This is a genomic window from Streptomyces sp. NPDC058758 (genome assembly GCF_042746075.1).
Taxonomy (GTDB): domain Bacteria; phylum Actinomycetota; class Actinomycetes; order Streptomycetales; family Streptomycetaceae; genus Streptomyces.
Map to the genome: position 1 here is coordinate 1 of NZ_JBHYPS010000016.1, position 54,391 is coordinate 54,391.

The 54,391-nt window shown below is 75.7% G+C and carries 54 protein-coding genes and 1 pseudogene; 21 read left to right on the forward strand and 34 right to left on the reverse strand.

Annotation, left to right across the window (positions count from 1 at the left end; translation table 11 throughout):
• Positions 1–82 precede the first annotated feature (82 nt).
• The 6 genes from ACFW6A_RS20200 to ACFW6A_RS20225 all read right to left on the reverse strand — a co-directional run bounded on the left by ACFW6A_RS20200 (position 83) and on the right by ACFW6A_RS20225 (position 7,234).
• On the reverse strand, positions 83–238 hold the full coding sequence (locus ACFW6A_RS20200; RefSeq protein WP_200425306.1) for a VenA family class IV lanthipeptide: 156 nt from the start codon (positions 236–238) through the stop codon (positions 83–85).
• Between the two features lie 84 nt (positions 239–322).
• A complete protein-coding gene (gene lanL, locus ACFW6A_RS20205; protein ID WP_386641719.1) occupies positions 323–3,010 on the reverse strand; it encodes a class IV lanthionine synthetase LanL in 2,688 nt (895 codons plus the stop codon).
• 504 nt (positions 3,011–3,514) lie between these two features.
• A complete protein-coding gene (locus ACFW6A_RS20210) occupies positions 3,515–3,727 on the reverse strand; it encodes a hypothetical protein (protein WP_386641722.1) in 213 nt (70 codons plus the stop codon).
• Positions 3,728–3,887: 160 nt separating this feature from the next.
• Positions 3,888–4,568 carry a hypothetical protein gene (locus ACFW6A_RS20215; protein ID WP_386641725.1) on the reverse strand — a complete coding sequence of 227 codons (681 nt, stop codon included), beginning with the start codon at positions 4,566–4,568 and terminating at the stop codon, positions 3,888–3,890.
• Positions 4,569–4,778: 210 nt separating this feature from the next.
• Positions 4,779–5,609, reverse strand: a complete 831-nt coding sequence (locus ACFW6A_RS20220; RefSeq protein WP_386485781.1) for an SDR family NAD(P)-dependent oxidoreductase — start codon at positions 5,607–5,609, stop codon at positions 4,779–4,781.
• Entirely contained in the window at positions 5,606–7,234 is a 1,629-nt protein-coding gene (locus ACFW6A_RS20225) for a DHA2 family efflux MFS transporter permease subunit (protein ID WP_386641728.1), read from the reverse strand. The genes ACFW6A_RS20220 and ACFW6A_RS20225 overlap by 4 nt, the downstream gene beginning before the upstream one ends.
• A gap of 324 nt (positions 7,235–7,558) precedes the next feature.
• On the opposite strand from ACFW6A_RS20225, the gene ACFW6A_RS20230 reads away from it, so the two are divergent.
• The 3 genes from ACFW6A_RS20230 (at position 7,559) to ACFW6A_RS20240 (ending at position 10,433) form a co-directional block, all read left to right on the forward strand.
• A complete protein-coding gene (locus ACFW6A_RS20230) occupies positions 7,559–8,188 on the forward strand; it encodes a TetR/AcrR family transcriptional regulator (RefSeq protein ID WP_386641854.1) in 630 nt (209 codons plus the stop codon).
• Positions 8,189–8,301: 113 nt separating this feature from the next.
• Positions 8,302–8,985, forward strand: coding sequence for a response regulator transcription factor (locus ACFW6A_RS20235; protein ID WP_351853781.1), 684 nt, complete (start codon positions 8,302–8,304; stop codon positions 8,983–8,985).
• A 134-nt stretch (positions 8,986–9,119) separates the two neighbouring features.
• Entirely contained in the window at positions 9,120–10,433 is a 1,314-nt protein-coding gene (locus tag ACFW6A_RS20240; protein ID WP_386641731.1) for a cytochrome P450, read from the forward strand.
• 82 nt (positions 10,434–10,515) lie between these two features.
• Here ACFW6A_RS20240 and ACFW6A_RS20245 read toward each other — a convergent pair whose 3' ends face one another.
• The 14 genes from ACFW6A_RS20245 to ACFW6A_RS20310 all read right to left on the reverse strand — a co-directional run bounded on the left by ACFW6A_RS20245 (position 10,516) and on the right by ACFW6A_RS20310 (position 23,488).
• Positions 10,516–11,352 carry an NAD(P)H-binding protein gene (locus ACFW6A_RS20245; RefSeq protein WP_351853787.1) on the reverse strand — a complete coding sequence of 279 codons (837 nt, stop codon included), beginning with the start codon at positions 11,350–11,352 and terminating at the stop codon, positions 10,516–10,518.
• Entirely contained in the window at positions 11,349–12,020 is a 672-nt protein-coding gene (locus ACFW6A_RS20250) for an antibiotic biosynthesis monooxygenase (RefSeq protein WP_351853789.1), read from the reverse strand. The genes ACFW6A_RS20245 and ACFW6A_RS20250 overlap by 4 nt, the downstream gene beginning before the upstream one ends.
• On the reverse strand, positions 12,010–12,609 hold the full coding sequence (locus ACFW6A_RS20255) for an NAD(P)H-dependent oxidoreductase (protein WP_351853792.1): 600 nt from the start codon (positions 12,607–12,609) through the stop codon (positions 12,010–12,012). Before ACFW6A_RS20255 ends, ACFW6A_RS20250 begins: the two co-directional genes overlap by 11 nt.
• Positions 12,606–13,859 carry an MFS transporter gene (locus ACFW6A_RS20260; protein WP_351853795.1) on the reverse strand — a complete coding sequence of 418 codons (1,254 nt, stop codon included), beginning with the start codon at positions 13,857–13,859 and terminating at the stop codon, positions 12,606–12,608. The genes ACFW6A_RS20255 and ACFW6A_RS20260 overlap by 4 nt, the downstream gene beginning before the upstream one ends.
• Complete coding sequence (locus tag ACFW6A_RS20265) at positions 13,856–14,893, reverse strand: LLM class flavin-dependent oxidoreductase (RefSeq protein WP_386641737.1); 1,038 nt, start codon at positions 14,891–14,893, stop codon at positions 13,856–13,858. The genes ACFW6A_RS20260 and ACFW6A_RS20265 overlap by 4 nt, the downstream gene beginning before the upstream one ends.
• Entirely contained in the window at positions 14,890–15,657 is a 768-nt protein-coding gene (locus ACFW6A_RS20270; RefSeq protein ID WP_351853800.1) for an SDR family oxidoreductase, read from the reverse strand. Before ACFW6A_RS20270 ends, ACFW6A_RS20265 begins: the two co-directional genes overlap by 4 nt.
• Positions 15,654–16,889, reverse strand: a complete 1,236-nt coding sequence (locus tag ACFW6A_RS20275; RefSeq protein ID WP_351853802.1) for an FAD-dependent oxidoreductase — start codon at positions 16,887–16,889, stop codon at positions 15,654–15,656. Before ACFW6A_RS20275 ends, ACFW6A_RS20270 begins: the two co-directional genes overlap by 4 nt.
• A gap of 2 nt (positions 16,890–16,891) precedes the next feature.
• On the reverse strand, positions 16,892–17,830 hold the full coding sequence (locus ACFW6A_RS20280) for an aromatase/cyclase (RefSeq protein WP_386641740.1): 939 nt from the start codon (positions 17,828–17,830) through the stop codon (positions 16,892–16,894).
• A 33-nt stretch (positions 17,831–17,863) separates the two neighbouring features.
• Entirely contained in the window at positions 17,864–18,655 is a 792-nt protein-coding gene (fabG, locus tag ACFW6A_RS20285) for a 3-oxoacyl-ACP reductase FabG (RefSeq protein ID WP_351853807.1), read from the reverse strand.
• A gap of 11 nt (positions 18,656–18,666) precedes the next feature.
• Positions 18,667–18,939: an acyl carrier protein gene (locus ACFW6A_RS20290; RefSeq protein ID WP_386641743.1), complete on the reverse strand. Its 273-nt coding sequence runs from the start codon at positions 18,937–18,939 to the stop codon at positions 18,667–18,669.
• Positions 18,940–19,126: 187 nt separating this feature from the next.
• Positions 19,127–20,347 (reverse strand): ketosynthase chain-length factor, encoded by a 1,221-nt coding sequence (locus tag ACFW6A_RS20295; protein ID WP_351853813.1) that lies wholly within the window; start codon positions 20,345–20,347, stop codon positions 19,127–19,129.
• Positions 20,344–21,624 (reverse strand): beta-ketoacyl-[acyl-carrier-protein] synthase family protein, encoded by a 1,281-nt coding sequence (locus ACFW6A_RS20300; protein ID WP_351853815.1) that lies wholly within the window; start codon positions 21,622–21,624, stop codon positions 20,344–20,346. Before ACFW6A_RS20300 ends, ACFW6A_RS20295 begins: the two co-directional genes overlap by 4 nt.
• A complete protein-coding gene (locus ACFW6A_RS20305; protein WP_351853818.1) occupies positions 21,621–21,947 on the reverse strand; it encodes a TcmI family type II polyketide cyclase in 327 nt (108 codons plus the stop codon). The genes ACFW6A_RS20300 and ACFW6A_RS20305 overlap by 4 nt, the downstream gene beginning before the upstream one ends.
• An 80-nt stretch (positions 21,948–22,027) precedes the next feature.
• Positions 22,028–23,488, reverse strand: a complete 1,461-nt coding sequence (locus ACFW6A_RS20310) for an FAD-dependent monooxygenase (protein WP_351853821.1) — start codon at positions 23,486–23,488, stop codon at positions 22,028–22,030.
• Positions 23,489–23,965: 477 nt separating this feature from the next.
• Here ACFW6A_RS20310 and ACFW6A_RS20315 point away from each other — a divergent pair, with 477 nt between their 5' ends.
• The 5 genes from ACFW6A_RS20315 to ACFW6A_RS20335 all read left to right on the forward strand — a co-directional run bounded on the left by ACFW6A_RS20315 (position 23,966) and on the right by ACFW6A_RS20335 (position 30,001).
• Positions 23,966–24,652: a response regulator transcription factor gene (locus ACFW6A_RS20315; RefSeq protein WP_351853824.1), complete on the forward strand. Its 687-nt coding sequence runs from the start codon at positions 23,966–23,968 to the stop codon at positions 24,650–24,652.
• 103 nt (positions 24,653–24,755) lie between these two features.
• Positions 24,756–26,390, forward strand: a complete 1,635-nt coding sequence (locus ACFW6A_RS20320) for an ABC transporter substrate-binding protein (RefSeq protein WP_351853827.1) — start codon at positions 24,756–24,758, stop codon at positions 26,388–26,390.
• Positions 26,391–26,436: 46 nt separating this feature from the next.
• The gene (locus tag ACFW6A_RS20325; protein WP_351853830.1) at positions 26,437–27,393 is read left to right on the forward strand and encodes an ABC transporter permease; all 957 of its coding nucleotides are present in this window, start codon (positions 26,437–26,439) and stop codon (positions 27,391–27,393) included.
• Positions 27,390–28,307 (forward strand): ABC transporter permease, encoded by a 918-nt coding sequence (locus ACFW6A_RS20330; protein ID WP_386478669.1) that lies wholly within the window; start codon positions 27,390–27,392, stop codon positions 28,305–28,307. Before ACFW6A_RS20325 ends, ACFW6A_RS20330 begins: the two co-directional genes overlap by 4 nt.
• A complete protein-coding gene (locus ACFW6A_RS20335) occupies positions 28,304–30,001 on the forward strand; it encodes a dipeptide ABC transporter ATP-binding protein (protein ID WP_386641748.1) in 1,698 nt (565 codons plus the stop codon). Before ACFW6A_RS20330 ends, ACFW6A_RS20335 begins: the two co-directional genes overlap by 4 nt.
• Here ACFW6A_RS20335 and ACFW6A_RS20340 read toward each other — a convergent pair.
• The 4 genes from ACFW6A_RS20340 to ACFW6A_RS20355 form a co-directional block, all read right to left on the reverse strand.
• Complete coding sequence (locus ACFW6A_RS20340; protein WP_351850366.1) at positions 29,981–30,721, reverse strand: 4'-phosphopantetheinyl transferase superfamily protein; 741 nt, start codon at positions 30,719–30,721, stop codon at positions 29,981–29,983. The genes ACFW6A_RS20335 and ACFW6A_RS20340 overlap by 21 nt on opposite strands.
• Positions 30,718–32,007, reverse strand: a complete 1,290-nt coding sequence (locus tag ACFW6A_RS20345) for an MFS transporter (RefSeq protein WP_386478661.1) — start codon at positions 32,005–32,007, stop codon at positions 30,718–30,720. The genes ACFW6A_RS20340 and ACFW6A_RS20345 overlap by 4 nt, the downstream gene beginning before the upstream one ends.
• Positions 32,004–32,894 carry an alpha/beta fold hydrolase gene (locus ACFW6A_RS20350; RefSeq protein WP_386478658.1) on the reverse strand — a complete coding sequence of 297 codons (891 nt, stop codon included), beginning with the start codon at positions 32,892–32,894 and terminating at the stop codon, positions 32,004–32,006. The genes ACFW6A_RS20345 and ACFW6A_RS20350 overlap by 4 nt, the downstream gene beginning before the upstream one ends.
• 206 nt (positions 32,895–33,100) lie before the next feature.
• Positions 33,101–33,679 (reverse strand): TetR/AcrR family transcriptional regulator, encoded by a 579-nt coding sequence (locus ACFW6A_RS20355; protein ID WP_351850371.1) that lies wholly within the window; start codon positions 33,677–33,679, stop codon positions 33,101–33,103.
• 150 nt (positions 33,680–33,829) lie between these two features.
• On the opposite strand from ACFW6A_RS20355, the gene ACFW6A_RS20360 reads away from it, so the two are divergent.
• From ACFW6A_RS20360 to ACFW6A_RS20380, 5 genes are all read left to right on the forward strand, one after another.
• Positions 33,830–35,398, forward strand: a complete 1,569-nt coding sequence (locus ACFW6A_RS20360) for an MFS transporter (protein WP_386478681.1) — start codon at positions 33,830–33,832, stop codon at positions 35,396–35,398.
• A gap of 14 nt (positions 35,399–35,412) precedes the next feature.
• A complete protein-coding gene (locus ACFW6A_RS20365; RefSeq protein WP_386478653.1) occupies positions 35,413–36,303 on the forward strand; it encodes a virginiamycin B lyase in 891 nt (296 codons plus the stop codon).
• 69 nt (positions 36,304–36,372) lie between these two features.
• Positions 36,373–36,720: a YciI family protein gene (locus ACFW6A_RS20370; RefSeq protein WP_386641752.1), complete on the forward strand. Its 348-nt coding sequence runs from the start codon at positions 36,373–36,375 to the stop codon at positions 36,718–36,720.
• 101 nt (positions 36,721–36,821) lie between these two features.
• Positions 36,822–37,493: a HEAT repeat domain-containing protein gene (locus ACFW6A_RS20375; RefSeq protein ID WP_351850377.1), complete on the forward strand. Its 672-nt coding sequence runs from the start codon at positions 36,822–36,824 to the stop codon at positions 37,491–37,493.
• A 3-nt stretch (positions 37,494–37,496) separates the two neighbouring features.
• On the forward strand, positions 37,497–38,501 hold the full coding sequence (locus ACFW6A_RS20380; RefSeq protein WP_386641755.1) for a HEAT repeat domain-containing protein: 1,005 nt from the start codon (positions 37,497–37,499) through the stop codon (positions 38,499–38,501).
• Positions 38,502–38,535: 34 nt separating this feature from the next.
• Here the strand turns inward: ACFW6A_RS20380 and ACFW6A_RS20385 are convergent, their stop codons facing one another.
• On the reverse strand, positions 38,536–39,579 hold the full coding sequence (locus ACFW6A_RS20385) for a saccharopine dehydrogenase NADP-binding domain-containing protein (RefSeq protein ID WP_351850380.1): 1,044 nt from the start codon (positions 39,577–39,579) through the stop codon (positions 38,536–38,538).
• A gap of 109 nt (positions 39,580–39,688) precedes the next feature.
• On the opposite strand from ACFW6A_RS20385, the gene ACFW6A_RS20390 reads away from it, so the two are divergent.
• Positions 39,689–40,651 carry a helix-turn-helix domain-containing protein gene (locus ACFW6A_RS20390; RefSeq protein ID WP_351850381.1) on the forward strand — a complete coding sequence of 321 codons (963 nt, stop codon included), beginning with the start codon at positions 39,689–39,691 and terminating at the stop codon, positions 40,649–40,651.
• A 14-nt stretch (positions 40,652–40,665) separates the two neighbouring features.
• On the opposite strand, the gene ACFW6A_RS20395 is transcribed toward ACFW6A_RS20390, so the two are convergent.
• The 3 genes from ACFW6A_RS20395 to ACFW6A_RS20405 form a co-directional block, all read right to left on the reverse strand.
• A complete protein-coding gene (locus ACFW6A_RS20395) occupies positions 40,666–42,720 on the reverse strand; it encodes a phosphocholine-specific phospholipase C (RefSeq protein WP_351850382.1) in 2,055 nt (684 codons plus the stop codon).
• A gap of 176 nt (positions 42,721–42,896) precedes the next feature.
• A complete protein-coding gene (locus ACFW6A_RS20400; protein ID WP_351850384.1) occupies positions 42,897–43,241 on the reverse strand; it encodes a metalloregulator ArsR/SmtB family transcription factor in 345 nt (114 codons plus the stop codon).
• A gap of 190 nt (positions 43,242–43,431) precedes the next feature.
• Positions 43,432–43,806, reverse strand: coding sequence for a hypothetical protein (locus ACFW6A_RS20405; RefSeq protein WP_351850385.1), 375 nt, complete (start codon positions 43,804–43,806; stop codon positions 43,432–43,434).
• A 209-nt stretch (positions 43,807–44,015) separates the two neighbouring features.
• Here ACFW6A_RS20405 and ACFW6A_RS20410 point away from each other — a divergent pair, with 209 nt between their 5' ends.
• From ACFW6A_RS20410 to ACFW6A_RS20420, 3 genes are all read left to right on the forward strand, one after another.
• Positions 44,016–44,684, forward strand: coding sequence for a class I SAM-dependent methyltransferase (locus ACFW6A_RS20410; RefSeq protein WP_386478638.1), 669 nt, complete (start codon positions 44,016–44,018; stop codon positions 44,682–44,684).
• Between the two features lie 71 nt (positions 44,685–44,755).
• A complete protein-coding gene (locus ACFW6A_RS20415) occupies positions 44,756–45,538 on the forward strand; it encodes a macro domain-containing protein (RefSeq protein WP_386641759.1) in 783 nt (260 codons plus the stop codon).
• An 82-nt stretch (positions 45,539–45,620) separates the two neighbouring features.
• Positions 45,621–47,276, forward strand: coding sequence for an ADP-ribosyltransferase domain-containing protein (locus ACFW6A_RS20420; RefSeq protein ID WP_351850389.1), 1,656 nt, complete (start codon positions 45,621–45,623; stop codon positions 47,274–47,276).
• A 47-nt stretch (positions 47,277–47,323) separates the two neighbouring features.
• Here ACFW6A_RS20420 and ACFW6A_RS20425 read toward each other — a convergent pair whose 3' ends face one another.
• Positions 47,324–48,163, reverse strand: a complete 840-nt coding sequence (locus tag ACFW6A_RS20425; protein WP_351850390.1) for a dienelactone hydrolase family protein — start codon at positions 48,161–48,163, stop codon at positions 47,324–47,326.
• Positions 48,164–48,306: 143 nt separating this feature from the next.
• Between ACFW6A_RS20425 and ACFW6A_RS20430 the strand changes: the two genes are divergently transcribed.
• Both ACFW6A_RS20430 and ACFW6A_RS20435 read left to right on the forward strand, forming a co-directional pair.
• Positions 48,307–49,305 carry a helix-turn-helix domain-containing protein gene (locus ACFW6A_RS20430; RefSeq protein ID WP_351850392.1) on the forward strand — a complete coding sequence of 333 codons (999 nt, stop codon included), beginning with the start codon at positions 48,307–48,309 and terminating at the stop codon, positions 49,303–49,305.
• Positions 49,306–49,493: 188 nt separating this feature from the next.
• On the forward strand, positions 49,494–49,784 hold the full coding sequence (locus ACFW6A_RS20435; RefSeq protein ID WP_351850436.1) for a WhiB family transcriptional regulator: 291 nt from the start codon (positions 49,494–49,496) through the stop codon (positions 49,782–49,784).
• Between the two features lie 43 nt (positions 49,785–49,827).
• Here the strand turns inward: ACFW6A_RS20435 and ACFW6A_RS20440 are convergent, their stop codons facing one another.
• Together ACFW6A_RS20440 and ACFW6A_RS20445 are read right to left on the reverse strand one after the other, a co-directional pair.
• On the reverse strand, positions 49,828–50,331 hold the full coding sequence (locus tag ACFW6A_RS20440; RefSeq protein WP_351850393.1) for an N-acetyltransferase: 504 nt from the start codon (positions 50,329–50,331) through the stop codon (positions 49,828–49,830).
• Between the two features lie 88 nt (positions 50,332–50,419).
• A complete protein-coding gene (locus tag ACFW6A_RS20445; protein ID WP_351850438.1) occupies positions 50,420–50,659 on the reverse strand; it encodes a GNAT family N-acetyltransferase in 240 nt (79 codons plus the stop codon).
• Positions 50,660–50,904: 245 nt separating this feature from the next.
• Between ACFW6A_RS20445 and ACFW6A_RS20450 the strand changes: the two genes are divergently transcribed.
• A complete protein-coding gene (locus tag ACFW6A_RS20450) occupies positions 50,905–51,312 on the forward strand; it encodes a TetR family transcriptional regulator (protein ID WP_351850395.1) in 408 nt (135 codons plus the stop codon).
• A gap of 76 nt (positions 51,313–51,388) precedes the next feature.
• Here the strand turns inward: ACFW6A_RS20450 and ACFW6A_RS20455 are convergent, their stop codons facing one another.
• Positions 51,389–52,489, reverse strand: a complete 1,101-nt coding sequence (locus ACFW6A_RS20455; protein WP_351850396.1) for a glycosyltransferase — start codon at positions 52,487–52,489, stop codon at positions 51,389–51,391.
• A gap of 151 nt (positions 52,490–52,640) precedes the next feature.
• Positions 52,641–53,342, reverse strand: coding sequence for a glycosyltransferase (locus tag ACFW6A_RS20460; protein WP_351850398.1), 702 nt, complete (start codon positions 53,340–53,342; stop codon positions 52,641–52,643).
• A gap of 121 nt (positions 53,343–53,463) precedes the next feature.
• On the opposite strand from ACFW6A_RS20460, the gene ACFW6A_RS20465 reads away from it, so the two are divergent.
• On the forward strand, positions 53,464–53,799 hold the full coding sequence (locus ACFW6A_RS20465; protein ID WP_386641765.1) for a hypothetical protein: 336 nt from the start codon (positions 53,464–53,466) through the stop codon (positions 53,797–53,799).
• A 90-nt stretch (positions 53,800–53,889) separates the two neighbouring features.
• Here the strand turns inward: ACFW6A_RS20465 and ACFW6A_RS20470 are convergent.
• Positions 53,890–54,390 (reverse strand): annotated as a pseudogene (locus tag ACFW6A_RS20470) (AAA family ATPase); the annotation flags it as partial.
• Position 54,391 lies beyond the last annotated feature (1 nt).

Below are 54,391 nucleotides of genomic sequence, written 5' to 3' on the forward strand. Positions count from 1 at the left end.
GGGGGCGGGTCCCGCTGGGTGGGGCCCCCCGCGGGCCGCCGCCGCCGGGGGGCGCCCCCCCGGCCGGGGGAGGCGGTGGGGACTACGCGCAGCTCACGCCGATACAGACGGTGTTGAGGAGCGTGAGCAGGCCGACGCACTCGCAGGTGCCGCCGAAGGGCGCCCCGTCGATGCCGACCGGGTCGGTCTCCGGCAGGGCGTGCAGGCGGGCGAGCAGGTCGAGGTCCTGGTTCTCCATGGCTTTCTCCTTCTCCGTGTGGACGTTCGTGCCGTTTCTTCTTCGCGCCGTTCCTCGGTACCGCGGCGGCGGGCTCTCCGCCGCTCACACCGGCTGCTGGACCATCCAGTGCCGGGGTTCTGGGTGGCGCACCCGCAGGAGGAACGCCAGGATTCCGGCGGACCCGTCGCTCCAGCCCGTCGTGACGTCCCCGTACTCGTTGGGGAAGACGACGTGGCCGCCGCGCCGGGACCCTTCGGAGACGAGGAGGCGGGCCAGCTCCCCGGCCCGCGCGCGGGGCTCCGGGTCGCCCGTGGCCTCGGCCAGGTCGAGGAGGAAGTCGCCGTTGCCCGCGAGGCCGTGGCACTGGGTGAGCGCGGCCCGCGAGGCCCGCTCGACGACGGCCCGGCCCGCGCGCCGGGCGAGCTCGCCGTACCGGTCGTCGCCGGTCGCCCGCCACAGCCGCACCAGGAACGAGCCGATCCCGGCCGACCCGTGGCACCAGTACGGTGCCGTGGGCACGTCCCCCGCCTGCGCCGGCCACTGGGCCGCCCCGCCCACGTCCACGGCGTGGGCCACCAGGAGTTCGCCCGCCGCCACGGCCAGCCGCCGGTCCTCCGGGCGGCCGGTGACGGACGCGGCGGCGAGGAGGAAGCAGCCGATGCCCGCGGTGCCGTGGGCGAAGCCGAGGTAGCGCTTCCCGGCCTCCGCCGCGACGGCCTCCGCCGGGACCGGCCAGCTCGCCCCGGCCGCCTCGCGGCGCGCGGCGGCGGCCAGCCGGTCCGCCGCGTCGGCGACCAGCGCGGCGAGCCGCCGGTCGCCGGTGCGCCGCCACAGGTGGACGGCGGCCAGACCGCCGCCCGCGGTGCCGTGGGTGATGTCGTGGCTGGGCGTCGGCTCCTGCGGCGCCAGCGCCAGGGCCAGGGCGTGGTCCATGAGCGCCCGGTCGCCGACGGCGCGCCCCGCCTCGTACAGCGCCCAGGCGGTGCCCCGGGTCCCGAAGTGCAGGCCCGGGCGGCCTGAACGGGGGTCGGTGCGGTCGGCGATCCAGCGGCCCGCCGCGGCGAGCGGCCCGGGCAGGCGGGGATCGCCGGTGAGCTCGAAGTACCGGGTCAGCACCGCGAGGACGCCGGCCGCGCCCTGCTGCACGGTGCACGGATCGCTCTCGCCGGCCGTCGTGGACACCGGCCACAGCCGCCGCTCGTCCCCGGGCGTCATCGTGTCCAGGAGGTGCCGGACGATCCCGGCGACGGCGGTGCCGGTCGTCTCCTCGGCGACCCGCCCCGCCGGGACGCTCCCGGGGGCGCCCCGGCGGGACGCGTCCGTCCGCCCGAGGGCCCTGCGGGCCCTGGCCGGATCCCAGCGCCTGGCCGGATCGTCCCGCATCAGTCCGAGGATCGACTCCCGCGCCCCGTCCGGAAGCCGTACGGAGACGGCTGCGGCGTCCAGCCAGTCGGCGAGCCGCTCCTCCGCGGGCCGGTCTGCCGGCTCCTCGGCCAGCAGGTTCGGTACCTTGCCCGCCAGGACGAAGCACAGGGTCGCGCCGAGGCTGTAGTAGTCGGCCGTCGGGGAGACCGGCGCGTCCGCCAGGCGCTCGGGGGCGCTGAACCCGGGCGTCCCCACCCGGGTGGGGAGCGCCTCGTCGTCGTCCAGGACGGCGAGCTCCAGGTCGATGAGGCGCAGTTCCCCGTCCGGGCGGACCATCACGTTGCCGGGCGTGAGGTCCCGCAGCACACAGCCCCGGGCGTGCGCCGCCGCCACCAGCTCCACGAGCCGCACGGCCTGCTCCGCCGCCTCCGCCGCGTACCGCTCGGCGCCGGCGTCGCGGAACCGCTCGGCGACCCAGGTCCGCAGCGGGACACCCGGCACCTCCTCCTGCGCCAGGAAGAGGTGCCCGCCGTGCTCGAAGAGCGCCAGCGGTTCCGGCGCGAGGCCCGTGCCCCGCAGCTTCTCCAGGGTCCGCGCCTCGGCCCGCAGCCAGTCGCGGACGTCGCGGCCGGAGGCGTCGGCCTCCACGTGCGGGCGGGTCTCCTTGATGACGACCGGGGCGCCCGTGCGGACGTCGCTGCCCCGGTAGACGCCGCCCTTGTTGGTGTGCCGGATCGCCTCCCGCACCGAGAACCGGCCGCCGACCACCACGGGGCGCGGCGCGGCGGGCGCCGGCGCCGGGGGCGCGGGCGGCGCGGGCGGCGCGGGGAAGGGGCTGACGGCCCACTCCGGTGGGGTGTACCGCCCGGTCCGGCGGTCCTCCACCGGATTGCCGTCGGGGTCCTCGAAGTACCAGACGAGCAGCCCGTCCTCGGACAGCCGCCGCAGGCCGACGAAGGCGCCGTACCGGTAGTGGACCAGGCTGTCCGCCGCGTACTGCTGGTCGGACAGGATCCGGGGGCCGGCGAGTCCCGCCGTCGCCCGGTGCAGTTCCCCGGCGAGCCGGGCCGCGTCGGCGTCCGAACGGGGGTACACGGTCAGGAACTTGCCGGAGCTTCCGCGCGGCGTGGCACGGGAGTTGAGCGCGCCCACCCGCTCCAGCGACCGCGCGAACTTGAACCCGGACGCGTCCCGCAGCAGCACGCCCAGAGCTTTCGCGAGGACGGCGGGCGCGGAGGCGGCCGTCGCCGACAGGTGCAGTTTCCACCCCTGCCGGCGCCGCTCTCCCGACGTGGGTGCCAGCCGGCACCACATGTCGTCCGACTCGGTGGTCCACCGCTCGCCCGTGCCCGTGGCGCGCAGTGCTCGGTGGAGGAGGTCTTCCAGTACGGCTTCCGTTACGGCTTCCGTGGCGTGACGCGTCATGCCCATCCCTCTCAACGGTGAGAACCGCCGAGGGGAACGTGCCCGGCGCACGTGTCGGCCCCACATACCGGGGGCCGCATTCACCGGTTCCAGCGAGCGCGCGCCGCGGTTGTCCCACCCAGAGGTGCGACCGGCGCGGAACGGCGCACGACCGCGCGACCGGGGGCGTCAACGTCCCTTCCGGAAGGAGGACTTGCAGGTGGAGGGCGGTGCGACGGGCGGTGTGCGAGGCCGTCACCGCTCCGGCGGCGGGCCCGACGGACGCAGGTCCAGGGGCTGTCGCCGCCCCGCCGTGACGAGCAGCCGGACGGCCTCCTCGCCGGCCCGCGCGGCACCTTCGAGGTGCCGCGCCGGCGGGACGCCTCCGCGTACGGCGCCTCGGGATCCTGGCGGACCGCGCGTACCGGAAGCCCCGCCCGGCCGACGCGGTCGCCTCGGCGCCGATGTCCGTTGTCCGACGCCGGCGGCCCCGTGCTCCACGCCGAAGCCGTGCCCGCCGAGGGGTCAGCCCAGGTGCTGCCGGAAGAAGTCGGCCGCCTCCGTGCCGACCCGAACGCGGACAGTCGGGTCGGCGGGTTCCGGGGCGAAGAAGTCGTCGTGACGGACTTCGGGGCCGGCCGAGCCGCCACTCGCCGTGGGGATGTGCTCCAGGTACGGCCGGGTGTCGACGTCGTACGGACCCAGCCCGGTGTCCAGGACCTCGGCCTCGGCCTGCACCGCGAGGGTCCGGTGCCGGAAGAGGCCCCGCCGGGGCGCGTACCGCGACCGGGACCACTCCGGCGCCGCCGCCGCTCCGCCGGCCCGACGAGCTCGGCGACGCTCGGCGGCCGCCCCCCTCCTCCGTCCTGCGGGGATCCTCGCGCGCCGGGGCCCCGCCTCAGGGCCGCAGATGCGTGGCGACGTGCCGGTACAGGCTGCCCGTGCCCCCGAACTCCTTGAGCACCGGCTCCCACACGGCCTCGATGTGGGCCACCGCCTGCTCCTCCGAGAGCCACTCGGAGAAGCTGAGGACCCTCGTGCCGTCCACGCTGATGTGCAGGTGCGCCGCGACCGCCCCGGGGTAGGCCCGGTCCGCGCCCTCGGAACTCTCCTCCGAGGCCAGCAGGCCGTCGAGCCACTCCCGCGCCGCCGCCTCGTCCGCCGTGTCGAAGAACGCGACGGGGAACGACTCGGGGAGGGCCGCGGGGCCCGTCGGGGCGGTGCCCAGGACCGTCCGGTAGTGGCGGAAGGGCATCGACGCCGGCGCTCCCGCGCCGGGGACGGTGCCGAGCCCGGCGGGCCAGGCGGCGCCCGCGCCCTTCCGGGCCCCGGCGAGCGCCTCCTCCGACGTCCACTGCGTGTACGTGAGGACCGTGGCGCCGTTCTCGTCGACGTAGACGGTGAACGAGGCCAGGCCCCGGGGCCACGCGTCCGGGTCGGCGCCGAGGCGCGCCACCGCCTCGGCCACGGCCCGCGGGCGGCCGGGGCCGTCGACGGGCACGGTGGTGACGAGCGCGACGGCGCTTCCCGGATCGTCCAGGACCGGTCGGGCGGTGGCGGGGGTCTGCGGGTGCGGCACGGCGAGCCTCCTGAGGGGGCGACGAGAGGGAAGGGGAAGGGGGAGGGCGAGGGAGCGGAGGTGAGGTGAGGGGGCGGATCAAGTCTCCGCGTCCCGGCCGGGGCGCCCAAGTGCCGTCGCTCCAGGACTTCGTCAGAACTTCGTCGGGAATCAGGGGACTTGGCAAGGCGCTGCCCCGGACGCCCCGTGATCGTCGGCGCCCCGCGGCCGTCACCGCTCCTTCAGGAGGCGCTCCGTGATCCGCTCCAGGCGGAGTGCCGCCGTCCGGTCGAAGTCGGGCGTGTCGACCCGGATCCGGTGGCCCTCGACGAAGGCGCTGAGGGGAGCGGCGGGCGGGTCGTCGAGGACGTCCACGATGGGCGGAAGGGCGGCCGACACGGGTTTCGCGCGCTGCTGCATGGACCGGATGTGCCGCAGCGTCTCGGCGTCGTACTCGCCGGAGAAGCCGGTCGCGGTGACGCCGGGGTGGACGAGGACGTACCGGATGCCCGTGGTGGCGGCGTACCGGTCGGCGAAGGCGACGGCGAGGAGGTCGTTGAGCTTGCCGCCGTGGCCGAGCGCCGCGCCGCCGTGGTAGCCGTTCCGGAGCTCCAGGTCGTCCCAGCGGACCGTGTCCAGGGGTGCGCCCGGGCCGGCGACGTTCACGACGACGGGCCGGGCCGCCCTGCTCAGCGCCGGGACCAGGCCGTGGCCGAGGAGGTAGCGGCTGAGGTAGAAGAGGGCGAAGTTCTCCTCGTACCCCTCCGGCGTCACGGTGCGTCGGAAGCGGTAGTGGCGGGCGCAGAGGACCAGGGCGTCGACGGCCGGAGCCCGGGCGGTGACCTCCTCGACCGCGGCGGTGGTGTCCTTGAGCAGGCTGAGGTCGGCGGTGACGAAGCCGGCCCGGTCACCGGCGCCGCGGGCCCGGGCCCGCTCCAGGTACGCACGGCCCTTGGCGGGGTCGCGGCCGATGACGAGGACGGTGTCGCCCCGGTCGAGGTGGCGTTCGGCGAGGGCCTTGCCGATGCCGTCCGTGCCGCCCGCGATGACGAGGGTGCTCACTGCTTGTCTCCCTGCGTGGTGGCGGCGGCGGTGGAGGTGGAGGTGGAGGTGGAGGTGGTGGAGGCGGGCCGGGCCGTCTCGGCGAGGGGCGCGTCCGAGGCGTCGGTGTCGGTTTCGGCCCCGGCCCCGGCCCCGGCCTCGGCGTCGACCCCGACCTCGGCCTCGGCGTCGACCCCGACCTCGGCGGGTGTTCCCGTGTCCGGGGCCGCGGTGGGGGCCGCGGCTTCCTCGCGGGGCTCCGGGCGGCCCGGGAGCTGGGTCGCGGCGGCCAGGGTCACGACGAGGGCGATCACCACCGTCCAGGAGGCCGCGCGGAAGCCGCGGACGGCGTCGCCGTCTCCGGCGGTCTGCACGACGAGGGCGACGGTCGCGATGCCGACCGAGGCGCCGAGCTGGTTGAGCATGTAGAGGACGGAACTGCCCTGCGGGACCAGCGCGGACGGCAGGGTGCGGTAGAGGGACGCGATCGTCGGGGCGCCGACGGAGCCGAGCCCGAGGCCGAGGGTGAACGCGGCGAGGGCGGTGAGGGCCTCGGGGGTGTCCGCGCCGGCCCGGGTGAAGGCCAGCGCGCTCAGGGCGGCGACGGCACCGCCGGCCAGCACCAGGGGCCGGGAGCCGAGCCGGTCGGAGAGCCGCCCGGTGAGCGGCATGGAGAGGGCGGAGCCGACCCCGAGAGGGGCGAGCAGCAGGGCCGAGGCGAAGGCGCCGTGCCCGCGTGCCTGCTGGTAGTAGAGCGGCAGCGCGAAGAGGAAGGCGAAGGTGGCGAGGCCGACGAGCGCGCCGACCGTGACGCTGGCCGAGAAGCTGCGGCGGGTGAAGAGGCGCAGGTCGATGAGGGGTGCCGTGCGCCGCGCGCCGAGCGCGTGCACCGCGTACCCGCCGAGCAGCAGGACGGCCGCGGCGAGCGGGACGAGGACCTGCCACACGGCGAAGGCGGCGCGCTCGGCGGCCTGCGAGAGGGCGAGGACGCCGGCGGCGACGCCGGGGCCGATCAGGGCGATGCCGGTGACGTCGAGGCGGGCGGCCCGGGCTTCGGGCCCGGGGGCGTCCTTCGGGACGGTCCGCAGGGCGAGGACCAGGGCGACGAGCCCGATCGGGATGTTGACCAGGAACATCCAGCGCCAGGACAGGCCCTGGAGGATGACGCCGCCGACGACCGGGCCGAGCACGGGCCCGCTGGAGCCGACGACCCCCATGAGGCCCATGACGCGGCCGGCCCGCTCGGGCCCGGAGGCGCGGGCGAGCAGGGTGAGCATCAGCGGGTCGAGGAGGCCCGCGCCCAGTCCCTGGACGACACGGAAGACGATGAGGCTCGGCGCGTCCCAGGCGAGGCCCGAGCCGATCGAGCCGGCGAGGAAGACGACGAGGCCGGCCAGCCACAGCCGCCGTCCGCCGAAGCGGTCGACGGCCCAGGTGGTGACGGGGATGGAGACGGTCAGGGCCAGCAGGTAGCTGGTCGAGACCCAGCTGACGGTGGCCAGCGAGGTGTCGAGGTCCCGGGCCAGGGTGTCGGCCGCGGCGGCGATCATCGAGGTGTCGAGGATCCCCATGATCCCGCCGAGCAGGATGACGCCGATCAGCCGCCGGAGGGCGGGATCGAGGCGTCCGTCGGATGTGTGTGCCATGACTCTCTCTTCCGGAGGTCGAGCGGTGTGCCGGACGGGACCGGCCGTGAGGGGGTCTGTCGGCCCCGGAACATCAACGAACCGTCCCAGTGAACTGCACTGGCTGGTGCACTTTATGGGGCTCGCTGGTTCGACTGCAACCGCACGTGCGGTCAACTGCACTCACTGGTGCAGTAATTGGGTCGGGACGGGTACGATGGCGCGGTGACCGGAACCAGCGCAGCGACGAAGACGGCGAAGACGACGAAGAGGGCGGCCGAAACGGCCGGGGCGGGCACGGAGGCCGGCCCGGCGCCGGCCCGGCGGGGCGCCTCCCGCGGCCGGATCGACAAGCGGGAGGCCATCCTCGGCGCCGCGTTCACCGTGTTCGCCCACCGCGGCTACGCCCGGGCGTGCATGGAGGAGATCGCCGAAGTCGCGGGCGTCGCCAAGCACACCGTCTACAACCACCTCGGCGACAAGGAGAACGTCTTCCGCAGCGCGCTGGAGGCGGCGGCCGACGCCGTCATGGCCGAGAACCTCGCGGTCGTCGAGGGGTTGACCGCCGACGGCCGCGAAACCCCCTTCGGGGCAGACGAGTTGCACGACCTCCTCGACGGCGTCGCCCACCGGCTCCTCCTGCGATGTTGCGACGAGCGCTCCTGGTCGCTGCGCCGCCTCCTGTACGCCGAGGTCGCCCGCTTCCCCGACCTGCTGGAGATCGTCTGGGGGAGCGGCGCGGGCCGGCTCAAGCAGTCCCTCGCCGACCGGCTCGCCCGGCTCTCCCTCGCGGGGCACCTGCGCCCCTGCGACCCCGCCGAGGCCGCGGAACAGCTCCTCGCACTCCTGACCGGACCGATGGAGGCGCGCTCGCGGCTGGGCACCCGCCGGGTCCCCGAGACCGAACTCCGGGTCGTGGGCGTCTCCGCGGTCCGCACCTTCCTGGCGGCGTACGGCCCGGTGGTCCGCACCTGATTGTGAACGCGGGTGAACGCTCCTTTAAGGCGTGCTCCGCACCCCGACACCGCTTCGGATCTGGTGAATCATCAAACGGAACAAGGCAGTTGGAAGAGGCGGTGGGAGGCAGCGTGCACGTCTTGGTCGTGGGGGCGCCGGAGGACGGCGCCGGCTCGCCGGCCGCCCGGCTGGAACGGCTCGGACACGACGTCACCTGTGCCGCGACCGGGGCCGAGGCCCTCGCCCTGCACCAGGAGGCGGACCTCGTCCTGCTCGACCTGGACCTGCCGGACCTCGACGGCCTGGAGCTGTGCCGGCGCATCCGCGCCTCCGGCCAGGTCCCGGTCATCGCCTTCACCGACAGCGGCACCGAGCTGGACCGGGTGCTCGGCCTGTGGGCCGGCGCCGACGACTGCCTCGACAAGCCCTACGAATTCCGCGAACTCGTCGCCCGCATCGAGGCCGTCACCCGCAGGACCCGCCCCCGCGAACTCGTGCGCGAATCCCTCACCGTGGTCTCCATAGGACGCCTCAGGGTCGACGCGGAATCCCGCGAAGTACTGGTCGGCGGGCGCCTCGTGGAACTCACCCGCAAGGAATTCGACCTCCTCTACTACCTCGCGCAGAACTCGGGGAAAGTCGTCAGCCGCCACCAGCTGATGAAGGAGATATGGGGCGACCCGCGGGGCGAGGAGATCGGCGCACGCGCCAGCCGTACCGTCGACACCCACGTCAGCTCCCTGCGCAGCAAGCTCGGGGACAGCGGGTGGATCCGCACCGTGCGCGGCGTCGGCTTCCGGCTCGGAACCGGCTGAGAACCCCGTTTCCCGGCCGCTGTCTTGACGTCGAATTGTGAAGAAGTGATCGCTCCTCTGACGCTCTGCCCCGCCGCTGCCGCCTAGAGTCGAAAAGTCAGCGCCCGCCCGACCGAGCGACGGAGACGGCCCCCATGACTTTCCCCGATTCCCTTTCCCCCGAATCCCTCACCCCTGAATCCCTCACCCCCGAATCCCGCACCTCCGATTCCCCGGCCCCCGGTTCCCCGGCGTCCGCTTCCCTTTCCCCGGCGCCCTCCTGCCCCTACCTCGCCTCCGACTTCACCTCCCGGCGGCTCGACCTCGACCCGGTGTACGCGCGGCTGCGCGACGAGCAGCCCGTCAGCCGGGTGACCATGCCCCACGGCGGCGACGCCTGGCTGATCACCCGCTACGACGACGTCCGCGCGGCCCTCGCGGACCCGCGGCTCAGCCGCGCCGCGACCGTCGGCAAGGACGTGCCCCGCTCCAGCCCGCTCATCCAGCACCCCGAGTCGCTGCTCAGCATGGACCCGCCGGAGCACACCCGGCTGCGCCGCCTGGCCGCCAAGGCGTTCAGCGTCCGCCAGGTCGAGGCCGTGCGCCCCCGGGTGCAGGCGATCGTCGACGGCCTCGTCGACGCCCTGGAGGAGACCGGCCCGCCCGCCGACCTGGCGACCGGCCTCGCCTGGCCCATGGGGATCACCGTCATCTGCGAGACCTTCGGCGTCCCCGAGGAGGACCGGGCCGCCTTCCGGGCCTGGACCGACACCATGATGGCCCTCACCGTGGCCGACCCCACCGGGATCCAGGCCGCCCGGGCCGAGCTCGACGCCTATCTGCGCGACCTGATAGCCCGCCGCGTCGCCGCCCCCGGCGACGACCTGCTCAGCCGCCTCGTCACGGCGCGCGACGGACGGGACCGGCTCACCGAGGCCGAACTCGCCATCTTCGCCGTGGACCTGCTCACCGCGGGACACGAGACCACGGCCAACCAGACCGGCAACTTCCTCTACACCCTGCTGTCCCGGCCCGCCCTCTGGGACAGCCTGGTCGAGGACCCCGGGCTGGTGCCGGGCGCCGTCGAGGAACTGCTCCGCGTCACCCCGCTCGCCACCAGCGTCGCGCCGTTCTCGCGGATCGCCGTCGAGGACCTGGAGATCGGCGGCGAACTCATCCGCGCCGGCGACGCGGTCGTGGCCCAGAACGACTCGGCCAACCGCGACGGGACGGTCTTCGAACGGCCCGAGGAGATCGACTTCACCCGCACGGCCAACCCGCACCTCGCCTTCGGCCACGGCGCCCACCACTGCCCCGCCGCCCCCCTCGCCCGCCTCGAACTGCGCACCGCCGTCGCCACCCTGGTCCGCCGGCTGCCCGGCCTCCGGCTGGCGGTCCCGGTGGACGAGGTCGTCTGGCAGAGCAACCGTGTCATGCGCGGCGTACGGGAACTCCCCGTGAAGTGGTGAACCCGCGCACGGACGACGGCGCGGCCCCCTCCCGCACGAGGGTGCCGCGCCGTCGCCGTACCGGGCGCCGTACAGCCGGCCGTCAGCGGAACGCCGCCGCGTGCTCCCGCGCCCACCGCGCGAACGGCGCCGCCCCCCGGCCCAGCACCCGCTCCGCGTCGGGCAGCGGGTTGCCCGGAAGACCGTCCCGCTTCCGCTGGAAGTCCAGCAGGAAGTCCGCCGTCGGCTCCGGCAGATGGGCCGTCAACCGCGCCCGGTGCTCGGCCCGTCCGATCCGCTCCACGGGGACGGGAACCCCGGCCGCCGCCGCGATCAGCTCCGCCTGCCGCCGAGCCGACAGGGACTCGGGACCGGTGATCCGCAGCACCTCCCCGCGATGGGCGTCCCCCAGCAGGGCGCGCACCGCCACCTCGGCGACGTCGTCCTCGTGGACGGGCTCGCTGTACGTGTCGGGATAGGCCACCCGGACGCCCCGCCCCGCGCGGATCTCCTCCGCCCACTGGAGCGCGTTCGAGGCCAGCGCCCCCGCCCGCAGGAACGTCCAGTCCGGCCCCGAGGACCGCAGCGCGTCCTCCGCGTCCCGGTGCAGCCGGGCGATCGGGCTCTGCTCGGCCCCCTCCTCGTCGATCGCCAGCGACGAGAACAGCACCACGTGCTCGACCCCCGCGGCCAGGGCCTCCCGGGCGAACCGCCCGGCCGTGTCGGGCCGCGCGTACAGGAAGACCTTCCGGATCCCGTCGAGCGCCGGGGCGAAGGTGCCCGGGTCGCCCAGGTCGAGCCGGACCGGCGGCTCCCCGGCCACCGCCCCGGCCGCCTCCGGCGAGCCGCTGGCGGCCCGCACCTCCGCCCCGGCCTCGCGCAGCCCGCGCCGCACCGCGCCTCCCACCCGTCCGCGTACTCCGGTCACCAGAACGGTCATGAGCTGCTCCTGTCGAGGTCGAGGTCGATGGCGTGGTGCAGGTGGTACCGCTTGAAGCCGATGGGCCGTACGCCGGGGGTGGCGCCGGTCGCGCGCAGGGTCGCCCGCCGGGTGGCGCCCGCCAGGAACGCCTCGTGGGCCTCGTCGCTCGTCCACCGCGCGTAGTTGAGCACCCGGCTGCCGTCGGTGCTGGCGTGGAAGTGGGCGCTGAGCATGCCCCGGTGCTGGTCGGCGGGCGCCGCGCCGAGCGCGCCCACGACGGACTCGATGATCCGGTCCTGCCGCTCGGCGCCGTCCACGTCGAAGCTCGCCACCACCACGCTCCCCGGCGGCCGGGGCGAGGACGCGAGCACGACCCCGCGCCGCGGCCGGTACTCGACCGGCTCGGCCCGGGCCGCCCCGCTCAGCCCCCGGACGAAGGGCCGGTACGCCTCCGGGTCCCGCGCCTGCGCATAGGCGAGGACCGTGTCGTCGTCCGTGCTCAGATACGCGTGGAAGGCGAGCAGCCCGTCCGGGGGCGGCGCGGCGCGCCACTGGCCGGCGAGCTCGTCGAGCAGCCGCGTCCCCGCCGCGCGCCCCGGCACGTACCACTGCGTCACGAACACGGCCCGCGCGTCCGGCCGGCCGGGATCGGGCCCGGCGGGCGCCGGGAACGCGTCACGTCCCATAGGGGTGCTCCCGCCGGGCCGTCCGCAGGGCCCGGCCCCACCAGGTGAGCTGGTCGAGGAGGGCGACCGCCGCGGCGTCGGCCGCCTTGTCGCCGCGGATCCGCCCGTCCGCGTCCAGGAGCTCCCACGCGGTGTGGAAGCTGACCGTCTCGCGCACCGTCACCGCGTGCAGCTCGGCGAAGACCGGCCGCAGCTGCTCCACGGCGCGCAGCCCGCCGGCCAGGCCGCCGTAGGAGACGAAGCCGACGGGCTTGGCGGCCCATTCGGCGAGGAACCAGTCCAGCACGTTCTTGAGCGAGGCGGGGAAACTGTGGTTGTACTCGGGCGTCACCACCACGAAGGCGTCCGCGCCGTCCAGCACGGCGCGCAGCCGGTCGCGGACCCCGGCCACGCCGGCCGCGGGCTCCCGGCCCGGCTCGGGCAGCGTCAGCGGCAGCGGCGCCTCCCGCAGGTCGACGGTGCGGACGGCCAGGCCGGGACGGGCCCGCGCGCGGGTGGTGAACCAGTCGGCGACGGCCGGGCCGAGGCGCCCGTCGCGGACGCTGGCCGTGATGACGGCCAGGGACAGATCGGGGTGCGGTGCGGTCATGGTCGGTCCTTTCGGGAGGAGGGGGTCGAGCGGGAGGGAAGGGGGAGCAGGGCCGCCGCCAGGCCGACGGCGGCGGCCCCGGCGAGCAGGGCGAAGGCGGGCCGTCCGCCGTGCCCGGCGGCCAGCAGCGCGCCCGTCGCCGGCAGGAGCGCCACGGCGCCGAGCTGCACGGCGGCCTGGTAGCGGCGGACGGTCGCCGGCCGTTCCTCGGCGGGCCCCGTGGAGGCGGCCCGCAGGTTGAGCGCGGCGAAGGACAGCACGAACCCGGCACCGACGAGCAGGAGGGCCGGCAGGGCCCCCGTCGCGTACGGCGTGAGCCGCGGCCGGGCCAGCAGCAGCCCGAACCCGGCCACGGGCGCCGCGGCACCCAGCGCGATCAGCCGCCCGGTGCCCCACCGCGCCGTCATCCGCCCGGCGAACGGCACCGTCACGGCGAGTGGCACGCACGCGGGGAGCAGCCCGAGGGCGTTCAGCCACGGGGGCCAGCCCTGCCGCTCCTGGACGTGCAGCGTCACCAGGAACAGCACGCTGTGGTAGGTGCCGTTCAGCGCCGCCGCCCCCACCGCCGTACGCAGCAGCACCCCGTCCCGCGGGCGCCGCGGCGCCGACGGGGAGCGCCCGGCCGGAGCCGCCGGAGCCGGATCGCGCGGCAGCACCCGCAGCGCGAGCAGCAGCACGAGCAGCGCCAGCGGCGCCGGGAACCACAGGGTCCACCGCCAGCCGGCGTGGAGCAGTGCCCCCGACAGCAGCAGTCCCGCCGTGAAGCCGGCCGCCCCGCAGAGGGAGTACACGGACACGGCCCGCCGCCGGCCGGGCCCGTCGGGGAACGCGCCGGCGATGATGGTCAGGCCCGCCGGGGCGGTCAGCGCCGCGCACAGGCCCTTCACCACCCGGGTGGCGATCAGCGGGACGGGACCGTCGGCGAACCCGCCCGCCACGGACGCCACGGCGAAACCGGCCATCGCCGCCAGGTACACCCGCCGGGTGCCCAGCCGGGCCACCAGCCGCGCCCCCGCGAGCAGGGCGGCGGCGAAGCCCAGCGCGAAGCCGCTCATCAGCCACTGCACGGCCAGCGGCGACAGGCCCAGCTCCGCGCGGATGTCCGGCAGGGCCACCAGGACCACCGACACCTCGATCGCGTCGAGGATCATGTTGGCGGACAGCACCAGCAGGACCGCCCGGTGCCGCACGTCCCAGCCGCCGTGCGCCGGAGGAGCCCCGGCGGCCCGCGCCGCGGCGGCGCCGCTCACCGGCCGGCGGGGCCGGCCGGGGGCCCGGCGGCGAGCAGCGGCGGCAGCTTCTCCGTGACCAGCTCGACGTTCTCGGCGACCAGGTCGTCGGGCATGCCCGCGATGCTCGCCCAGAAGATGAGGTGGCGCACGGGCAGCCCCTCGGTGCGCTCCCTGATCCGGACGGCGGCGTCCTCGGGGGTGAGGATGTCGAGGAGGCCGCGGGTGTCCTCGGCGTCCGGGTCGCGCAGGTCCTCCAGGGTCAGCGGTGGCGGCCCCTCGACGCCGGTCCCCTGGAGGGCGCCCTGCCGGTAGGAGTTCAGCTGGTGCAGCAGGTGCGGGCCGACGCGCTGCCAGGCCGCCTCCGGATCGGTGGACAGGATGATCGGCAGCAGGTCGGAGACGCGGGCGGTCTCCGGCGCGTGCCCGCCCTCCTCCAGCCCCCTCAGGTAGTGCGGGTGGACGGCGCGGTTGATGTGGAGCAGGCCGAGGCCGAGCCGCCCGGCGATGAGGGCGCCGCGCGGCCCGTAGAAGCCGCCCCACACCGGCGGCGGGTCCTGGATCGGGGCCGGCGTGAGCTCCCGCTCCCGCCACAGCCGCAGGATCTCGGCGATGTTCCGTTCCGTGTGCTGGAAGCGGCGCCCGAACTCCGCGTCGAACAGGGCGTACTCGGGGCGCCGGTAGCCGGCCCCGAGACCGAGTTCGAGCCGCCCGCCGCTGATCAGGTCGACCAGGGCGGCCTGTTCGGCCAGGTCCACCGGGTGGTGCAGCGCGGGCAGCACCACGGACGTGCCGATCCGCGCGCGCCGGGTGCGGGCCGCGACGGCGGCGGCGAAGGTCAGCGGCTGCGGGAGGTAGCCGTCCTCGAAGAGGTGGTGCTCCGTGAACCAGAGCCCGCCGACACCGCGCCGGTCGGCCTCCTCGCACAGCTCCAGGGTGTGCGCGTAGTGGGCGGCCCAGGGACGGTGCCACGCGTCGGGATTGCGCAGGTCGAAGAGGAGACCGACGTCCACGGGGTGGCGCTCCTCCGGTGCGGGCGGGGTCGGCGGCGTCATCCGAGGAGGGTCCCGCCGCTGGCGTCGACGAAGGACCCGGTGATCCAGCGGGCCTCCTCGGTGACGAGGAACGTCACCACGTCGGCGACGTCACCGGCCTCGCCGACCCGGTGGAACGCGGAGAGCGCCGCCATCTGCTCGACGGCCTCGGGGATGTCGAAGACCGCCCCGCCGTTGTCGGTGATCCCGGGCGCCACGCTGTTGATGGTGATCCCGCGCGGCGCCAGCAGCCGGGCCAGGTGCAGGGTCAGCTGCTCGACGGCGCCCTTCGTCATCGCGTAGGCGACCTGGTCGGGGTTGGCGACCCGGGTGAGGCCGGAGGAGATGTTGACGACCCGTCCGCCCTCCGGTATCTGCGGCAGCGCCCGCTGGAGGAGGAAGTACGGGGCGCGGGCGTTGACCGCGAAGAACCGGTCGAACCGCTCCGGGGTGAGGTCCTCGAAGGGGATGCCGCTCTGGCTGGTCTCGCCGGCGTTGTTGACGACGATGTCCAGCGTCGTCGTGCCGGTGCGCTCCTTGAGGCCCGCCTCCAGGCCGAGGAACAGCTCGTGCACGTCCCCCGGCACGCCGAGTTCGGCGCGCACGGTGAAGCCGCGCCCGCCGTCCTTCTCGATGAGCCGGAGGGTCTCCTCGGCGGCGGCCTCGTCGTTCGCGTAGTGCACGGCCACGAGCGCGCCCTCGCGGGCGAGCCGCACCGCGACGGCACGGCCGATGCCGCGACTGGAGCCGGTGACGAGCGCGGTCTTGCCGGTGAGCCGGGTCATGCGGCAACTCCTTCGTGGGGGAGGGGGGTCGGCGGGGTGGCGGCGGTGTCCGGCTCGTGCGCGACGCCGCTGATGATGCGGGCGAGGTAGCCGGCCGCCGAGTCGAGGGTGAGCAGTTCGGCCATGACGGTGCGCAGGCCCTCCACCTCCGGCCCGCCCAGCAGCAGCCGGGACTGGGCGCGGATGCCGGTGAGGGTCCGGGCGCCGACGCGGTGGCGCAGCCGCTCGTACTCCTCCAGGCCCGCGGCCGGCGTGCGGCCGGTGAGGTGGCCGGCGAGCCGGTGGCCGAGGGCGGCGGCGTCCTGGAGGCCGAGGTTGAGGGCCTGGCCGCCGACCGGCATCTGCACGTGCGCCGCGTCGCCCGCGAGGACCACCCGGCCCTTCACGTACCGGGCGGCCTGGCGGCTGGTGTCGTCGAAGGCGTCGAGCCAGACGGGGGTGCCGTGGCCGATGGACTCGCCGGTGACCTTCGCCCACGCGGCGACGACCTCGTCGAAGGCGGGCGGCCCGGTCCGGGGGACGGGCGCGGAGCCGTGGACGTGCACCATGATCCGGGTCGTCCCGTCGGGCCAGCGGTGGGCGGTCGCCAGCCCGTTCGGGCGGCGTTCGAAGCGCCGGTTGGGCACCCCGATGCCCGCCACGTCGGCGCGGAACATCTCCAGCGTCGGATCGTCGCCGGGGAAGTCGAAGCCGGCCAGCTGGCGCACGGTGCTGCGTTCGCCATCGCAGCCGACGACGTACGAGGCGGCGAACCGCCGCGGCCCGGAGCCGAGTTCGATGCCGCTGACGACGACCCGATCCGCGTACTGGCGCAGCCCGGTCACCGCGTGCCCGCGCCGCACCCGGGCGCCGAGGCCCGTCGCCCACGCGTGCAGGGCGGCTTCCAGGCGCGGCTGCGGGCACTTGAACTGGCCCGCGTACGGATGGCCGGGGGCGGCGGCCCGCAGGTCGAGCGGGAGGCCCCCGAAGTGGCCGGGGCCGCCGGGTGGCAGCGGGCCGAGCCGCGCGAGCAGTCCGCGCTCGGCGAGGAGCTCCATCGTGCGGGTGTGCAGCGTGGAGGCCCGCGACGTGGTGGCCGGCGCGGTGAGCTGCTCCAGCACGGTGACGCGTACGCCGGCCCGGCGCAGGTCGCCGGCGAGCAGCAGGCCCACCGGCCCGGCGCCGACCACGATCACGTCGGTCCGTTCGGGCGCGCCCGCGTACGCCGGGGCGGGGCGGGGGAGGGCGGCCATGGTCAGCGCCGCTCTTCCGCGTACCGCTTGGCCAGGCCGAGGGTGGCGCGGCTGTTCCCGCCGAGCGCCTCGCGGACGAAGGCGCGGGCCTCGGGCACGCCCGCGTCGGCGCCGAGCACCTGCGTGATCGCGTCGCCGTTGAGGACCACGGTGTGCTGCGAGGTGGCGGTGGTGACGCCGTCGGCGTCCTCGGTGAGCTGCCAGTAGCCGGTGTGCAGCGCCAGCAGGGGCGGCAGGGTGGTCTGCTTGTAGGCGATCCGGTGGTGGGGGAAGGCGACCCGCACCGACTCGGTGGTGTGGGTGGAGCCGTCCTTGGTGCGGGTCTCCATGCGCAGGGTCTGGAGGCCGGGCGTGGTCTCGGTGAACGTGACGGAGGCGACGTGCGGGAGCCGTTCGGTCCACCGGTCGGCCTCGTTGAGGAAGTCGAAGACGTCCTTGGCCGCGCCCTCGACGCGGACGCTGTCCTCGAAGGAGAGGGTCAGCTCGTCACCGTGCGAGGCCCGTTCCAGGTTCTCCTTGAGGGCGGGCAGCTCGGCCCGGCTGTTGCGGTCGACGGCCTCGTCGATCCAGGCCAGCGCGTCGGGGTCGTCCCCGATCGCGCGATAGGTGTGCAGCAGCCGGACCCGGGTCCCGCCGTCGCCGGCGGGCTCCAGGGTCCAGGTGCCGGTCATCTCGGCGACCGGCGGCGAGGAGACCTCCTGCCAGAAGCGGATGCGCAGGCCCTCGGGGTCGAGGATCCGGCGGGACGTCCAGTTCTTGGCCTCGCCGTTGGCGGTGGCCCAGATCCGGATCCGCTCCTCGTCGCCGTTCCGCTCCAGGCGGTCGACGTGGACGGAGGGCGGGAACAGGCGCGGCCAGTTCTCCACCTCGGCCAGCAGCCGGTACACCTCGGTGGCCTGGGCCTGCACGGTGATCTCGTGTTCGACCTCGCGAACGGTCATGGTGAACTCCCGGGAAGCAGGGGCGGGCGGGGATCAGAAGTTGCCGAGGCCGCCGCAGACGTTGAGCGCCTGCGCGGTGATGGAGGCGGCGGTGTCCGAGGCGAGGTAGCCGACGAGGCCGGCGACCTCCTCCGGGGTGGAGTAGCGGCCGAGCGGGATCTTGGCCCGGAACTTCTCCAGGACGGCGTCCTCGGTGGTCTCGTAGGCGGCGGCGTAGCCCTGGCGGACGCGCTGCGCCATCGGCGTCTCGACGTAGCCGGGGCAGACGGCGTTGACGGTGATGCCGGTCGGCGCGAGCTCGTTGCCGAGCGCCTTGGTGAAGCCGACGACGCCGTGCTTGGAGGCGGAGTAGGGCGCGCCGAGGACGACCCCCTGCTTGCCCGCCGTGGAGGCGATGTTGATGATGCGGCCGCGGTCCCTGGCGCGCAGGCCGCCGGCGTTCAGCACCTCGCGGGTGACGCGGAAGACGCTGGTGAGGTTGGTCTCGATGACGTCGTCCCACAGCTCGTCGGCCAGGTCCGCGGTGACCCCTCCGCCGCTGCGGCCGGCGTTGTTGACCAGGACGTCGACGGGGCCGAAGCGCTCGACGGCGGCGCGCACGAACTCCCGCACGTCCTCGGCGGAGCGCACGTCGAGGACGGTGCCGTCGACGTCGAGGCCCTCGGCGCGCAGTTCCTTCACGGTGGCGGTGACGTTCTCGGCGCCGCGCGCGCCGATGAAGACGCGGTGGCCCTGCGCGGCGAGCAGCCGGGCGACGGCGAGCCCGATGCCGCTGGTCGCGCCGGTCACCAGGGCGACGCGGGGGGCGGTGGTCGGCTGGGTCATCTCCGGCTCCCTCAGGCGGCCCGGGCGGCGGACAGGTGGGCGTTGACCGCGTCGACGAGCGCGCCCGGGGTGCGGGCCTCGCCGAGGGTGTCGTCGTCGAGCGTGATGCCCCACTCGCGCTCGATCCGCCCGGCGGTCTCCAGCAGGGCCAGCGACTCGTAGCCGAGCGCGTCGAAGTCGGTGTCGCGGATGTCGCCGTCGAGGTTGACGCCCTCGTCGGCACCGGCCGCCTCGCGCAGGACGCGACGCAGGTCGTCGAGGGTGAAGGGGTGGGTGGAGGACATGAGGATCGCCTTTCGGTACGGGTACGGGTACGGGTACGGGGTGAGGTTCGGGCGCGGGTGGGGGTACGAGTCGGGGTGCGGGCACGGGGAGGGGGAGGAGCACGAGTCCGGGCGTGACGGCACCGGTGGCCCGGGCGGTCCCGGCGGACCCGCAGACCCGGCGGTCCCGGCGGGGCCGCTCGTGGGTTCAGGCCTCCGCCGTGCGGACCACCAGGGCGGAGTTGAAGCCGCCCTGCCCGCGGGCCAGTACGAGGGCGGTGCGCAGCCGTGCCGGCCGGGGCGCGCCGGTGACCAGGTCGAGGGCGTGGGAGGGGGCGGGCCGGGTGGCCACGGTCGGCGGGACGACCCCGTCGCGCAGGGCGAGCAGGGCGGCCGCCAGGTCGAGCGGCGCCGCCCCGGAGTAGAGCCGGCCGGTCATCGTCTTGGGCGCGGTGACCGGGACGCCGCGCGGGCCGAACACCTCGGCCAGCGTCTCGGCCTCGATCCGGTCCAGCTCCGGGACCCCGGCGGCGTCCGCGAAGACGACGTCGACGTCGCCCGGCGCGGCCCCCGCGTCGGCCAGGGCCAGGTCGACGGCGCGCCGCAGGCCCGGGGCGCGGCCGCTGCCGGGCCGGGGGTCCATCGTCGCCGCGTGCCCGGCGATCTCGCCGTACACCCGGGGCGCGCCCCGGCGCCGGGCGTGCTCCGCGTCCTCGACGACGAGCAGCGCGCCGCCCTCGCCCGGCACGTGCCCGGAGGCCTCGGCGTCGAAGGGCACGTAGGCCCGCGCGGGGTCGTGGCGCGTGGTCAGCCGGCCGCCGGCCTGCTGCGCGACCCAGCCCCAGGAGCAGAGGGAGGCGTCGACGGCGCCGGAGACCACCAGCGAGGTGCCCTTGCGGATCTGGCGGCGGGCCTGCGCCACGGCGTCGAGTCCGCCGGCCTGGTCGCTGACGACGACGCTGCTCGGACCGCGCAGCTTGTTCCGGATGGAGATCTGGCCGCTGTTGACGGCGTAGAACCAGGCGAAGGACTGGTACGCGGAGACGTACTGCCCGCCCCTGCTCCACAGCGCCTTCAGCTCGTTCTGCCCGAACTCGAAGCCGCCCGAGTGGCTCGCGGTGATCACGCCGGCCGCGTAGTCGGGCAGCTCGTCCGGCTCCACCCCGGCGTCGGCGAGGGCCCAGTCGGCACTCACCAGGGCGAGCCGGGTCATCCGGTCGGTCTGCGGCAGCAGCCGGCCCGGCAGGTGCTCCCCCGCCTCGAAGCCGTCGATCTCGCCCGCCAGCCGCGAGGGGTAGGAGGAGGCGTCGAAGCGGGTGACCTCCCGGATGGCGCTGCGCCCGGCGAGGGTGTTGGCCCAGTACTCCTCCAGGCCCAGGCCGGTCGGGGCGGCGACGCCGAGGCCGGTCACCACGGCGCGCGCGCTCATCGCGCCCTCCGGTCGGGCCGGGCGAGCACGACGGCGCTCTGGAAGCCGCCGAAGCCGCTGCCGACCGACAGGACGGCGTCGACGAGCTGGTCGCGCGCGGTGAGCGGCACGTAGTCCAGGTCGCACTCGGGGTCGGGGGTGTGCAGGTTCGCCGTGGGCGGGACGACGTGGTGCTCCATGGCGAGCGCCGAGGCGGCGATCTCGATGGAGCCGATGGCGCCGAGCGAGTGCCCGACCATCGACTTGATGGAGCTGACCGGGGTGCGGTACGCGTGCTCCCCGAGGCTCGCCTTGAAGGCGGCGGTCTCGTGCCGGTCGTTCTGCTTGGTGCCGGAGCCGTGCGCGTTGACGTAGTCGACGGAGCCGGCGTCGAGGCGGGCCTCGTCGAGGGCGACCCGGATCGCCTCGGCCATCTCCCGGCCGTCGGGGCGCAGGCCCGTCATGTGGAAGGCGTTGGAGCGGGTGGCGTAGCCGGCGACCTCGGCGTAGACGCGGGCGCCGCGGGCGCGGGCCCGGTCGAGGCGTTCCAGCACGAAGACGGCGCAGCCCTCGCCCAGGACGAAGCCGTTGCGGCTGGCGTCGAAGGGCCGCGAGGCGTGCTCGGGGTCGTCGTTGCGGGCGGTGGTGGCCTTGATGGCGTCGAAGCAGGCCACGGTGATGGGGGAGATGGGGGCGTCGGTCGCGCCGGCCACCATCACGTCGGCGAGGCCGTCCCGGATGACCTCGGCCGCGTAGCCGACGGCGTCGAGGCCGGAGGTGCAGCCGGTGGAGACCACCGTGCTCGGGCCCTCGGCGCCGACCGCCCAGGCGACCTCGGTGGCGAAGGAGCTGGGGACCAGGAAGTTGTACAGGTGGGGCACCGCGTAGGTGCCGTCCACGACGTCGAGCCGGCCGCCGTCGCTGACCGTGCGGTACTCCTGGTCGAGGCCGGTGGTCGCGCCGACGGCGCTGCCGATGGTGACGCCGGTGCGGGCCGGGTCGAGGGCGTCGAGGTCGAGGCCGCTGTCCTCCACGGCCTCCCGGGCGGTGACGATCGCGAACTGCGCGGCCCGGTCGGTGCGCCGGATCTCGTGCGGGGTCAGGCCGGCGAGTTCGGCGTCGAAGTCGACCTCGGCGGCGATCTGCGAGCGGAAGGGCGAGGGGTCGAAGAAGGAGATCCGGCGGGTCGCGGTGCGGCCGTCGGTCAGCAGCTGCCAGAAGTTCTTGGTGCCGATGGCGCCGGGGGCCGTCACCCCGATCCCGGTGATCACGACCCTTCGGTCGTCGGGGCGGCTCACCGGGCGCTCCAGTGGTAGAAGCGGCGGGCCATGGCGTCGGCGGGGGAGCGCCAGGTGGCGGGGTCGTACGCCTCGATGTGCGGCTTCAGGTCGTCGCTGATGGCGACGAACCGCGGGTCGCTCTTGGCGCCCTCGATGCGGGTGCCGCCGTCGGCGTCGTCGAAGTCCTGGAGGTGGAAGTACAGGCCGCGGTAGGCGAAGAGCTGGCGCCTGCGGGTGCCCATTAGGTGGGGCATCTCGGTCGCGTCGAACGCGCCGAAGAGCCGGGCGACTTCGTCGTCCGAGCCGGAGGCGATCCGGGCGACGATCAGGGTGCTGTGCATCGTTACCTCTCTCGGGAACGGGTGCGTACGGGTGGGGCGGGGGAGAGGAGGAGCGGGGGCGGCCGCGGAGGGGCCCCGGGTCAGCTCCGCGGCGGTCCGAACCAGCGCTCCAGGGCGGTGGGCAGGTCGTCGTGGCTGCCGGGCGCCGCCCACGCCACGTAGCCGTCGGGGCGCAGCAGCACGGCGGCGCTGCCGTGCGGGACCGGGGCCTCGGGGGCGGCGGTCACCACGTCGACCCGGTCGCGCCAGGGGGCGGCGCGGCGGCGCGGCCACGGGTTGTCGTCGAGGTCGAGCAGGACGCCCCGGCCCCGGTGCAGCAGGGCGGCGCTGTCGGTGGACCGGCCGGCGACCGTCACCGGCAGGGAGGGCAGCCGGGCGCCGAGCAGCGGGTGGGTGCCCGCCCCGACGTCGTAGCGGATCTCCACGCCGCTCACCTTCGCCGCGAGGTGCCGGGCCACCTCCTCGTACGCGACGAGCTCGCCGAGCACCTCGCGCAGCGGCCCCACCTCGGGGCCGCCGAGGATCAGCAGGCTCTGCGCCTGGGTGTTGGCGAGCAGCCGGCGGCCCACCGGGTGCCGCTCGGAGTGGTAGGTGTCGAGGAGGGCGGCGGGCGCCGTCCCGCGCAGCACGGCGGCCAGCTTCCAGCCCAGGTTCACGGAGTCCTGGATGCCGGTGTTCATGCCCTGTCCGCCGGCCGGCAGGTGGATGTGGGCCGCGTCGCCGGTCAGCAGGACCCGGCCCCGCCGGTACTCGGTGACCAGCCGGGCGGCGTCCGTGAACGAGCTGACCCACACCGGCCGGCCGTGCGCGATGTCGTGGCCGGTCAGGCGCTTGTAGGTGTCGGCGACCTCCTCGAAGCGGGGCGGCGCGGTGCGGCGGCGGGGCGGCGTGCCGCGCTCCCCGACGATCAGCCGGTGCACGCCGTCGCCCAGCGGGGCGGACATGACCATGCCGCCGGGCACCAGCTCCCCGATGCCCCGCGGCGGCACCTCCACCCCCCGGACGTCGGCGAGCAGCAGCTCCGTGGTCGCCTCCGTGCCGGGGAAGTCGAACCCGGCCGCCTTGCGCACCGCGCTGCGCCCGCCGTCCGCGCCGACGAGGTACCGCGCCGTCAGCTCCAGCGGCCCGTCCGGGCCCTCGGCGCGGACCAGGACCCGGTCGGCCTCCTCCTCGAAGCCGTGGAAGGCGTGGCCGCGCCGGACGTCCGCGCCCAGCCCCCGGGCCCAGGACTCCAGCACGCTCTCCGTCAGCGACTGGGGGACCGCCCTGGCCGCCCGGTGCGCGCCGTCCAGCACGCCGAAGTCGAGCGGGATGCCGCCGAAGTGGCCCTGGGGGCTGGTCTCCGGACCGCCGAAGCGGGGCAGCAGCCCGCGCTGGTCGAACGTCTCCATCGTGCGGATCGTCAGGCCCAGCCCGCGTGACTCGCCGGTGGGTGCGGCCAGCCGCTCCAGCACGACGACGCCGACACCGGCTAGGCGCAGCTCTCCGGCGAGCGCCAGACCGGCCGGTCCCGCTCCCACGACGACGACGGACACGTCCATACGGCTTCTCCTCTCACCATTCTCGGGGCGACCGATCAGAAAATTCCCGGCTCCTCCCCGCGGACTGTCGCCTTTTGTGGGCGGCCCGCCGGACGGCCATGAATATCGTCGGCCGACCCGTCCGGAGTTTTCAACCCGTGAATCCCAGGACCGGCAAAAGGACGTGTGAGGCCACAGTCAAAGCGACCGGCCCCGTAAAGAAATCGACAAGCGAATGTCAGAGGAACTGCAAATCCCCGGAGCGCGGCTCCGCCGGCAAGTCCCGCACCACCGGTCTGTGACCCCGGTCACTGCCAGAAACCCAAGGCCCACCTAGCCTCGGCACCTGTACCCCGCCAGACGGCAGAGCGCCGCCGACGTCGCTCCCCGCCCTCTTTACAGGCTTGTGAATTGTCCGGGCCCGGGGTTGTGACGGCGCGCCGGCCGCTGCCAGGCTGCACAGCCGTACGGCCACGGCATGAAAAACCGGGGGAATTGATGCATGCACTTGTGGTCGACGCGGACCAGACCGAAAGCTCATTCATCAGCGACGAGCTGAAACGCCATGGATTCGATGCGATGAATTGCGTGACGGGAGCCGAAGCGCTGGACCTGCACGAAGAATTCGACCTGCTCCTGCTCGACCTGCGGCTGCCCGACATCGACGGCCTGGAGGTGTGCCGGGCGGTGCGCGCCGCCAGCGACATCCCGCTGATCGCCTTCGCCTCCGCCGACCGCGGGCTCGACCGGGTCCTCTGCCTCCAGGCCGGCGCCGACGACTGCCTCGCCAAGCCCTACGGGCCGCGCGAACTCATCGCCCGCATCGAGGCGGTGCTCCGCCGGGCCCGCCCGGCCCGGACGGCCGCCCGCCGGACACCGGCCGTGCTCGCCCGCGGCTCGCTCTGCATCGACCCCGCGACCCGGGAGGCGCGGCTCAACGGACGGCTGATCAAGCTCACCCGCAAGGAGTTCGACCTGCTGCACCGCCTCGCCGCCGAACCGCACACCGTCCACTCCCGCGCCCGGCTCATGGCCGACCTGTGGGGCTACCGCGAGGGCCACGCCCCCGACGCCCGGGCCAGCCGCACGATCGACACCCACGTCAGCGCCATCCGCACCAAGCTGGGCGCCCCCGACTGGATCGTCACCGTGCGCGGGGTCGGCTTCCGCTTCGGCCGCGCCTGACGCCCGCCGCCCCGGCCGCCGCGCCGCCCCGCCACCCGACCCACCCGAGGACCCGGCCTCCCGGGCCCCGGATCACCGAACGCACGACAGGAGTCACCCCGCCATGCGCGCCACCCGCACCCCCGCCCGTCCCCGCACCCCCGGCGACCGCAGACGCCTCACCGCCCTCGCCTCCGCCCTCCTCCTCGCCGTACCGCTGACGGCCTGCTCCGCCGCCGGCTCCGACGGCGGGGCCGCCGGACCGCGCTCCGGCGGGCGCCTCACCTTCGCCCTCTCCTCCGACCCCACCTGCGTCGACCCGCACCAGGCGGCCACCAACGACGCCATGTACGTCACCCGGGGCATCGTCGACTCCCTCACCGACCAGGACCCCAGGACCGGGCGGATCGTGCCCTGGCTCGCGAGCTCCTGGGAGATCGGCGAGAACGCCTCCCGCTTCACCTTCCGGCTGCGCACCGGAGCCACCTTCAGCGACGGCGCCCCCGTCGACGCGAAGGCCGTCAAGGCCAACTTCGACGCGGTCCACGCCCTCGGCGCCCGCTCCATCCTCGGCGCCGGCTTCCTCCAGGGCTACCGGAGCACCCGGGTGGTCGACCCCCACACCGTCGAGGTGACCTTCGACGGCCCCAACGCGCAGTTCCTCCAGGCCACCTCCACCCCCACCCTGGGCCTCCTCAGCCCCGCCTCCCTGCGCCGCGGCGCCGAGGAGCGCTGCACCGGCCCCCTGGCGGGCTCGGGCCCCTTCACCCTCAAGGGCTACACCCCCGACACCTCCGTCGCGCTGGACCGGCGCGACGACTACGCCTGGGGCTCCCCCCTGTGGAAGAGCCCCGGCGCGGCCCGCCTCGAAGGCATCACCTTCCGGGTCGTCCCCGAGTCCGGCGTGCGCTCCGGCAGCCTCACCTCCGGCCAGGTCGACGCCATCGCCGGCGTCGCCCCCCAGGACGAGACCCTCCTCAAGGGACAGAAGGTCTCCGTCGTGGGCCGCGCCAACCCCGGCGTCCCGGTGGCCCTCAGCGCCAACACCGCGAGCCCCGTCGCCAAGGACCCCGCCGTCCGCCGCGCGCTCCAGGCCGCCGTCGACCGCGACGAGGTCGTCGACACCGTCCTCAGCTCCAGCTACCGCCCCGCCACCAGCTCCCTCGCCGAGACCACCGACGCCTACCACGACAACAGCGCCCTCCTCGCCCACGACACCGACCGCGCCCGCTCCCTCCTGGACGGGGCCGGCTGGCGGCCCGGCCCCGACGGCGTCCGCGTCAAGGACGGGCGCCGGCTGGAGCTCAAGGTCATCCTCGCCACCAACTTCGGCCCCAACCAGTCCGCGCTCGAACTGATCCAGCAGCAGGTCAGGAAGGCCGGGATCCAGCTGAACCTCAGCGTCCTGTCCATCGCCGACTACCAGAAGGCCAGGGGCGCCGGCGACTACGACCTCGCGTGGGGCAACGGCACCCGCACCGACCCCGACATCCTGCGCACCGCCTTCTCCTCGAAGCTGCTCAACCTCTCCCGCATCAGCGACCCCGCCCTCCAGCGGGAACTCGACGCCCAGGCCGCCGCGACCGACCCCGCCCGCCGCGCCGCCCACGTCGCCACCGCGCAGCGCCGCATCCTCGAACAGGGCTACCAGATCCCGGTCTTCGAGATGACGACCGTCCTCGCGCTCTCCAAGAAGGTGCACGACGTCGCCTTCGACGCCTCCTCCCGCCTCCAGTTCCACGACACGTGGCTCTCGTGACCGCCCGCCACCGGCCCCCGCGGCCCACGGACCCGGAGGCGCACCGGTGAAGCGCCGCCTGCCGCGCGCCCTGGCCCAGGCGCTGTTCGTCCTCTGGGCCGCGTACACCGTCTCCTTCGCCGTGCTCTACCTGCTGCCCGGCGACCCGGTGACGATCATGGCCGCGGGCGGCGGCGACGCGAGCTCGGTCAGCCCCGAGCAGATCGCCGAACTCCGCGTCCGCTACGGCCTGGACCGGCCCGTCCCGGAGCAGTACGCGACCGCCCTGTGGAACGCCGTCCGCGGCGACTTCGGCACCTCGGTGCACGGCGGGCAGCCGGTGGTCCGGCTCATCGCCGACGCCCTGCCCGCCACCCTCCAGCTCGCGGGCGCCACCCTCCTGCTGGCCCTGCCGCTCGGCGGCGCCGTCGCCCTGCTCGGCACCTACACCCGGCGCCGCTGGCTCCGCCAGCTCCTGCTGTCGCTGCCGGCCGCCGGCGTGTCGGCGCCCACCTTCTGGGTCGGACTGCTGCTCGTGCAGCTGGTGTCGTTCCGCTGGGGCCTGCTGCCCGCCTTCGGCAACGACGGCTGGAGCTCCCTCGTCCTGCCCTCGGTCACGCTGGCCCTGCCGGCCGCCGGACTCGTCGCCCAGGTCTTCGCCAAGAGCCTGCGGACCGAGCTGGCGGAGCCGTACGTCGACACCGCGCGGGCCAAGGGCGCGGGCCGCGCCCGCGTCCACCTCCGGCACGCGGCGCGGGGCGCCCTCGCCCCGCCGCTCACCGTCGCCGGACTCCTCACCGGCGGGATCCTGGCCGGTTCCGTGGTGGTCGAGACCGTCTTCGCCCGCACCGGCGTCGGCCGGCTCACGGCGACGGCGGTCACCACCCAGGACATCCCCGTCGTCCAGGGACTCGTGGTCCTCGGCGCCTGCGTCTACGTCACCACCCACCTCGTCGTCGACCTCCTCCACCCGCTCATCGACCCCCGCCTCACGGCCACGGAACGCCCGGCGGTGACCACATGACCGAACTCACCACCCACCCCGGCACCCCGCAGGCTGCCGCCGCCGGCGCCGCCGAACCCGCCCCGGCCCGGCCCGGCACCCCCTCCCGCCCCCGCCGGGCCCTCGCCTTCTGGCTGGGCAGACCCGGGCTCCTGCTGTCCGCCGCCCTGCTCGCCCTCGTCCTGCTGGCGGCCCTCTTCCCCTCCCTCCTCACCTCCCGCGACCCGCTCGCCGGCATCCCCGGCGAACGGCTCCTTCCCCCCGGCGCCGACCACCCCTTCGGCACCGACCAGCTCGGCCGCGACCTGTACGCCCGCGTCGTCCACGGCAGCGCCCTCACCCTGCGCGCGACCGGCCTCGCCGTCGCCGTCGGACTCGTCGCCGGCTCGCTCGTCGGCCTGCTCGCCGGATACCTCGGCGGGCGGGCCGACGACGCCCTGATGCGGCTCACCGACGTCCTGCTCGCCGTCCCCGGACTGCTGCTCTCCCTCGCCCTGGTGACCGCCCTCGGCTTCGGCACCGTCGAGGTCGCCGTCGCCGTCGGCGTCACCAGCGTCGCCGTGTTCGCCCGCATCATGCGCACCGAGGTCCGGCGCGTCGCCCGCACCCCGTACGTCGAGGCCGCGCGGGCCGCCGGCGTCCGCCGGCCCGCGGTGCTGCTGCGCCACGTGCTGCCGAACGCCGCCGCGCCCGTCCTCGTCTACGCGGCCGTCGACTTCGGCGCGGTCGTCCTCCAGGTGTCCTCCCTGTCCTTCCTCGGCTACGGCGCCCGCCCGCCCCAGCCGGAATGGGGAGCCCTCGTCGCCTCGGGACGCGACTACCTCGCTTCGGCCTGGTGGCTCACCACCCTGCCCGGACTCACCATCGCGGCCACCGTCCTGGCCGCCAACCGCATCGCCCGCGCCCTCGACGGCGAGGCGAGGGAGACCCCATGACCACGCCCCCACCCCCGCCCCAGCCCCCCGCCGAGCCGGAAGCCCTCCTCGCCGTCCGGAACCTGACCATCACCTACGGCACCCGCGCCGGCCCCGTCCCCGCCGTCCGGGGCGTCGACCTCACCGTCCGCCCCGGAGAGGTCCTCGCCCTCGTCGGCGAGTCGGGATCCGGCAAGAGCACCACCGCCCACGCCGTCCTCGGCCTCCTCCCGCCCGGCGCCCGCGTCGACGGCGGCACGATCCGGTACGCCGGCACCGACCTGGCCGCCGCCGACGAGTCCGTCCTGCGCGCCCACCGGGGCCGCGCCATCGGGCTCGTCCCCCAGGACCCGGCGGTCTCCCTCAACCCGGTGCAGCGCGTCGGGACCCAGGTCGCCGAGGTCCTCCTCCTGCACGGCCTCGCACCCGACCGCGACACCGCCCGCGCCCGGGCCGCCGAACTCCTCGGGGAGGCCGGCCTCGACCGGCCCCGGGAACGCGCCCGCCAGTACCCCCACGAACTCTCCGGCGGCATGCGGCAGCGCGTCCTCATCGCGATCGCCCTGGCCGCCCGCCCCCGCCTCCTCGTCGCCGACGAACCCACCAGCGCCCTCGACGTCACCGTCCAGCGCACCGTCCTCGACCACCTCGACACGCTCATCCGCACCTCGGGGACCGCCGTCCTGCTCATCACCCACGACCTCGGCGTGGCCGCCGACCGCGCCGGACGCGTCGCCGTCATGGCCCGGGGCCGCGTCGTCGAGACGGGCCCCACCCAGGAGGTCCTGGCCTCGCCCCGGCACCCGTACACCCAGGCCCTGCTGGCCGCCGCCCCGGCCTTCGCCCCCGCCCGCCGCCCCCTCCCCGCGGCGGGCGGCACCCCCGCGCCCGCCGCCGGCGGCCCCCCGGCCGCCCCCGACCTGCTCACCGCCGAGAACCTCGTCAAGGAGTACCCGCGCCGCCGCACCGGGCCGCGCACCCCGCCGCCCCGGGCCGTCGACGGCGTCAGCCTCCGCATCGCCCGCGGCGAGACCCTCGCCCTGGTCGGCGAGTCCGGCTCCGGCAAGTCCACGACGGCCCGGATGCTGCTGCGCCTGACCGACCCCACCGAAGGCCGGATCACCTTCGACGGCCAGGACGTCACCCGGCTCGGCGGCCCCGCCCTGCGCGCCCTGCGCCGCCGCCTCCAGATCGTCTACCAGAACCCCTACACCTCCCTCGACCCCCGGCTGCCCGTCGCCGAGACCGTCGCCGAACCCCTGCGCGCCTTCCGCGTCGCCGGCCGCGCCGAACGGGCCCGGCGGGTGGCCGCGCTCCTCGACCGCGTCCACCTGCCCGCGGACGTGGCGCGCCGCCGCCCCGCCGAACTCTCCGGCGGGCAGCGCCAGCGCGTCGCCATCGCCCGCGCCCTGGCGCTCCGCCCCGACCTCGTCGTCTGCGACGAACCCGTCTCCGCCCTCGACGTCTCCGCCCAGGCCCACGTCCTCGACGTCCTCGCCGAACTCCAGCGGGAGGACGGACTGAGCTACCTGTTCATCACCCACGACCTGGCCGTCGTCCGCCGGATCGCCCACCGCGTCGCCGTCATGCGCCACGGGCGGATCGTGGAGACGGGCCCCGTCGAGACCGTCTTCACCGAGCCCCGGCACGCGTGGACCCGCGAACTGCTCGACGCGATCCCCGGCCGCGGCCGGTCAGCCCCGGCCGGCGGCTGACCCGGCGGCCGGGAGGCCCCCGCCCGCCGCCGGGAGCACCGACCGGGCCGTCACCGTCCGCACGGTGACCTCCGGCGCCTCCCCGGCGGGCACGGCCACCGCCGCCGCGTACCCCGCGGGGACGGCCACCCCGCACACGCTCCACCCCGCGGGCCGCGCCGCCGGCTCCGCGTCCCCCAGGTAGTCGGCGCGCGGCGCGCGCCCCAACCCCGTCCCCAGCCCCTTGAGGTACGCCTCCTTGCGCGCCCACAGACGGGTGAAGGCCTCCGCCCGCCGTGCCGGGCCCAGCCGCTCCAGCTCCGCCCGCTCCCGCGGGTGCAGCCGCGGCAGGCACGCCTCCACCGTCCCCGGCGGGCACACCCGCTGCACGTCCACCCCCACGGCGCCCGCCGCCACGGCGACGGCCACCAGGCCGTGGCCGTGCGACAGCGAGAAGCCGGGCGGCGCGCCGACGCCCCGCAGCACCGGCCGTCCGTACCGCCCCTCCCGGCCGAACCGCACCCCGGCCGGGTCCACCCCGGTGTACGAGGCCAGCACCCGCCGCAGCGCCAGGTGCGCCCACACGTACCGGCTCCGCCCCTCCTCGCTCGCGAAGCCGCGGGCCCGGCGCCGTTCGGCCCCGTCGAGGACGCCGTACGCCTCCGGGGGCACGCCGTCCCCCGGTGCGGGGACCGCCAGCAGCCACACCTCCACGGCCCCGGCCCCGGGCGGCCGGCTCACGGCCGGGCCCGTTCCCCGGACGGCTCCCGCTCCCGCTCCCGTTCCCGCTTCCGCTTCCGGGACCCGCCGGGCGGCGGGCCGGCGGCCTCGGCGCGGCGCCCGGCGACGGCCGCCCCGAGCCCCGCGGCGAGCGACACCAGACCGCCGACCACGAAGCCCCACCGCACGCCCCAGCGGTCGGCGAGCGCGCCCACGAGCAGCGCCCCCAGCGGGGTCGACCCCTGGAGGATCAGCGTGTACAGGGCGAGGACCCGGCCGCGCAGCTCGGGCGGCACGCCCAGCTGGACGCGGTGGTTGGCGGCCTGCGCGAAGAAGATCGCCGCCCCGCCGGTGAGGAACAGCAGCACCAGGGACAGCGGGTACGACGACGTCGCCCCGACCGCCGTCTCCAGGACGCCGAAGGCGACGGCCCCGCCGGCCACCAGCCGCGCCGGGGGGCGCCCGCTCCGGGCCGTCGTCGCCAGCGCCGCGACCAGCGACCCCGCCGCGAACACCGCCGTCACCACGCCGAAGGACGAGGCCCCGGCGTGGTGCACCTGCGACGCCAGCAGCGGCAGCGTCAGCTGGAAGTTGAGGCCGAACAGCCCGACCACCGCCACCAGCGTCAGCGGCACCACCAGATCGAAGCGGCCCGCCGCCCGCAGCCCGTCGGCCACCCGCACCCGGTCGCCGCGCCGCCGCTCCGGCCGGGTCCCGCCCCGCATCAGCCGCAGGGCGACGACGGTGGCGGCGTAGCTCGCCGCGTTCAGCAGCATCACCCAGCCGACGCCGGCCGCCGAGATCAGCAGTCCGGACAGCGCGGGGCCCACCACCCGGGCGACGTTGAAGTACGCGGCGCTGAGCGCCGAGGCGTTGGGCAGCAGCGCGGAGCCCACGAGCTCCCCGACGAACGCCATCCGGGCCGGCACCTCGACCGAGTTCACCACCCCCAGCCCGCACGCGAACGCGTACACGTGCCACAGCCGGACCTCGCCCGCCACCACCAGCACCGCGAGCACCAGCGCCAGCACGCACGACAGCACGTTCGCCGCGGTCAGCAGGGCCCGCTTGTCGTACCGGTCGGCGAGCCGTCCGCCGTACAGCGTGAGCAGCAGCACGGGCGCGAACTGCAGGGCCGTCACCGTCCCCAGGGCGCTCGCCGACCCGCCGCTGAGGCCGAGCACCAGCCAGTCCTGCGCGACGACCATCATCCACGTGCCGGCCACCGAGACGATCTGGCCGAGCACGAACAACCGGAAGTCCCGGACGCGCAGGGCCCGGAAGACCCCGCCCACGGCGGCGCTCACGGGACCGGCACCGCCGGCCCGCCGTCCGCCGCCAGGCACTCCTCCAGGAACGCGAAGACCCGCAGGTGGTACGCGCGGGCGGCCCAGCCGAGACTCACGTTGTGCCCGGCCCCCGCCAGCCGGTCCACCCGGACCCGGGGCGCCCGGGCCAGCCGGCCCGTCAGGTCGTCCACGTCCTCGGGCCCGTGCCGCCACCACGCCTCGTGCTCGGCGAAGGTGAACCGCACCGGCACCCGCACCCGCCCGAGGACCTCGGCCCCGCCGGCCGCCCAGCCGCCCACCGACTCCCGCTCCCGCCTCGGCATCGGCGCCACCACCGACCGGCTGGCGCGGAACGTGCCCGGCGGGTACAGCCCGAAGCTCGGACCCCAGTCGAGCCGCCGCGAAGCGAAGCCCGTGCGGTTCGCCGCACGGGCGAAGGGCACGGCCGGCCGGTGCCCCACCCCCGACACGTCCACCCCGACCAGTCCCCGCGGCGGCCCGTCGGCGGCGAGGGCGAGGGCGACCTTCCCGCCGAAGGAGTGCCCGAGGAGCAGCACGGCCCCCTCGGTGAACCCCTCCAGCGCGCGCCCCAGCGTCCGGGCCTGCCCGGCCACGCCCCGCCCGTCCGGCACGAGCCCGGCGTACGGCCCGTATCCCGGCCGGTCCAGCGCCAGCACCGCGTACCCGAGCCGCCTCCCGAGCGCGAGCAGCGACACGTCCGGGTGGGCCTGGCCGTCGAAGTACCCCGCGCTCATCCCGCCGCCGTGCAGCGCGACCACCAGGGCGCGCGCGGGTCCGTACCCGGCCTCCGGCTCGGCGAGCAGCCCCGTCACGGGCGCCTCCCGGCCAGTCCCGAGAGTCACCCGGCGCACCCCCGGGGACACCCGTGACGACACGACGGTCATCCGCCCTCCTCGTACCCGTCCGACACCGGCGCTTCCGGCCCCACCAGCATCCGCACCGCCCGCCCGGCCCCTCAAGGGGCTCCGGTCCAGGACTCGGTGAGCTTCCCGCCCGCTCCCCCGGAAACGTCCGGGCCCCGCAAGCCCCGGGTCAGAGGAGTGTCAGAACCACCGCGGCCGGGCCTGCGGCCGCCGGCGCCGGGCCGGGGTCACGGGCGGGGGCACAGCAGCCGGTCGACCAGCCCGTCGACGTACTCCGGGGTGAGCGGGACCAGGCCGAACAGGACGCGGATGTACATGGGGGCGAGGACGTGGTCCAGCACGTCGAGCGCGTCGGGCGCGGGCTCGCCGCGCTCGCGGGCGCGGTCGAGCACGGCCTGCAGCTGCCGCATGCGTGCGGCGCGGAGTTCGTCACCGGCCTTCAGGCCCTGCTCGCCGTTGCCCGACAGGGCGACGGCCAGGCGCACCACCGCCGGGCCGTCGGGTCCGGTGATCTCGCGGGCCACCTGGGCCGCGTAGGTGCGCAGGTCGCCGTCCAGGCTCCCGGTGTCGGGCATCGGGGACCGCGCGTCGAGGCGGGTGAGCGCCACGTCGGTGAGCAGGGTCTCCAGGTTGCCCCACCGGCGGTAGACGCTGCTGTCGGCCACGCCCGCGCGGGCGGCGACGTCGCCGACGGTGAAGCCGCCGTAGCCGCGTTCGCCGATCAGGGCGGTGACGGCCCGGTGCACCTCCGCGGTGACGCGGGCGCTGCGCCCGCCGGGCCGCCGGACCGGCTGTCGTTCGTTCATGCCCCCACATTAACGCAGTGATCGCTTGCGTTTAGGGGGCGGCCTTCCGTACAGTCTCCTAACGCAGCCGATGGCTGCGTTAGGAGTCCGATTCCGTCGTCACCCGCGTGGACCACGGCCGGGCTCGACGAACGAGGGAGGGGAGTACCCATCACCGCATCGCCCACGGCCGCGGACGGCCGGTCGCACAAGGCCGTCCTGCTCGCGGTGACCTGCCTGGGCCAGTTCATGGTCCTGCTCGACAACACGATCGTCGGAGCGGCGCTGCCCGACATGCGGCTGCGGCTGCACACGGGACTGACCGGCCTGCAGTGGATCGTCGACGCGTACGTCCTGCTGGTCGCCATGCTGCTGCTGTCCGGCGGCATCTTCGCCGACCGCTTCGGCCGCAAGCGGGTGTTCCTGGCCGGCGCGGCGGTGTTCACCGCCGCGTCGCTGCTGTGCAGCCTCGCCCCCTCGCTCGGCTGGCTGATCGCCGGCCGCGCGCTGCAGGGCGTCGGGGCCGCGGCGCTGAGCCCCGCCTCGCTGGCCCTGCTCGTCGCCGCCCACCCCGCCCCGGCGGAACGGGTCCGGGCGATCGGCCTGTGGGCCGGAGTCAGCGGCATCGGCCTCGCCGCGGGCCCCGTGGCCGGCGGCGTGCTGACGGACGCCTTCGGCTGGCCCGCCGTCTTCCTGGTCAACCTGCCCCTCGGCGCCCTCCTGCTCCTGGTCGGTCCGCGCCGCCTCGAAGAGGCCCGCAACCCGGCCGCCCCCGCCATCGACGTCCCCGGCACGGCGCTGTCCGCCCTGGGCGTGGGGGCGCTGACCTACGGGCTGATCGAGGGGGGAGCGCGCGGCTGGACCTCGCCGGTGATCCTGGGGAGCTTCGCCGCCGCGGCGGTCCTCCTCGCCGCCTTCGTCGCCGTCGAGGCGCGTCGCCCCGCACCGATGCTGCCCCTGCGGCTGTTCCGGCAGCGGCTGTTCACGGTGTCCAGCGCCGCCATGGTCGTGGTGGGCTTCGCGCTGATGGGATCGTCGTTCTTCTTCTCCCAGTTCTTCGTGGAGGTCCAGGGCAGCTCGGTCCTGCGCGCCGGCCTGCAGACCCTGCCCCTCTCCCTCGCCATGGTGGCCGCCAGCCCGTACGCGGGCCGGCTCGCCGCCCGGTACGGCTTCCGCACCGTCGTCACCACCGGCCTGGCCCTGGCCGGCCTGGGTCTGCTCGCGCTCGGCACGGTGCACGCCGACACCGGCTACGGGAACGTGTGGTGGCGCCTGGCGGTCGCCGGCACCGGCTTCGCCCTGACCCTGTCCCCGCTGACGGGGGCCGCCATCCAGGCGGTCGGCCCGCAGGAGGGCGGCCTCGCGTCGGGCATCAGCAGCACCACCCGGCAGATCGGCGCGGTGCTCGGCGTCGCGGTCCTCGGGGCCGTCGTCCGCGCCCGGCAGTCCGGCGGCGCCTCCTTCGGCGCCGGCCTCGACAGCGCCTTCCTCACGGCCGGCGCCCTCACCCTGGCCACCGCCGCCGCCACCGCCCTGTGGCTCGCGGCCTCCCGGCCCGCGCGGGACCCAGCGCCCCCGCGCGGCTCCGCCCTCCCGCACGAGGCCGCCCCGCACGGAGCCGCCCCGCCGAAGGGGGCCTCCGCGCACGGCCCGAACAGGACGGCGCCCGCCCCCACGGCCGGAACCCCCGCCGACAGCACCCGCATCGTCACCGCACACACCACGGAGAGGCCCCTGTGACACCCGTGCCCCGCATGACCGTCGAAGAGCACCCGGTGGCCGACGCCGCGGCCGGACCCTACGCCCTCACCACGGGACCGGACGGCGCCCTGTGGTTCACCCTCGTCCACGCCGGCCGGATCGGCCGGCTCGTCCCCGGCGAGGAGCCGACGACCCACTCGCTCGACCCCGCCTGCGGACCGACCGTCATCACCCCCGGCCCGGACGGCGCCCTGTGGTTCACCGAGTACAAGGCGGACCGGATCGGACGCGTCACCACCGACGGCACCGTCACCGAGTTCGACGTGCCCACCCCCGGCTGCGGGCCGTTCGGCATCGTGGCCGGGCCCGACGGCGCGCTGTGGTTTACCGAGACCGCCGCCGGACGGATCGGCCGGATCGCCGTGGACGGCGAGGTCACCGAGTTCCCGCTCCCCGTCACCGGCGCGTTCCCGTCCGCGATCACCGCCGGCGGCGACGGCGGGATGTGGTTCACCCTCAACCAGGGCGACGCCGTCGGCAGGATCGGCACGGACGGCGCGATCACCCTCCACCCGCTGCCGACCGAGGCGGCCGCGCCGGTCGGGATCGCCGCCGGCCGCTACGGGGAGCTGTGGTTCACCGAACTCGCCGCCGGGCGGATCGGCCGGATCACCCCCGACGGGAAGATCACCGAGTTCCCGCTGCCCGACCGCGCCGCACGCCCGCACGCCGTCACCGTCGACGGCCGGGGCACCGCCTGGTTCACCGAATGGGCGGGCAACCGCGTCGGCGCGATCACCCCCGACGGCACCGTCACGACGTACGACCTGCCCACCCCCGGCTCCGAACCGCACGGCATCGCCGTCGGCCCCGACGGCGCCCTGTGGACCGCCCTGGAGACCGGCGCGCTCGCCCGTGTCGCCCCGGCGGACGGCTCCGCCTGAGCCTCCGTCTCCCTTTCCCGTCCGACGTCAACAGCGGTCGCCGGTACGGCGGCCGGAGAGGAAGCCCCGATGAAGTACGCACTGGTGATCTTCGAGACGGACGAGTCGCGCCGCCGGATCCGGGCCGACCGGGCCGCCTACCGCAAGGAGTACGAAGGCTGGATCGGCGGCCTCGCCGCGGCCGGGAAACTGGTCGGCGGCGACGCCCTGGAGACCGAGGACACCGCTCCCGCGACCGTGCGCACCACGGCCGACGGGACGACGACGGTGACCGACGGGCCCGCGTATGCCGGTGAGGAGACCCTCGGCGGCTGGTTCGTCGTCGAGGTCGCCGACCGCGCGGAAGCCGTCGCACTGGCCAGGAGCCTGCCGACCCCGGAGACCGTCGAGGTCCGCCCGCTCCTCGAATCCGCCTGAACGGCGCCGGGGCCGGGTCGCGGCGGCCCCGCCCCCGGGGGCCCGGCCTTGACCTTGACACGGTGACAAGCCTTTGACTGCCTCCCCAGGAGGTGGTCCCGATGACCATGACGTATCAGGACGAGGACGTGCGGCGCGCGCTGCGGGCGCTGGCGGACGAGCGTCCGTCGGTGCGGCTCAAGGCCGCCCTGGCGGTCGGCACGACGCCCGACGCCCGGTTCGTCGAGCCGCTCGTCGAGCGGTGCGCGGTGGAGCCCGAGTTCTTCGTCCGCGACATGCTGACCTGGGCGCTGACCCGCCACCCCGAGAAGCTGACGCTCCCCAGGGTGCTGCCCGAACTCCGTTCGGAGCGCCCGCAGGCGCGGAGCCAGGCCCTGCACACGCTGTCCAAGATCGGCGACCGGCGGGCGTGGCCGGCGATCACGCACGCCCATCTGACCGACCCCGACGACGAGGTGGCGCGGGCCGCCTGGCGGACGGCGGTCCTGCTCGTGCCGGACGGCGAGGAGCCCGCGCTCGCCGCCGCGCTCGCCACCCAGCTGGGGCGCGGCGAGCGGGCGACGCAGCTCAGCCTCAGCCGGGCGCTGACCGGGCTCGGCGACGCGGTCCTGCCCGCACTGGACGCCGCGGCCGGGCACCGCGACCCGGGCGTGCGCGCCCACGCGCTCGCCACCCGGCGGATCCTGGACGACCCCGACACCGGATTCGAGTACGCGATCGAGGAGGCGAAGCGCGTCGTGGCGCTCGACGGGGCCCCGGGGGAGGGAGACTAGGGCGTGCTGATCGGTGAGGTGGCGCGGCGCTCGGGCGTCAGCGCGCGCATGCTCAGGCATTACGAGTCGCTCGGACTGGTGCGGCCCGCGGGCCGCACCGGTTCCGGCTACCGCGAGTACCGCGACGAGGACATCCGGAGGATCTTCCACGTGGAGAGCCTCCGTTCGATGGGGCTGTCGCTGCGGGAGATCGGCCGCGCCCTCGACGACCCCGGCTTCACGCCCGCGCAGCTCGTCGGCGACCTCATCGAGCAGACCCGTGCCCGCATCGAGGCCGAGACCGAACTGCTCACGCGGCTGCGCCGCATCGACGCCGCCGAACCCGCCAGCTGGGACGAGGCCCTGCGGGTCGTCGCGCTCCTCCAGGCCCTCGGGTCGCCGAGCGGGGACGCCCGCCAGCGCGCCGCGCTGTCCTCGGCCGACGAGGTCCCCGTACCGGTCGAGGCGCTGGTCGAGGCCGCGTTGAACGAGACGGAGCCCAACGTCGCCGGCGCCCTCCGCTGGGCGCTGGCCCGCTCCGGCGACGGCGGCCCCGCCCTCCTGGCCCGGGGCCTCGACTCCCCGGAGGCGGCGGTGCGCGAACGGGCCGTGCGCACCCTCGCCGGCCTTCCGGGCGAGGAGGCGGCCGCCCCGCTCCGCGCCGCCCTCGCCCATCCCGATCCCGTGGTCCGGGGCCAGGCGGCCCTGGCCCTCGGGTCCCGGGGCGAGCGCGAGGCGATCGCGGTGCTCGTCGAGATGGTCGTGGACGGCAGGAACGACACCGACGCGGCCGACGCGCTCGGGGCCCTGGCCGCCGACGCGGCCACGGCCGACGAGATCGCGGCCGGCCTCGTCGCCCACCTCGGCCACGCGGGCACCGCACCGCCCGCCCGGGGCCGCCTCACCCAGGCCCTGGCCGACATTCCCGGCCCCGTCGCCGCCCGTGCCCTCGCCGACCTCAGCCACGACCAGGACCGCGCCGTCGCCCTGACGGCCGCCTACCTCCGCCGGCTCCGCGACGACCCCTGACCCCCGGCGCGGGCCGCCCGGCCGCCCCTCCCGTTCAAGCGGTCCGGGTGCCGCTCGGCTCCCAGGCGAGGTGCGGCGCCAGGGCGTTCAGGAAGTCGGCCGCGTCGAAGAGCTCCCCGGCGGAGGCGACGCCGACCGTGCGGGTCCGGCCGGTGAGGACGCGGTGCACCGCCTCGACGGCGAGCGGGGCGGTGACGGCGTAGATGTCCTGGCCCGTGGCCACGGCCCGCCGCTCGGCCCCTCCGGAGCGGACGACGACGTCGACGAGGAAGGTCTGCGCGGACCGGCCGCGAGCGTCGACCGCCGTGGGCCCCGCCGTGCCCGCGCCGGTGACGCCGCCCGCCGCCTCGGTCGACATGTAGGTGCGCACCGAGGGGACGGACAGATGGCTGGGGAGGGTGACGACGTCGGCCATCGTGAACTCCCCGACGACGGGCCGCGGCCCCATCGGCTCGGGGAAGGGCCAGGTCAGCACGGGCAGTTCGTCGGTGTGGTACTCCAGCCGCCCGCCGGTGAAGCGGACCCGCCGCCCGCCGCGCCGCTCGGCGGAGACCCTCCCGGCGATCCGGGTCCCCTCCGTGGGCTCCCAGCCGCTCAGCCCGTACGCGACGTGCGCCTCGTCCGCCGAGGTCCAGTCGCCCATCGCGGCCGTGGCCAGCAGGTCGCCGAGGCCGCCGTAGAAGGCCATGGCGGGCACGATCACCGCGCCCTCGGCGCGCGCCCGGTCCGCGTACCGGGCGAAGGTGTCGGCGTTGGCCTCGATCTCGGCCGCCACGTCGACGTACGGGATCCCGGCCCGCAGCGCGGCCTCGATCACCGGGCCGGCCGTCGTCGCGAACGGCCCCGCGCAGTTGACGACGGCGTCCGCGCCGGCCAGCGCCCGGTCGAGCGCCGCCGGGTCGTCGACCGGCGCCGGGCGCACGCCGAGCCCCGGGTGCTCCGCGGCCAGCGCCGTCAGCTTGCCGGCGTCCCGCCCGGCGAGGACGGGGACGAAGCCCCGCTCCCGCAGGTGCGCCACCACGAACCGGCCCGTGTGCCCGTACGCGCCGTACACCGCCACCGTCTGCCCCGCTGCCATGGGTTCCCTCTTTCCGTCCGTGCCGCTTCCGTTCGGCCGTCTCCATCCTGGAATGGTTGAAGGTGCAACCGTGAGTGTCGGAAACGACGTGCCCCGTACACTTCCGGACATGACCTCCGTCGCGCTGGCCGTCACCGACGGCATGCTGCACTTCGAACTCTCGATCGCCCACGAGGTGTTCGGCTCCGCGCCCGACGCGGTCACCGTCCCCTGGTACGAGCTGACGGTCTGCGGACCCGGCGCCGTGCCCTTCGGCCCGTTCCGCCTGGAGCCCGACCACGGCCTCGACCGGCTCCGCGACGCCCACACCGTGATCGTCCCCGGCTGGGCCGACGTCGACGCGGCCCCGCCCGCCGACCTGGTCGACGCGGTGCGCGCCGCCCACGCGGCCGGCGCCCGCGTCGTCTCGCTCTGCACCGGCGCGTTCGTCCTCGCCGCCGCCGGACTGCTCGACGGCAGGCGCGCCACCACCCACTGGGCGCACACCGCCGCCCTCGCCGCCCGCCACCCGGCGGTGGAGGTCGACCCCGGCGTGCTCTACGTCGACGACGGCAGCGTCCTCACCTCCGCAGGCAAGGCCGCCGCGCTCGACCTGTGCCTGCACCTGGTCCGCCTCGACCACGGCTCCTCGGTCGTGAACGCCGTGGCCCGCCGGCTGGTCGTCCCCCCGCACCGGTCCGGTGGCCAGGCGCAGTTCGTCACCGCGCCCGTGCCCGCCCGGGAGGGCCACCCGCTCACCGCCCTCCTGCCCTGGGCCGTGGAGCGCCTCGACCGGCCGCTGACGGTGGAGGACCTCGCCCGCCGCGCGGGCATGAGCTCGCGTCAGCTGACCCGCCACTTCCGCGCGGCGACCGGCACCACGCCCCTGCGGTGGCTGCTGGCCCAGCGCGTCCGCCGCGCCCAGGAACTCCTGGAGCTGACCGAGGACGGCGTCGACGCCATCGCGGCCGCGACGGGCATGGGCACCGCCACGACCCTGCGGCGGCACTTCCGCCGCACCCTGGGCGTGCCCCCGGACGGCTACCGCCGCGCCTTCCGCGCCCGCGCGGCGGGACCGTCCGGGGCCGCGTGACCCGGGGCGGTGCGTCAGTAGGTCAGGATGCCGGGGTCGGTGACGCCCTCCGCCCCCGTCTCCACGTGCCCGGCCAGGCGGCGCACGTAGTCGGCGTGCGCCGGGGAGGTGATCGTGACGTCGTACCACCTGCCGGAGGCCGACAGCGGCACCGAGTGGGCGACGGTCGCGCCCCGCGGCACCGTCAGCGTCCGCGGGGCGCCTCCGTAGGCGTGGGTGACGGTCACCGTCGTGGTGGCGCCGGCGTTGGTGAAGCTGAGGTCCAGGTCGCCGGTGGTGGCGTTGTGGCGGGCGGTGACCTCGGGGACGGCGGTCTTCCCCGGGGAGCGGAAGCGGCGCAGGAAGCCGTTGGGGCCGTGCACGGTGAGGTCGGTGGTGCCCTTGGAGTACGTGGTGTTCCAGGTGTCGGCGATCGACGCGCCCGCCGCCGTCGTGTACGTCCAGGGGGCGTCGGTGCGGTTGGCCGAGGTCACGTAGAACTGGGCGCCCGCGGCGGGGCCGCCGCCGAACGCCAGCCGGAAGGTGCCGGCCGCGGTGTCGGCGGAGCCGTCCACGTACGGGGCGTACTTCAGCGGGCGGGTGGGCTTGGAGCCCGGCTCCTGGCGCGGCATCGTGCCGACGGCCGGCGCGGTGGCCGGGAAGTCGGGGTGCCGGTCGCGGTCCGGCGGGTAGTACCCGGCGGTGGACGGCAGCGCGACCGGCTGCGGCTGGGCGCGGGCGAAGTCGAAGGCGGAGGTCAGGTCGCCGCAGACGGCCCGCCGCCACGGGGAGATCTGCGGCTCCTGGACGCCGAAGCGGCGCTCGATGAACCGGATCACCGAGGTGTGGTCGAAGGTCTCGGAGCAGGTGTAGCCGCCGGTGGACCAGGGGGAGACGACGATCATGGGGACCCGGGGCCCGAGGCCGTAGGGCCCGGCGACGTAGCCGGTCCTGCCGGGGAAGTGGTCGAGGGCGGTGGGGACGGTCGACAGGCCCTGCGCGGCCGAGGCCGGGACGTACGGCGGGACGACGTGGTCGAAGAAGCCGTCGTTCTCGTCGTAGGTGACGAACAGCGCGGTACGGGCCCACACGTCCGGGTTGGACGTCAGCGCGTCCAGGACCTGCGCGATGTACCAGGCGCCGTAGTTCGACGGCCAGTTGGAGTGTTCGGAGAAGGCCTCGGGCGCGGCGATCCAGGAGACCTGCGGCAGCGTGCCGGCCCGGACGTCGGCGCGCAGCCGGTCGAAGTAGCCCTCGCCCGCCTTGGCGTCGGTGCCGGTGCGGGCCTTGTCGTACAGGGGGTTGCCGGGCTGGGCGTTGCGGTAGGCGTTGAAGTAGAGCAGCGAGTTGTCGCCGTAGTTGCCGCGGTAGGCGTCGTTGATCCAGCCCCAGGAGCCGGCCGCGTTCAGCCCGTCGCCGACGTCCTGGTAGACCCGCCAGGAGATCCCGGCCGCCTCCAGGCGCTCGGGGTACGTCTTCCAGCCGTAGCCGGCCTCGGCGTTGTTGAGGACCGGGCCGCCGCCGGTGCCGTCGTTGCCGGTGTGTCCCGACCACAGGTAGTAGCGGTTCGGGTCGGTCGAGCCGATGAACGAGCAGTGGTAGGCGTCGCAGATCGTGAACGCGTCGGCGAGCGCGTAGTGGAAGGGGATGTCCTCCCGGGTGAGGTGCGCCATCGTCGCCTTGGTCTTGGCGGGTATCCACTGGTCGTAGCGGCCCTTGTTGAACGCCTTCTGGCCGCCCGCCCAGTCGTGGTTGAGGCCCTGCAGGAACTCCATGCCGAGCTTCGCGCTCTCCGGGCGGAAGGGCAGGGTCACCTTCGAGCCGTCGGACTGGTTCCACACGGACCTGCCGCTCGGCAGGGTGACGGGCCGGGGGTCGCCGAATCCGCGGACGCCCTTCATCGCCCCGAAGTAGTGGTCGAAGGAACGGTTCTCCTGCATCAGGACGACGATGTGCTCGACGTCCTGGAGCGTGCCCGTCGACCCCTGCGCGGGGATGGCGGCGGCACGGGCGATGGACTCGGAGAGCGCGCTGAACGCGACGGCACCGCCGGCGAGCTGAAGGAACCGGCGACGATCGAGGTCGGCCATGGGGGAGTAGTCCTCCGGAAGACGAGCGGACGGGAGCGGGTCACCGGCCGGGGGCCGGCGCGGAGCGCCCCAAGGAGAGCGCCCCGGAACCACCGGTCCGCGACCGTCCCGTGACTTCCCGCTGTACGCCCGGGGAAATCCCCCGCGCCGCGCCGGGGCGCGCGGGCCGCGGACGGCTACTCCGGACGCGCCCCGTCCGCGTGCCGCAGCTCCGCGAGGAGCTCGCTCTGCCCGACCAGGAGTTCCGTGAGGATGCGCCGCGCGGCCTTGAGGAGGTCGGCCACGTCCCCTCCGGCGAGGGCGTAGCTGACGGTGGCGCCGTCGCGGATGGAGATCACGATCCCGGCCCGGCGCAGGACCGCGAGCTGCTGGCTGAGGTTGGACGGCTCGATGTCGATGTCCTTGAGCAGTTCGCGGACGGGGAGGGGCCCGTGCTGCAGCAGCTCCAGGACCCGGATCCGGACGGGATGCCCGAGCATGCGGAAGAACTCCGCCTTGGCCTGGTACAGCGGCACCTGCATGCGACGACTCTCCCCCCGGGCCGGCCGGTCCGGACGCCGACGGCCGGACCTGCCGGAACCTTGATCCACGGCTGACGGCCATTCTCCCGCTTCCCGGCTCCCACCCGCCCTCAACTGATCACTTTCAGATGTGCCGAGTTGAAGAGTTTTTCAAGTAGAGGGCGTGCGGAGCCGGGAAGCGGGAGGCCGGTCACAGTTCCAGGTCCGCCTCGATGCGCTTGAGCTGATGCCTGGCCATGGCCAGGTTGGCCCGGCCCTTGTCCAGGACTATGTACAGGAACAGGCCGTTGGCGCCCCGCCCCGTGATCAGCCGGATGAGGTGGTACTGGCTGCCGAGGGTGATCAGGACGTCCTCGATGCCCTCGTTGATGCCCAGCATCTCCATCGTCCGGAGCTTCGCCCGGACGACGTCGGTGTTGCCGGCCGCGGCGACGGTCAGGTCGAGGTCCTTGCCCCCGCCCAGCGTCCCGAGGGCCATGCCGCTCGTGTAGTCGACCAGCGCGGCTCCCACGCTGCCCTCGATGGAGGTCATCGCCTCCTTCAGAGACGTTTCCACACTCGCCATCGGTATGTGCTCCTTCGGTTCTCGACGGCCCCGGCCGGGCGTCACGCCCCGGACCGGGTGGTGATCGCGGACGACTCCCACTAGACACCAAGAGGGCGGGGAATGAGGGGCTTTCGCCGGAAGACGATGCCCCGGGCATAGGACGGGGCCTCCTTCCGGCCCGGTCACCGGCCGCTTCCGCGCGGGGCGGGCCGTTCTATGGTGGCCCGATGAGCGCACATCCCATCGACCGGCCTGCCGACCTCGACGCCGTCCGCGACTCCTACGACCGGGTGGCCGACAACTACGTCGACATGGTGCTGAACACCGGCATCGGAGACATCCGCACCGTCCCCTGGCTCAAGGCCTCGATCGACGCCTTCGCCGACACCGTGAGCGGCCTCGGACCGGTCCTCGACGTCGGCTGCGGCCCCGGCACCGTCACCGCCTACCTTGCCGAGCGGGGCCTCGACGTGTCCGGGGTGGACCTCTCGCCCCGGATGATCGAGAACGCGCGCCGGCTGTACCCCGCCTGCCGCTTCGAGGTCGCCTCCGCCACCGACCTCCGGCTCGCCGAGGAGTCCCTCGGCGGCGTGCTCGGCTGGTGGTCGCTCTTCAACCTGCCCCGCGACGTGCTCCCGCAGGTGCTCGCCCACTTCGCCCGGGCCCTGAAGCCCGGCGGCCACTTCATCGCCGCGACCCACGTCGGCGACGACGACCTGCTGCGCACCGAGGCCTACGGAGGCGTGCCCGTGCGCTGGACGACGCACCAGTGGCGACCCGAGGGGTTCGTGGCGCTGATCGAGGCGGCCGGCCTGGACGTCGTGGCCGAACTCCGGCTTCCGGCCGACGAGTTCGTCGGGCCGGGCGTGGTGGTGATGGCCCGGAGGACCCGCTGAGGACGGCCGTTGTCAGTGGTGCCCACTAGTTTCGGAGGTGTTGCGAAAGACCGTTCCGACAGGGGGCTTCGATGACCGACGGCTGGGTGGGTACCGCGCTGCGGGTGGTGCTGACGGACGTCAGCGCGGATGTGGTGGAGGCCTGGCGCGCCGCCTTCGCGGACGTGCCCGGGATCGAGATCCGGCGCGGTTCGATCCTCGACGAGGACGTGGACGCGTGGGTCTCGCCGACGAACGCGGCGGGCCGGATGGACGGCGGCGTCGACGCCGCGATCAAGCGCCACCTGGGCGCGGGGATCCAGCTGCGGGTGCGGCGGGCGATCCGCGACCGGTTCGACGGGAGCATGCCGGTCGGCAGCGCGGTGTGCGTCCCGTCGGGGGCGACCGTGCCCCGCTTCGTCATCTCGACGCCGACGATGGTGGCCTCCTCGCAGAACGTGAGCGAGACCCTCAACGTCGCCATGGCCTGCGCGGCGGCCTTCCAGGCCGTGCACCGGCAGAACCGGAAGGCGCCCGGCAGCATCCGCTCGGTGGCGCTGGTCGGGATGGGCGCCCGCACCGGCCGCGTCCCGGCCCGGGTGTGCGCCAACCTGATGTGGACCGGCTACACCCTCTTCCACGACCACTGGTTCCAGGACGACGACGAGCTGCGCGCCACCATCACCGCCCAGCTCGCCGCCATCGACCGGACGCCGCCCACGACCCGCGTGCGGATCGTGCCGCCCGGCGGCACGCCGGCCGAAGGAGCCGCTGCCAAAGGAGCCGTCGCCAAAGGGGAAGTCGCCAAAGGAGCCGTCGCCAAAGGAGCCGCTGCCCCAGGGGCACTCGCCGAAGGGCACCCCTTTCGCCGCTGACGAGACCGCTCCGGCCGCCTCCGCGACGCCCACCGCAGGCACCGTCCACCCCGCAGGCACGACCCTCGGGAGTTCCCCCGCCATGAGCGAAGCCGCCCCCTCCGCGCCGCAGCCCGACCCGAACGACCCGCTGGCCCTCACCGGACTCTTCACCGGCGGCGGCGAGCCGTGGCTGCCCGTCCTGAAGCCCGTCATCGAGGCCCGCCCGGACGCCGACCTGTTCATCGGCCCGGGCCGCAGCCCGCAGGTCGTACCGGTCCGCGAGCTGACCTTCCAGGCGCTCAAGCCCCACCCGCCGCACAAGTGGAAGGTCGTCGTCTTCGGCCAGAACCCCTACCCGCGGCCGGAGAGCGCCACCGGCATCGCCATGTTCGACAACACCTTCAACGACTGGAAGGACAGCCAGTTCGGACGGGTCGTCAGCATCCGCTGCCTCATCAAGGCGGCCGCGATGTGGAAGTACGGCATCGTCAAGAAGACCCCGATCGCCGACGTCCGCGCCCTGCTGAAGGAGCGCGACACGGTCCAGCCGCCCGAGTGGTTCCAGGCCATGCTCACCCAGGGCGTCCTCCTCCTCAACGCCTCGCTGACCGCCAGCGGCGACGGCGCCATGGCCACCGACCGGCACACCGCCTTCTGGCGGCCCGTCGCCGAGCGGATCGTCGAGGAGATCCTGCGCGCCAAGCAGGACGCCGAGGACCCGGAGGACCGGGGCGTCGTCTTCGCCTGGTGGGGCGCCCACGCCCGCAGCCTCAAGAAGACCGTCCAGCGCCTGGAGAAGGACTACCCGGGCGTCGAGGTCCGGCACATCGACCACGCCAACCCGGCAGCCCAGGGAGACCTGTTCTGCGACGGCGACCACCTCGCCACCGTGAACGACGCCCTGATGTCCCTCGGCGCCGACGCGGTCGACTGGCTGCCGAGCAAGGGCTGGAACCAGCCCCCGGCCGGCCCCGCCGCGGGCACGGGCTCCGCCCCGGGGGCCGGCTCCGCCCCGGACGCCGACGTCGCCGCCCGCATGGGCGCCTTCATCGCCTCGACGATGGAGCTCCACCAGCTGTACCTGGAGCGGCTCACCAGCGTCCGCGACGAGGGGCACGTCCTGCCGCCGCTCACCGGCGTGTTCGACACCCCGCTGATGTCCTTCGAGGACGCCGTCGCCCCCGTCGCCCGGATCCTGCGCGGCCTCGGCGGGCACATCGACCGCTCCCGCGCGTTCGGCAAGCTGCGCGCCGACGAACCGGCCGGCGCCGGACTCTCCGCCGACGCCGTCGCCGCGCTCTACCTCTACACCTGCGAGTCCGGCTTCTACCGCACCGTCAACGCGGTCCTCCGCTCGCCCGACCGCGCCCGCGTCGTGCCCTACCTGCCCTACCTCCGCCTGCTGTTCTCCGCGGTGGAGTCCCTTCCCGTCCGCACCGAGCCCCTGTGGCGAGGCGTCGCCCTGGACCTCCGCGGCCAGTACCCCCCGGGCTCGACGGTCACCTGGTGGGGCGTCTCCTCCTGCACCTCGGAACTGGGCGTCGCCCGTTCCTTCCTCGGCAGCCGGGGCAAGCGGACCCTCTTCGAGGTGACGCCGGCCCGCGCCGTGGGCATCCGCAGCTTCTCCGCCTTCACGGGAGAGGAGGAGTACATCCTCGCCCCCGGCACCCAGCTGGAGGTCACCGACGTGAAGGCCGAACGCGGCGGCCTGTGCACCGTCAAGCTGAGGGAACTGGACACCCGCCTCGTCTCCTGACCCGCCCTCCGCCCTCGCTCCGCCCGGCGCCCGGCACCGGCCGGGCGTCACCCGGGCGCCGCCGTCACCCCGAGCCGCTCCGTCAGGAAGGCGATGATCTCGTCACGGGCCCGCAGGGTGGGGTGGCCGGCGGCGTCCACCAGATGGGCCGTGACGACGCTGTGGGCACAGCCGACGACCTCGCGGAAGAAGGGCGGCGGATCGGCGTTCGCCGCCTCGGCGGGCAGGACGCGGCCGTCGAAGGCGTCGCCGAGCAGGGCACGGTACGCCGCGAACCGGCGGCCCGTGCACCAGCGGTCGCCCTCGAAGCGGTAGGCCAGCACCCGCAGTCCCTCGCGCCGGACGCGCCCGGCCACGGCCGCGGCGTCCTCCTCGCCCAGTTCGAGCCCCGCGGGGTCGTCGAGCGGCAGGGACGGATGGTTGACCACGGGCGCGACGACCGAGGGTTCGAGGGTCATCGAGAGCGCGAAGTTGCCGGTGAAGCACAGCCCGACGGCCCCGACCCCCGGCCCGCCCCGCTCGGCGTGCGCCACCCGCGCCAGCCCCCGCAGCCACCCGACCACCGGACTGGTCCCGCCGCCCGCGAACGCCCGGAACTCGGCGCTGACGCAGGCCCGCCGCATCACGGTCCCGGCCGCCTCGGCCCGGGGGTAGGCCCCGTCGACGCCGAACAGGGACGGCACGTACACCGAGAGGCCGGCGTCCCGGACCCACCGCGCGAACCGGGCGACATCGGGACTGATGCCCGGCATCTCCGGCATGAGGACGACCGCCGGCCCGTTCCCGGAGACGTACACGCGCTTGCCGACCCCCTCCACCTCGACGTCCCTGCACTCGAAGTCGTCCAGCGGGTCGTCGTCCCGCCCCCGCGTCCGCATGGTTGCCATGACGGGAAGCATGGCGGGACGCTGTCCCCCGGTGAACCGGCGATATCGCCGGATCACCGGGGAATACCGCCACCCCGCCCCCGCCCCCTCATCCCGCTCGCCCCCCTCGCACCCGTCGCATCCGTCGTCCGTCGGAGGTCCGCATGAACCCGCTCCGCGTGAGCGTCCTGGCCTACCCCGGCTGCTTCGCGTCGGAGGTGTACGGCGTGCCCGACCTCCTGACCATGGCCGCGCACGTCACCGCCGCCCGGGGACGGCCCGAGCCGTCGTACGAGACCTCCGTCGTCTCCCCGCGCAGGCGCGTGCGGGCCTCCGGCGGCGCCCGCCTCGACGTCTCGGCGCTCCGCCCCTTCGACGTGCTGGTCGTGCCCGGCTTCGACCTGCCGCCCGCCCTCGACCCGGACGCGGCACTCGCCGAACTCGCCCCGGAACTGGCCGCGATCCGCGCCCACGCCGCCGGGGGCGGCGCCGTGGTGTCGATCTGCGTCGGCGCCTTCCTCCTGGCGGAGGCCGGACTGCTCCGCGGCCGCGAGGCGACCACGTCCTGGCTGCACGCCGACCGCTTCGCCCGTCGCTACCCGGACGTCCGGGTCCGCGGGGAGAACCTGGTGGTGACCGACCGCGGCGTGACGACCACGGCGGCGTTCAGCGCCATGTACGACTTCGCGCTCCGCCTGGTCCGCGACCACGACGGACCCCGCGCCGCCCGGGCCACCGCGCGAGTCGCCCTCCTGGACGACACCCGCTCCACCCAGACCCCGTACGTCGACACGGACCTCCTCCCGGCGACCGGGCACGCCTTCGCGGCGACCGTGATGCGCCGGCTCGACCAGGACCTCGCCGCCCGCTACGACCTGCCGGCCCTCTCCCGCGAGTTCGGCGTCAGCACCAGGACCATGCTGCGCCGCTTCGGCGCCGAGACGGGCCGGACCCCGCTCGCGTACCTGCACGGCGCGCGCGTGCGCAGGGCCGTCCACCTCCTGGAGACGACCGACCGCACCGTCGCCGCCATCGCCGCCGACGTCGGCTACCGCGACCCCGGAACCTTCGCCGCCCTCTTCACCCGCCACACGGGACGCCGCCCGAGCGCGTACCGCGCCGCCCGCCGCACGGCCCCCGCGGACGACGGAAGAAGCCCGTAGCGCGCATCTCGTCCCCGCCCGATCGGAAAGTGGCCGGAAATGCGTACGGGTGTCACCCGATGGGGCGAAGGGCGGGGCGAGGTGTAGACCCGCAGCACATGCCTACGTAGCGTGCCTGATCAAGGAGCGCCACTGATCACCGGAGGGGTGGCGTGCGGGTCAAGGGGGACCACGTGGACGGTAGTTGGATGGCGTCGGGGCTCTGCCGGGAGGCGGACGCGGAGGACCTGTTCGTCGAGGGGGCGGCCCAGAACCAGGCCAAGGAGCTGTGTGTCGGCTGCTCCGTGCGCGCCGAGTGTCTCGCGTACGCGCTGGACCGGCGGATCGAGCACGGGGTCTGGGGCGGGATGACGGAGCGGGAGCGCCGCGCCCTGCTGAAGCGCCGGCCCACCGTCCGGGACTGGGCCGGGCTGCTGCGGGCCGCCCGCCGCGAGCACGCCGCCGGCGCGTCGGCGGGCACGGAGCGGCGTACCGCCTGAGGGCGCCCCGCGCGTGGGAACCCGTCCGTCCGGGACGCGCGCGTCAGGAGGCGGGCACGGCCCGGGAGGTGAGGAGCATGGTGTCCGAGCCGCCGTTGCGGCCCACGCGGAGGAAGCCGAGGGAGACGTAGAGGTGCACGGCGGGGTTGCCGTCCTCGACGCTGAGGCTGAGCCGGGTGGCGGGACGGGGCCGGTCGAGGCCGGACCGGACGAGGGCCGTCAGGAGCGCGCGGCCGTGGCCGCGCCCGCGATGGCCGGGCAGCACCCCGAGGGTCAGTTCGGGGACGTCCGGCGCGACGAAGCCGTAGCCGGGCTCGTCCTCCGGGAAGCAGCGGGCCCAGGCCGCCCCGATCGGCTCGCCCGACCCCGTCTCGGCGACCACGCCGAAGTCGTCCTCGCGGGGCCAGCCGGCGAGGTAGCGGGAGGCGTGCGGGTCGGCGGCGAGCCGCTCGGCGGTGAAGCGCCGCTCCCCGGTCCAGTTGTACGCCTCCAGCAGCACGTTCCACAGGAGCCCGGCGTCACGGGCCGTGGCGGGACGGAGGGGCATGCGGTGCCTCCGGGAGCGAGGGGGCGGGGGCGCACCGTCCACGATACGGCTCCGCCGGGCCGCCCGGCGGCCGGGAATCCGCGCCCGGTCAGAGGCCGAGGGGCCGGTTCTGGCCGACGAGGTCGTGGCCGAAGCTGCGGTGGGGCTCCTCGTCGGCCAGGACGAAGCCGAAGTCCTGATGGATCCCGCGCGCCGCGACCAGGACGTCGTTGGTCCACAGCCTCACCTGCCCGCAGCCGGCCTCGCGGGCGAAGGCCGGGCACTCGCCGACCAGACGCGTCCCGAGGCGCAGGCCCCGGCCCTCCGGGGCGACCAGGAGGAGACGCAGCCCTCGCCCGGGCCGGGCGGTCGCCGGCGGCCGGGAAGACGCAGCCCACGCGGCGGCCGTCGAGTTCGGCGATCCAGGCCGCCTCGCGGGCCGGGCCGTGCCGGGCGGCGTAGCCGGCGACGATCCCGGCGACCAGGGCCTCGAAGTCGGTGGTCTCGCCGAACTGTCGCTGGTAGCCCTCGCCGTGGGCCATCGGCTCCAGCCCGCGCGTCCTGCTCTTCCTCTTCGGGAGCAAGGACGGCCTGGTGCGGGCCCTGCCGGCGCGGGCCCGCGCCGACGAGGTGGCGCTGCTCGACCGGGCCCGGCGGTCTGGGGACCCCGTGGGGCTGGTGGCCGCCGCCGAGCGGGTCCGGGCGTGGCTCGCGGCGGAGGAGCACCGGCCGCTGCTGCGGCTGTGGGCCGAGGCGTACGCGCGCTCCCTCGTCGAACCGGACGGCGCCCGGGCCGGGTTCGCCCGGGCGACGGTCGAGGACCGGCTCGGCACCCTGGCCGACTGCCAGTCGCCGGCCGAGCGCGACGGCGAAACCGGCGCCGTCCGCCGGACCCTGGCGCCGGCCGTCCTGCGGGGCGCCCTGCTCGAACTCCTCGCCACCGACGACGAGCGGCGCGTCACCGGAGCCGTCGCACACCGGCTCGCGCTGCTGCGGAGCTGAGGGAACGGGAGGCGAAGAGAGGCGGAGGGCGTACGGTTCGGCCTCCGCGCCGCGGCCCGGTGTCCGGCCTTCCGGCTCAGGGCAGGAGCCGGCGGTAGAGGTTCGCGTAACGGGACCGGAAGCGCTCGGGCGCGAAGTCCCGCCGCACGGCGGCCCGGCCCTGTTCGGCGAGGCTCTGCCACCACCACGGGCGGTCGAGCAGCTGGCGCAGCAGGTGGCCCGCCCGGTGGGCGTCGCCGGGCGGGGTCCGCAGGACGGCGTCCCGCAGGCCGGCGAACTCCGGCAGGTCGCTGAGGATGACCGGCCGCCCCGTGGCCAGCGCCTCCAGCACGGTCAGGGGAACGTCGGCCCGCCCGCCGGACGCGCGCGGCAGGAAGAGCAGGACGTCGGAGGCGGCCAGCAGTCCCCGCACCTCGTCGACGCGGGTCAGGACCTCCGTCCCGAACAGCCCCTCCCGCGCGGCCCGTTCCCGCAGCGCCCGCTCCAGGGCGGGCGCGTCCCGGCCGGGGCACCCCCGCAGCGCCAGCAGCAGCCGCAGCCGCGCACCGGCCCGTACGGCGACCGCGGCGGCCCGGATCGCGTCGTGCGCGGCGCCCGACGGGTCGTGGTGGGCCGCCACCAGGACGGTGGACGGGCCGTTGACCGGCCGGGGCACCAGCGGCCACCGGTCCGGCCGGATCATCGGGGGCACGACCGACACCTCGCCGAAGCCCGCGCGGCCCAGCCGGCGCGCCGTGACCTCGGAGAGGGCGACCGTGGTCCCCAGCGGACGGGCCCCGCGCGGCAGTTCGGCCCCCACCACCCCGGGCACCGTGTGCAGCACGGGGGTGCCGCCGATCAGCCGGGGCCAGAGGCGCGAGAAGCGCGGATAGCCGGGACCGAGCGCCATCACGACGTGGGCGAGGTCCGCCCGGCGGGCCGGCGGCACGCTGCGGAGGGCCACCTGGAGCCGCTGCCGCCCGTGCGGCAGGCCGTCCCGGGAGTACACGGGGACGGGCCGGCCGCCGGCGACGGGGGCGGGCCGGGAGCTCCTCGGCCGGCGGGAGAACCACACGAAGTCCACGTCGGTCATCACCTCGGCGACCGCGGCGGCCAGCCCGTCGTCCGCGTCGTCCCGGCCGTCCAGCGGACCGCTGGTGACGAGGAGGACGCGGGGCCGCCGGGTCGCCGGGACCATCACGGGCTCCCGGACGGGGCGGGCCGCGCGGACCCGCCGGACGACGGCGGCGACGACACCGGCGGCGCGGCGGGCCGGGCGGCGCCGGGCGCGACCGCGCCGGGCACGGCCGGCGGGGCTGGGCCTGCGGAGGAGGGCGGGCGGGGGCCGGTCACGGCGAGGTCACCTCGCGCCGGGGCGGGGGAGGGACGGAGGACGGCGGGGCGGCGTCGAGCAGCCGGCGAACCAGCGCCAGGTAGCGGTCGGTCGTCCGGGACCAGGGACGGGCCCGGGCCGCGGCGAGCGCGTCGCGGCCCAGCCGTCGCCGCCAGGGGGAGTCCGCGGCCAGTCGGCGCATGGCCCGTGCCAGCGCGTCGACGTCGTACGCCGCTACGGCCACGCCCCCGCCGGCTCCGGTCCAGCGCAGCTCCGGCAGGTCGAAGTGGAGCACGGGCTTGCCGTGGGCCATGGCCTCCAGGGCCACCGGACCGCAATCCCCGCGCCGCGACGGCAGCACCACGAAGGAGCAGGCGGCGAGGAGCCGCTCCCTGCGCTCCCCGGCGACGGGCCCGATCCGGCGGACGTCCCCGCCCCGCCCCTCCCGCGCCAGGAGCCGGTCCAGCCGGCGCTCCTCGGCCCTCGTGCCGTCGCCGGCGATCAGCAGCGGTGGGGCCGGGCCCGCCCGGGCGTGGGCCTCCAGGAGCAGGCCGACGTCCTTCCGCCGGAGGTCCAGGCGCCCGAGGAGGAGGACGAAGCCGTCGTCGTGGGACCGTTCGCCGTCCGCCCGCCGGGCCACGCCGTGGGGGATCACCTCGACGGCCGTCCGGCGGCCGGCCCCCCGCAGGGCCGCCGCGCCGGCGTCGTCCGGAACCACCAGGGCGCGGTAGCGGCGCAGCCCGATCCGTTCCGGCAGGAGGAGCGGGACGCGGTCCGCGCGCCGCCGGGCGCCGTCGCGGACCCGGCGGTCCCCGACGAGGCCGACGACGGGGGCCCGGGTGAACAGCGGCAGGAGACCGGCGGGCAGCGGCGGGGTGAGGCTCTCCAGCCACAGGTCGTGCGGGATGCGGCGGGCGGCGAGCGGCAGCAGCGCCCGGAACAGCAGCCGGCACGGCCCGGCGGGAACCCGCCGTCACGACGGTGACGTCGAACTCCTCCGCCAGCCGCCGGGCGACCTCCCCGACGACGACGGCGTCGCCGCCCCGTCGGCGCGCCCCGTCCGGGGCGTCCCGGCGGGGCTCCTCGCCCGGGTCGTCGAACGGGTCGTCGAAGACGGAGAGCACCACCCGGGCGCGGCCGGCCGCCCGGCCGGGGACCGGCAGGCGCTGCCGTAGGAGACGCAGGGCCTCGTCGGCCGTCGACCGGGGCGCCGGACCGGAGCGCAACCGGACCGGGGGCGTCGCCGGCGCACCGGCCCAGCGCCGGTAGCGCCGCCCGGCCTCGTCCAGCCCCGCGCGCGTGTGGTCGGGATCGCGGGCCAGCAGCACGTCCGGCTCGGCCTCCAGGAGCAGGGTGAGGTCGCAGCGGCCCGCCGACCGGAGGAACCGGCGTGCCAGGAAGCCGCCCGGGACGGGGTCGGACGCGACCAGCCCGTCGAGCGGACCCCGGTCGGCGAGGACGACCGCGGGCCGCCCCCGGGAGAGCCGGACCGCCCTGCGGCGCGCCGCCGCGAGCCGCAGGGACAGCCCGACGGCGTCCACGAACCCGTGGGCCCCCTCCCGGAGCCCCCGGCCGAGGCCGCCCGTCCGGGCCCGGCGGTCCCCGGAGTCCTCCCGCCGGCACCGCGCGCACCCGCGGCGGCGGGCGGTGACCACGGCGAACCCGTCCTCCCGGAGCAGCGGCGCGAGCCGGCGGACGAGGGTGGACTTCCCCACACCGCCGGGGCCCGACACGGCGACGACGAACGGGGCTGCGGCCCTGGTCATG

Bases quoted from the DNA above. Each gene is read 5' to 3' on its own strand.
- ACFW6A_RS20200 (WP_200425306.1), bottom strand. From the start codon at position 238: ATGGAGAACCAGGACCTCGACCTGCTCGCCCGCCTGCACGCCCTGCCG.
- lanL (WP_386641719.1), bottom strand. From the start codon at position 3,010: ATGACGCGTCACGCCACGGAAGCCGTAACGGAAGCCGTACTGGAAGAC.
- ACFW6A_RS20225 (WP_386641728.1), bottom strand. From the start codon at position 7,234: ATGGCACACACATCCGACGGACGCCTCGATCCCGCCCTCCGGCGGCTG.
- ACFW6A_RS20240 (WP_386641731.1), top strand. From the start codon at position 9,120: ATGACTTTCCCCGATTCCCTTTCCCCCGAATCCCTCACCCCTGAATCC.
- ACFW6A_RS20245 (WP_351853787.1), bottom strand. From the start codon at position 11,352: ATGACCGTTCTGGTGACCGGAGTACGCGGACGGGTGGGAGGCGCGGTG.
- ACFW6A_RS20250 (WP_351853789.1), bottom strand. From the start codon at position 12,020: ATGGGACGTGACGCGTTCCCGGCGCCCGCCGGGCCCGATCCCGGCCGG.
- ACFW6A_RS20255 (WP_351853792.1), bottom strand. From the start codon at position 12,609: ATGACCGCACCGCACCCCGATCTGTCCCTGGCCGTCATCACGGCCAGC.
- ACFW6A_RS20265 (WP_386641737.1), bottom strand. From the start codon at position 14,893: ATGACGCCGCCGACCCCGCCCGCACCGGAGGAGCGCCACCCCGTGGAC.
- ACFW6A_RS20270 (WP_351853800.1), bottom strand. From the start codon at position 15,657: ATGACCCGGCTCACCGGCAAGACCGCGCTCGTCACCGGCTCCAGTCGC.
- ACFW6A_RS20275 (WP_351853802.1), bottom strand. From the start codon at position 16,889: ATGGCCGCCCTCCCCCGCCCCGCCCCGGCGTACGCGGGCGCGCCCGAA.
- ACFW6A_RS20280 (WP_386641740.1), bottom strand. From the start codon at position 17,830: ATGACCGTTCGCGAGGTCGAACACGAGATCACCGTGCAGGCCCAGGCC.
- fabG (WP_351853807.1), bottom strand. From the start codon at position 18,655: ATGACCCAGCCGACCACCGCCCCCCGCGTCGCCCTGGTGACCGGCGCG.
- ACFW6A_RS20290 (WP_386641743.1), bottom strand. From the start codon at position 18,939: ATGTCCTCCACCCACCCCTTCACCCTCGACGACCTGCGTCGCGTCCTG.
- ACFW6A_RS20295 (WP_351853813.1), bottom strand. From the start codon at position 20,347: ATGAGCGCGCGCGCCGTGGTGACCGGCCTCGGCGTCGCCGCCCCGACC.
- ACFW6A_RS20305 (WP_351853818.1), bottom strand. From the start codon at position 21,947: ATGCACAGCACCCTGATCGTCGCCCGGATCGCCTCCGGCTCGGACGAC.
- ACFW6A_RS20310 (WP_351853821.1), bottom strand. From the start codon at position 23,488: ATGGACGTGTCCGTCGTCGTCGTGGGAGCGGGACCGGCCGGTCTGGCG.
- ACFW6A_RS20315 (WP_351853824.1), top strand. From the start codon at position 23,966: ATGCATGCACTTGTGGTCGACGCGGACCAGACCGAAAGCTCATTCATC.
- ACFW6A_RS20320 (WP_351853827.1), top strand. From the start codon at position 24,756: ATGCGCGCCACCCGCACCCCCGCCCGTCCCCGCACCCCCGGCGACCGC.
- ACFW6A_RS20330 (WP_386478669.1), top strand. From the start codon at position 27,390: ATGACCGAACTCACCACCCACCCCGGCACCCCGCAGGCTGCCGCCGCC.
- ACFW6A_RS20335 (WP_386641748.1), top strand. From the start codon at position 28,304: ATGACCACGCCCCCACCCCCGCCCCAGCCCCCCGCCGAGCCGGAAGCC.
- ACFW6A_RS20350 (WP_386478658.1), bottom strand. From the start codon at position 32,894: ATGACCGTCGTGTCGTCACGGGTGTCCCCGGGGGTGCGCCGGGTGACT.
- ACFW6A_RS20355 (WP_351850371.1), bottom strand. From the start codon at position 33,679: ATGAACGAACGACAGCCGGTCCGGCGGCCCGGCGGGCGCAGCGCCCGC.
- ACFW6A_RS20365 (WP_386478653.1), top strand. From the start codon at position 35,413: ATGACCGTCGAAGAGCACCCGGTGGCCGACGCCGCGGCCGGACCCTAC.
- ACFW6A_RS20370 (WP_386641752.1), top strand. From the start codon at position 36,373: ATGAAGTACGCACTGGTGATCTTCGAGACGGACGAGTCGCGCCGCCGG.
- ACFW6A_RS20375 (WP_351850377.1), top strand. From the start codon at position 36,822: ATGACCATGACGTATCAGGACGAGGACGTGCGGCGCGCGCTGCGGGCG.
- ACFW6A_RS20385 (WP_351850380.1), bottom strand. From the start codon at position 39,579: ATGGCAGCGGGGCAGACGGTGGCGGTGTACGGCGCGTACGGGCACACG.
- ACFW6A_RS20390 (WP_351850381.1), top strand. From the start codon at position 39,689: ATGACCTCCGTCGCGCTGGCCGTCACCGACGGCATGCTGCACTTCGAA.
- ACFW6A_RS20395 (WP_351850382.1), bottom strand. From the start codon at position 42,720: ATGGCCGACCTCGATCGTCGCCGGTTCCTTCAGCTCGCCGGCGGTGCC.
- ACFW6A_RS20400 (WP_351850384.1), bottom strand. From the start codon at position 43,241: ATGCAGGTGCCGCTGTACCAGGCCAAGGCGGAGTTCTTCCGCATGCTC.
- ACFW6A_RS20405 (WP_351850385.1), bottom strand. From the start codon at position 43,806: ATGGCGAGTGTGGAAACGTCTCTGAAGGAGGCGATGACCTCCATCGAG.
- ACFW6A_RS20410 (WP_386478638.1), top strand. From the start codon at position 44,016: ATGAGCGCACATCCCATCGACCGGCCTGCCGACCTCGACGCCGTCCGC.
- ACFW6A_RS20415 (WP_386641759.1), top strand. From the start codon at position 44,756: ATGACCGACGGCTGGGTGGGTACCGCGCTGCGGGTGGTGCTGACGGAC.
- ACFW6A_RS20420 (WP_351850389.1), top strand. From the start codon at position 45,621: ATGAGCGAAGCCGCCCCCTCCGCGCCGCAGCCCGACCCGAACGACCCG.
- ACFW6A_RS20425 (WP_351850390.1), bottom strand. From the start codon at position 48,163: ATGGCAACCATGCGGACGCGGGGGCGGGACGACGACCCGCTGGACGAC.
- ACFW6A_RS20430 (WP_351850392.1), top strand. From the start codon at position 48,307: ATGAACCCGCTCCGCGTGAGCGTCCTGGCCTACCCCGGCTGCTTCGCG.
- ACFW6A_RS20435 (WP_351850436.1), top strand. From the start codon at position 49,494: ATGGCGTCGGGGCTCTGCCGGGAGGCGGACGCGGAGGACCTGTTCGTC.
- ACFW6A_RS20440 (WP_351850393.1), bottom strand. From the start codon at position 50,331: ATGCCCCTCCGTCCCGCCACGGCCCGTGACGCCGGGCTCCTGTGGAAC.
- ACFW6A_RS20455 (WP_351850396.1), bottom strand. From the start codon at position 52,489: ATGGTCCCGGCGACCCGGCGGCCCCGCGTCCTCCTCGTCACCAGCGGT.